Origin of the sequence: Streptomyces carminius, assembly GCF_002794255.1 — a bacterium.
Classification (GTDB): Bacteria; Actinomycetota; Actinomycetes; order Streptomycetales; family Streptomycetaceae; genus Streptomyces; species Streptomyces carminius.
On sequence record NZ_PGGW01000014.1, the window covers coordinates 1 to 56,240 of the forward strand.

General features: G+C 72.5%; 52 protein-coding genes (1 of these 52 running past the window's edge). 25 read left to right on the forward strand and 27 right to left on the reverse strand.

The window, feature by feature from the left end; genetic code table 11:
• Window positions 1-2 precede the first annotated feature (2 nt).
• The 6 genes from trxB to CUT44_RS04590 form a co-directional block, all read right to left on the reverse strand.
• The gene (gene trxB / locus CUT44_RS04565; protein ID WP_100200848.1) at window positions 3-1,004 is read right to left on the reverse strand and encodes a thioredoxin-disulfide reductase; all 1,002 of its coding nucleotides are present in this window, start codon (window positions 1,002-1,004) and stop codon (window positions 3-5) included.
• A 129-nt stretch (window positions 1,005-1,133) separates the two neighbouring features.
• On the reverse strand, window positions 1,134-2,093 hold the full coding sequence (locus CUT44_RS04570; protein ID WP_100200849.1) for an anti-sigma factor: 960 nt from the start codon (window positions 2,091-2,093) through the stop codon (window positions 1,134-1,136).
• Window positions 2,090-2,839, reverse strand: coding sequence for an RNA polymerase sigma factor SigM (gene sigM, locus CUT44_RS04575; protein WP_100200898.1), 750 nt, complete (start codon window positions 2,837-2,839; stop codon window positions 2,090-2,092). The genes CUT44_RS04570 and sigM overlap by 4 nt, the downstream gene beginning before the upstream one ends.
• 58 nt (window positions 2,840-2,897) lie before the next feature.
• Entirely contained in the window at window positions 2,898-4,727 is a 1,830-nt protein-coding gene (locus tag CUT44_RS04580; RefSeq protein ID WP_100200850.1) for a protein kinase family protein, read from the reverse strand.
• 142 nt (window positions 4,728-4,869) lie between these two features.
• On the reverse strand, window positions 4,870-7,254 hold the full coding sequence (gene murJ / locus CUT44_RS04585) for a murein biosynthesis integral membrane protein MurJ (RefSeq protein ID WP_100200851.1): 2,385 nt from the start codon (window positions 7,252-7,254) through the stop codon (window positions 4,870-4,872).
• 55 nt (window positions 7,255-7,309) lie between these two features.
• On the reverse strand, window positions 7,310-9,769 hold the full coding sequence (locus CUT44_RS04590) for a DUF6049 family protein (protein ID WP_233221228.1): 2,460 nt from the start codon (window positions 9,767-9,769) through the stop codon (window positions 7,310-7,312).
• 224 nt (window positions 9,770-9,993) lie between these two features.
• Here CUT44_RS04590 and CUT44_RS04595 point away from each other — a divergent pair, with 224 nt between their 5' ends.
• On the forward strand, window positions 9,994-11,478 hold the full coding sequence (locus CUT44_RS04595; RefSeq protein WP_408646710.1) for a CCA tRNA nucleotidyltransferase: 1,485 nt from the start codon (window positions 9,994-9,996) through the stop codon (window positions 11,476-11,478).
• On the opposite strand, the gene CUT44_RS04600 is transcribed toward CUT44_RS04595, so the two are convergent.
• The 3 genes from CUT44_RS04600 to CUT44_RS04610 form a co-directional block, all read right to left on the reverse strand.
• Entirely contained in the window at window positions 11,450-12,814 is a 1,365-nt protein-coding gene (locus CUT44_RS04600) for an MFS transporter (protein ID WP_100200852.1), read from the reverse strand. The genes CUT44_RS04595 and CUT44_RS04600 overlap by 29 nt on opposite strands.
• A gap of 204 nt (window positions 12,815-13,018) precedes the next feature.
• Complete coding sequence (locus CUT44_RS04605) at window positions 13,019-14,569, reverse strand: glycosyltransferase family 87 protein (protein WP_100200853.1); 1,551 nt, start codon at window positions 14,567-14,569, stop codon at window positions 13,019-13,021.
• Window positions 14,570-14,697: 128 nt separating this feature from the next.
• On the reverse strand, window positions 14,698-17,361 hold the full coding sequence (locus CUT44_RS04610; protein WP_233221229.1) for a transglycosylase domain-containing protein: 2,664 nt from the start codon (window positions 17,359-17,361) through the stop codon (window positions 14,698-14,700).
• Between the two features lie 453 nt (window positions 17,362-17,814).
• On the opposite strand from CUT44_RS04610, the gene CUT44_RS04615 reads away from it, so the two are divergent.
• Window positions 17,815-18,426, forward strand: a complete 612-nt coding sequence (locus tag CUT44_RS04615) for a PadR family transcriptional regulator (protein ID WP_100200854.1) — start codon at window positions 17,815-17,817, stop codon at window positions 18,424-18,426.
• A gap of 62 nt (window positions 18,427-18,488) precedes the next feature.
• Window positions 18,489-19,571: an inositol-3-phosphate synthase gene (locus CUT44_RS04620; protein ID WP_100200855.1), complete on the forward strand. Its 1,083-nt coding sequence runs from the start codon at window positions 18,489-18,491 to the stop codon at window positions 19,569-19,571.
• A gap of 223 nt (window positions 19,572-19,794) precedes the next feature.
• Here CUT44_RS04620 and CUT44_RS04625 read toward each other — a convergent pair whose 3' ends face one another.
• The 3 genes from CUT44_RS04625 to CUT44_RS04635 all read right to left on the reverse strand — a co-directional run bounded on the left by CUT44_RS04625 (window position 19,795) and on the right by CUT44_RS04635 (window position 22,506).
• Entirely contained in the window at window positions 19,795-20,826 is a 1,032-nt protein-coding gene (locus CUT44_RS04625; RefSeq protein ID WP_100200856.1) for an alanine racemase, read from the reverse strand.
• Between the two features lie 77 nt (window positions 20,827-20,903).
• Window positions 20,904-22,022, reverse strand: coding sequence for a lipid II:glycine glycyltransferase FemX (locus CUT44_RS04630; RefSeq protein ID WP_100200857.1), 1,119 nt, complete (start codon window positions 22,020-22,022; stop codon window positions 20,904-20,906).
• Between the two features lie 166 nt (window positions 22,023-22,188).
• Window positions 22,189-22,506, reverse strand: coding sequence for a hypothetical protein (locus CUT44_RS04635; RefSeq protein ID WP_100200858.1), 318 nt, complete (start codon window positions 22,504-22,506; stop codon window positions 22,189-22,191).
• A 315-nt stretch (window positions 22,507-22,821) separates the two neighbouring features.
• Between CUT44_RS04635 and rpsF the strand changes: the two genes are divergently transcribed.
• From rpsF to rplI, 4 genes are all read left to right on the forward strand, one after another.
• A complete protein-coding gene (rpsF, locus tag CUT44_RS04640) occupies window positions 22,822-23,112 on the forward strand; it encodes a 30S ribosomal protein S6 (RefSeq protein ID WP_100200859.1) in 291 nt (96 codons plus the stop codon).
• Window positions 23,113-23,257: 145 nt separating this feature from the next.
• Entirely contained in the window at window positions 23,258-23,842 is a 585-nt protein-coding gene (locus CUT44_RS04645) for a single-stranded DNA-binding protein (RefSeq protein WP_100200860.1), read from the forward strand.
• A gap of 81 nt (window positions 23,843-23,923) precedes the next feature.
• Window positions 23,924-24,160, forward strand: coding sequence for a 30S ribosomal protein S18 (gene rpsR, locus CUT44_RS04650; RefSeq protein WP_100200861.1), 237 nt, complete (start codon window positions 23,924-23,926; stop codon window positions 24,158-24,160).
• 18 nt (window positions 24,161-24,178) lie between these two features.
• Complete coding sequence (rplI, locus tag CUT44_RS04655) at window positions 24,179-24,625, forward strand: 50S ribosomal protein L9 (RefSeq protein WP_100200862.1); 447 nt, start codon at window positions 24,179-24,181, stop codon at window positions 24,623-24,625.
• A gap of 144 nt (window positions 24,626-24,769) precedes the next feature.
• On the opposite strand, the gene CUT44_RS04660 is transcribed toward rplI, so the two are convergent.
• A complete protein-coding gene (locus CUT44_RS04660; protein WP_100200863.1) occupies window positions 24,770-26,116 on the reverse strand; it encodes an MATE family efflux transporter in 1,347 nt (448 codons plus the stop codon).
• Between the two features lie 493 nt (window positions 26,117-26,609).
• On the opposite strand from CUT44_RS04660, the gene dnaB reads away from it, so the two are divergent.
• From dnaB to CUT44_RS04695, 7 genes are all read left to right on the forward strand, one after another.
• On the forward strand, window positions 26,610-28,121 hold the full coding sequence (gene dnaB / locus CUT44_RS04665; RefSeq protein WP_408646711.1) for a replicative DNA helicase: 1,512 nt from the start codon (window positions 26,610-26,612) through the stop codon (window positions 28,119-28,121).
• A 116-nt stretch (window positions 28,122-28,237) separates the two neighbouring features.
• The gene (locus CUT44_RS04670; RefSeq protein WP_100200864.1) at window positions 28,238-28,594 is read left to right on the forward strand and encodes a hypothetical protein; all 357 of its coding nucleotides are present in this window, start codon (window positions 28,238-28,240) and stop codon (window positions 28,592-28,594) included.
• 315 nt (window positions 28,595-28,909) lie between these two features.
• Complete coding sequence (locus CUT44_RS04675; RefSeq protein WP_100200865.1) at window positions 28,910-29,890, forward strand: GlxA family transcriptional regulator; 981 nt, start codon at window positions 28,910-28,912, stop codon at window positions 29,888-29,890.
• Between the two features lie 10 nt (window positions 29,891-29,900).
• Window positions 29,901-30,536 (forward strand): DJ-1/PfpI family protein, encoded by a 636-nt coding sequence (locus tag CUT44_RS04680; RefSeq protein WP_100200866.1) that lies wholly within the window; start codon window positions 29,901-29,903, stop codon window positions 30,534-30,536.
• A 233-nt stretch (window positions 30,537-30,769) separates the two neighbouring features.
• A complete protein-coding gene (locus CUT44_RS04685; protein ID WP_233221230.1) occupies window positions 30,770-31,258 on the forward strand; it encodes a GNAT family N-acetyltransferase in 489 nt (162 codons plus the stop codon).
• Window positions 31,259-31,305: 47 nt separating this feature from the next.
• Window positions 31,306-31,776, forward strand: a complete 471-nt coding sequence (locus CUT44_RS04690) for a YunG family protein (protein WP_100200867.1) — start codon at window positions 31,306-31,308, stop codon at window positions 31,774-31,776.
• A 43-nt stretch (window positions 31,777-31,819) separates the two neighbouring features.
• The gene (locus CUT44_RS04695) at window positions 31,820-32,509 is read left to right on the forward strand and encodes a helix-turn-helix domain-containing protein (RefSeq protein WP_100200868.1); all 690 of its coding nucleotides are present in this window, start codon (window positions 31,820-31,822) and stop codon (window positions 32,507-32,509) included.
• On the opposite strand, the gene CUT44_RS04700 is transcribed toward CUT44_RS04695, so the two are convergent.
• Together CUT44_RS04700 and CUT44_RS04705 are read right to left on the reverse strand one after the other, a co-directional pair.
• Window positions 32,482-32,916, reverse strand: a complete 435-nt coding sequence (locus CUT44_RS04700) for a VOC family protein (RefSeq protein ID WP_100200905.1) — start codon at window positions 32,914-32,916, stop codon at window positions 32,482-32,484. The genes CUT44_RS04695 and CUT44_RS04700 overlap by 28 nt on opposite strands.
• Window positions 32,917-33,022: 106 nt before the next feature.
• On the reverse strand, window positions 33,023-33,451 hold the full coding sequence (locus CUT44_RS04705) for a MarR family winged helix-turn-helix transcriptional regulator (RefSeq protein WP_100200904.1): 429 nt from the start codon (window positions 33,449-33,451) through the stop codon (window positions 33,023-33,025).
• A gap of 159 nt (window positions 33,452-33,610) precedes the next feature.
• On the opposite strand from CUT44_RS04705, the gene CUT44_RS04710 reads away from it, so the two are divergent.
• Both CUT44_RS04710 and CUT44_RS04715 read left to right on the forward strand, forming a co-directional pair.
• Window positions 33,611-34,024 (forward strand): cupin domain-containing protein, encoded by a 414-nt coding sequence (locus CUT44_RS04710; protein WP_233221231.1) that lies wholly within the window; start codon window positions 33,611-33,613, stop codon window positions 34,022-34,024.
• A gap of 40 nt (window positions 34,025-34,064) precedes the next feature.
• Window positions 34,065-34,523 carry a GNAT family N-acetyltransferase gene (locus CUT44_RS04715; RefSeq protein WP_100200869.1) on the forward strand — a complete coding sequence of 153 codons (459 nt, stop codon included), beginning with the start codon at window positions 34,065-34,067 and terminating at the stop codon, window positions 34,521-34,523.
• 157 nt (window positions 34,524-34,680) lie between these two features.
• On the opposite strand, the gene CUT44_RS04720 is transcribed toward CUT44_RS04715, so the two are convergent.
• Window positions 34,681-35,694 (reverse strand): restriction endonuclease, encoded by a 1,014-nt coding sequence (locus CUT44_RS04720; RefSeq protein ID WP_100200870.1) that lies wholly within the window; start codon window positions 35,692-35,694, stop codon window positions 34,681-34,683.
• A gap of 340 nt (window positions 35,695-36,034) precedes the next feature.
• Here CUT44_RS04720 and CUT44_RS04725 point away from each other — a divergent pair, with 340 nt between their 5' ends.
• Window positions 36,035-37,501, forward strand: a complete 1,467-nt coding sequence (locus CUT44_RS04725) for a serine hydrolase domain-containing protein (protein ID WP_199185609.1) — start codon at window positions 36,035-36,037, stop codon at window positions 37,499-37,501.
• 53 nt (window positions 37,502-37,554) lie between these two features.
• On the opposite strand, the gene CUT44_RS04730 is transcribed toward CUT44_RS04725, so the two are convergent.
• Window positions 37,555-38,628 (reverse strand): GNAT family N-acetyltransferase, encoded by a 1,074-nt coding sequence (locus CUT44_RS04730; protein ID WP_100200871.1) that lies wholly within the window; start codon window positions 38,626-38,628, stop codon window positions 37,555-37,557.
• 716 nt (window positions 38,629-39,344) lie between these two features.
• On the opposite strand from CUT44_RS04730, the gene CUT44_RS04735 reads away from it, so the two are divergent.
• On the forward strand, window positions 39,345-40,739 hold the full coding sequence (locus CUT44_RS04735; protein WP_233221232.1) for a globin domain-containing protein: 1,395 nt from the start codon (window positions 39,345-39,347) through the stop codon (window positions 40,737-40,739).
• 43 nt (window positions 40,740-40,782) lie between these two features.
• The gene (locus tag CUT44_RS04740) at window positions 40,783-41,886 is read left to right on the forward strand and encodes a pyridoxamine 5'-phosphate oxidase family protein (RefSeq protein ID WP_233221233.1); all 1,104 of its coding nucleotides are present in this window, start codon (window positions 40,783-40,785) and stop codon (window positions 41,884-41,886) included.
• 39 nt (window positions 41,887-41,925) lie between these two features.
• Here CUT44_RS04740 and CUT44_RS04745 read toward each other — a convergent pair whose 3' ends face one another.
• From CUT44_RS04745 to CUT44_RS04770, 6 genes are all read right to left on the reverse strand, one after another.
• Complete coding sequence (locus CUT44_RS04745) at window positions 41,926-42,435, reverse strand: NUDIX domain-containing protein (RefSeq protein ID WP_100200909.1); 510 nt, start codon at window positions 42,433-42,435, stop codon at window positions 41,926-41,928.
• Between the two features lie 62 nt (window positions 42,436-42,497).
• On the reverse strand, window positions 42,498-43,406 hold the full coding sequence (locus CUT44_RS04750; RefSeq protein WP_100200873.1) for a LysR family transcriptional regulator: 909 nt from the start codon (window positions 43,404-43,406) through the stop codon (window positions 42,498-42,500).
• Between the two features lie 396 nt (window positions 43,407-43,802).
• The gene (locus CUT44_RS04755) at window positions 43,803-44,942 is read right to left on the reverse strand and encodes a cystathionine gamma-lyase (protein WP_100200874.1); all 1,140 of its coding nucleotides are present in this window, start codon (window positions 44,940-44,942) and stop codon (window positions 43,803-43,805) included.
• 52 nt (window positions 44,943-44,994) lie between these two features.
• Window positions 44,995-45,912 carry a fructosamine kinase family protein gene (locus tag CUT44_RS04760; RefSeq protein WP_100200875.1) on the reverse strand — a complete coding sequence of 306 codons (918 nt, stop codon included), beginning with the start codon at window positions 45,910-45,912 and terminating at the stop codon, window positions 44,995-44,997.
• Window positions 45,909-46,496 carry a low molecular weight protein-tyrosine-phosphatase gene (locus CUT44_RS04765; protein WP_100200876.1) on the reverse strand — a complete coding sequence of 196 codons (588 nt, stop codon included), beginning with the start codon at window positions 46,494-46,496 and terminating at the stop codon, window positions 45,909-45,911. Before CUT44_RS04765 ends, CUT44_RS04760 begins: the two co-directional genes overlap by 4 nt.
• A gap of 76 nt (window positions 46,497-46,572) precedes the next feature.
• The gene (locus CUT44_RS04770; RefSeq protein ID WP_100200877.1) at window positions 46,573-46,950 is read right to left on the reverse strand and encodes a phage holin family protein; all 378 of its coding nucleotides are present in this window, start codon (window positions 46,948-46,950) and stop codon (window positions 46,573-46,575) included.
• A 57-nt stretch (window positions 46,951-47,007) separates the two neighbouring features.
• Here CUT44_RS04770 and CUT44_RS04775 point away from each other — a divergent pair, with 57 nt between their 5' ends.
• Both CUT44_RS04775 and CUT44_RS04780 read left to right on the forward strand, forming a co-directional pair.
• Entirely contained in the window at window positions 47,008-47,325 is a 318-nt protein-coding gene (locus tag CUT44_RS04775) for a cupin domain-containing protein (protein WP_100200878.1), read from the forward strand.
• A gap of 179 nt (window positions 47,326-47,504) precedes the next feature.
• Entirely contained in the window at window positions 47,505-47,708 is a 204-nt protein-coding gene (locus tag CUT44_RS04780; protein WP_100200879.1) for a DUF5326 family protein, read from the forward strand.
• A gap of 36 nt (window positions 47,709-47,744) precedes the next feature.
• Here CUT44_RS04780 and CUT44_RS04785 read toward each other — a convergent pair whose 3' ends face one another.
• A complete protein-coding gene (locus CUT44_RS04785; protein WP_233221234.1) occupies window positions 47,745-49,271 on the reverse strand; it encodes a YibE/F family protein in 1,527 nt (508 codons plus the stop codon).
• A gap of 204 nt (window positions 49,272-49,475) precedes the next feature.
• Between CUT44_RS04785 and thiC the strand changes: the two genes are divergently transcribed.
• Window positions 49,476-51,269, forward strand: coding sequence for a phosphomethylpyrimidine synthase ThiC (gene thiC, locus CUT44_RS04790; RefSeq protein WP_100200881.1), 1,794 nt, complete (start codon window positions 49,476-49,478; stop codon window positions 51,267-51,269).
• Between the two features lie 66 nt (window positions 51,270-51,335).
• Here the strand turns inward: thiC and CUT44_RS04795 are convergent, their stop codons facing one another.
• Window positions 51,336-51,857 carry a TetR/AcrR family transcriptional regulator gene (locus CUT44_RS04795; RefSeq protein WP_199185610.1) on the reverse strand — a complete coding sequence of 174 codons (522 nt, stop codon included), beginning with the start codon at window positions 51,855-51,857 and terminating at the stop codon, window positions 51,336-51,338.
• Between the two features lie 171 nt (window positions 51,858-52,028).
• Between CUT44_RS04795 and CUT44_RS04800 the strand changes: the two genes are divergently transcribed.
• From CUT44_RS04800 to CUT44_RS04810, 3 genes are all read left to right on the forward strand, one after another.
• Window positions 52,029-52,772, forward strand: a complete 744-nt coding sequence (locus CUT44_RS04800) for a hypothetical protein (RefSeq protein ID WP_100200883.1) — start codon at window positions 52,029-52,031, stop codon at window positions 52,770-52,772.
• 146 nt (window positions 52,773-52,918) lie between these two features.
• Complete coding sequence (locus tag CUT44_RS04805; RefSeq protein ID WP_100200884.1) at window positions 52,919-53,608, forward strand: RibD family protein; 690 nt, start codon at window positions 52,919-52,921, stop codon at window positions 53,606-53,608.
• Window positions 53,609-53,671: 63 nt separating this feature from the next.
• The gene (locus CUT44_RS04810; RefSeq protein WP_100200885.1) at window positions 53,672-54,232 is read left to right on the forward strand and encodes a cytidine/deoxycytidylate deaminase family protein; all 561 of its coding nucleotides are present in this window, start codon (window positions 53,672-53,674) and stop codon (window positions 54,230-54,232) included.
• 60 nt (window positions 54,233-54,292) lie between these two features.
• Here the strand turns inward: CUT44_RS04810 and CUT44_RS04815 are convergent, their stop codons facing one another.
• Together CUT44_RS04815 and CUT44_RS04820 are read right to left on the reverse strand one after the other, a co-directional pair.
• A complete protein-coding gene (locus tag CUT44_RS04815; protein WP_100200886.1) occupies window positions 54,293-54,874 on the reverse strand; it encodes a mycothiol-dependent nitroreductase Rv2466c family protein in 582 nt (193 codons plus the stop codon).
• A 119-nt stretch (window positions 54,875-54,993) separates the two neighbouring features.
• Window positions 54,994-56,240, reverse strand: the 3' portion of a protein-coding gene (locus tag CUT44_RS04820; RefSeq protein ID WP_100200887.1) for a glycosyltransferase. Its footprint extends 142 nt past the window's final position; the window shows 1,247 of its 1,389 coding nt (coding positions 143-1,389); its start codon lies off the right edge, out of view; it ends in the stop codon at window positions 54,994-54,996.

A 56,240-nucleotide genomic window follows, 5' to 3' on the forward strand; every position in this document is an offset into this window, starting at 1 on the left:
GTTCAGAGTGCGGCGGCTGCTGCTGCCTCGTCGGTCTTCTCCGGTTCGGCGACGTGCTTCTCGGGGGCGTCGACCAGGGCGGCGAGGTAGCGTTCGGCGTCCAGGGCGGCGGAGCAGCCGGTGCCGGCGGCGGTGATGGCCTGGCGGTAGGTGTGGTCGACGACATCCCCGGCGGCGAAGACTCCGGGGATGCTGGTGCGGGTGGAGGGCGCGTCCACCGTCAGGTAGCCCTCCTCGTCCAGGGTGAGCACGCCCTTGAACAGCTCGGTGCGCGGGTCGTGGCCGATGGCGACGAACAGTCCGGTGGCCGGCAGGTGGGAGGTGGCGCCGGTGACGGTGTCGCGCAGGGTCAGCCCCGACAGCTTGCCGCCGTCCTCGTGGAGCTCGGCGACCTCGCTGTTCCAGGCAAAGGTGATCTTCGGGTCGGCGAAGGCGCGCTCCTGCATCGCCTTGGAGGCCCGCAGGGTGTCACGGCGGTGGACGATGGTCACCTTCTCGGCGAACCGGGAGAGGAAGGTGGCCTCCTCCATGGCGGTGTCACCGCCGCCGACCACGGCGATGTGCTGGCCGCGGAAGAAGAAGCCGTCACAGGTGGCGCAGTAGGACACCCCGCGGCCGGACAGCTCGTCCTCTCTGGGCAGGCCGAGCCGACGGTGCTGGGAGCCGGTGGCGATGATGACCGTCCGGGCGCGGTGCACGGCACCGGCGGAGTCGGTGACCGACTTGACCTCGCTCTCCAGGTCGACCGCGGTGATGTCGTCGGCGATCAGCTCGGCTCCGAACCGCTCGGCCTGGGCGCGCATGTTGTCCATCAGGTCCGGGCCCATGATGCCGTCGCGGAAACCGGGGAAGTTCTCCACCTCGGTGGTGTTCATCAGTGCACCGCCCGCGGTCACCGAGCCTTCGAAGACCAGGGGCTTGAGCGAGGCACGTGCGGTGTAGAGCGCCGCGGTGTAGCCCGCCGGCCCGGAGCCAATGATGATCACGTTGCGGACGTCGCTCACGGAGTCTTCCTTGTCTGCCGATGGGTCTGCCGTTGGATGTCTGGGCGTGGCCCCAAAGAGGCTCACCCCACCCAACGAATCCTATGAGGCAGGCATTCCCACCCGGTGGCAGCGCCGCGGAGTGCCCTCTCAGCGCTCGTATGTGCGGACAGTGAGCACCGTGCCCGGGGAGGGCGGTGTACTCCCGACGCAGTCCGCGTCGACCACGTAGGCGTCCACCCGCGCACCGTCTGTCTCGTCCGGCAGGACCACGAGATACGTCTGCCGCTCTTCGTGGACGTACCTGTCGGCGGCCAGCGGCGCCTCAGCACGGCCGATGCCTTCTCTGACGCACATCGGTACCGTGACCGCTTCGCCGCGCAGGGGTGTGCTGGGATCGCTTTCGGCACTGAACTCGGAGGCGCCCTCCTTCTCGGCCCCTCTCCGCGCTCCCTGCTTCCTGGGCTCTCCACCGCCCTCCAGCAGCGATCGCACCCGCGCCTCCAGGCCGTCATCCGCCGGGGTGTTCTCGGAGCGGGCGGCAGCGTCCCCGGTGTCTCCGGCATCCGCCGCGGACTGCTCGCCGGCGGTGGTCGAGGACCCCGCGCCCAGCCCGGGAAGGAACAGCGCGGCGAAACCGAGGACGGCCACCGCGCCCGCGGTGGCGAGCAGCACCCTCCTGCGTCGGCGGAAAGGATGGTGAGCTTTTCTTCCTGGACCGGTCGTCCCGCGGGCGTGTCCGGCGGGGCGGGGCGGGGGGCTGGTTTCACGTGAAACACCCACCGGAACCCCAGCAGGAAGGACCGAGGAGGAAGAGGCCGCCTCCCGGCCTGCGGGAGTGGTGGCGTCCAGCAGGGCCTCCGCGGCGAGTGCGGCGTCGATACGGCCCGCGACATCGGACGGCATCCGGGCGGGCCCCGGCAGGGTGCCCAGAGCGTCACGGATCTCCTCCAGGGAAGTCCGCACATCCGTGCACAGTTCGCAGCCGGACAGATGGGCGCGCACATCGGCCGAGCGCTCCGGTGGAAGCAGTCCTTCGGTAAGAGCGGAAATCTCGTTGATCTCGGGGTGCCCGTCCGTGTCGAACGACGCGGAAGACGCGGTCGTCATGCGTGTTCACCTCCGCCCTTCACAGACCCGGTGCCCGGCTTTCCTCTTGCCGGTGGGACGGGTGCCCCTTGCGTCCGGTTCCTTCCCCCACTGCCTGCCGGGCTATCCCCCGGCGGTGCATCGGAGCGCAGGTGGTTGACCAGCGGCAGCAGCCGGGCACGGCCGCGGGCACAGCGGCTCTTGATGGTGCCGACGGCGACATCGAGGATGCGGGCGGCCTCGGCGACCGGATAGCCCTGCATGTCGACGAGGACGAGCGCGGCCCGCTGCTCGGGCGGCAGCCGGGAGAGCGCGGCGACGAGCTCACGGTGAAGATCCCTGCGCTCGGCGGGCATCGCTGCCGACTCGTGCGGTTCCAGGAGCTGTTCCAGCCGTTCGGGTTCGGCGACGGGCGAGGTGCGCCGGCCGGCGGCCCGCCGGGCGCGGTCCAGACAGGCGTTGACGGTGATGCGGTGCAGCCAGGTGGTGACGGCGGACCGGCCCTGGAAGGTGTGGGCGGCCCGGTAGGCGGAGACGAAGGCGTCCTGGACCGCGTCGGCGGCTTCCTCACGGTCCCCCAGAACGCGTAGGGCGACCGCCCACAGCCGGTCGCGGTGCCGGCGCACTATCTCACCGAAGGCATCCGGGTCACCCGCGACGTGACGGGCGAGGAGTTCATGGTCGCCGGGGACGGGGCCGGCACCGCGGCGGGCTGTTTCCCCGGCTGTCTCCCCAGCTGTCTCTCCGGCGGCGGTGCCGTCCGTCATCTCGTCGTCCACCCTCCGCCCCGTTCCAGAGAAACCGCTGTCGTACACCGGGGGCCGGTCAGCTGAGGACCTCCACCTCCGCGATGCGGCCGCGGTAGTTGCCCTCCTGGGTCAGGGGCAGATCGGTGAGCCACAGCAGGATGTACTGCGTCCTGATGGGCTTCTCGGCCCTCAGCTCCACCTTGCTGCCGGAGTCGCTGCTGACCTTGCTGAAGTCACCCGGGGAGGTGGGCATGTCCGTGGTGTTCCTCGGAGCGGCCAGGAAGTCGACGGAGGTGTCTCCCACGAAGTCGATCCTGACGCTGCTGACCTGCTGCTGCTTGCCGAGGTCGATGATGAGCCCGACCCCGTTCTTGAGATTGCCGAACTTCGCGTTGGCGTAGTGCGAGGTCTGCCAGTAGGTGTCCGGGTCGCCGTCGACGGCGGCGGGAACCCGGTCACTGTTCTCCGTGCCGTCGCTGCCGAGCGGATCGAAGTCCTTGACGAGGGAGATCTCGACGGGCTTGCCCGTGGGCTCGGTCTGCGGCGCCTTCTGCTGTGCGATCGGGCTCCGCCCGGGAGCCGACGGCGAGGAGTCGCCCTTCATCAGGGCGTCGGCGAGCTGCCAGCTCCCCAGTCCCAGCGCGGCGATGAGAAGCGCGGAGACGCTCCACTTCAGGGCCTTGCCGGTACGGCCGGGCAGCGCGGGAGGCGCGGGAGGTACGGCCGCCGCGGGCGGTCCGCCCGCGGCGAGAGGAGGCCGTGCGGCGGGAGCGCCGTAGCTCCCCTGGGGCCGGACGGGACGCTGGTACGGCGGTGGTACGGCGAAGTCGGGCTCCGGAGGACGGATGCGCGGCAGCGCGGCGACGGCCTTGGTCAGTTCCTCCGGTGTGGCACAGGGCTGCTCCTGACGGGAGGCGGTGGCGCCGTCGTTGACCAGCGCACGCATGGCCAGCTCGGAGAGCCCTCGGTGCACCCCGGCGCGCACCTGGTCCGGAGGGACCAGGGAGTCGCCGGTCAGCTCGGCCATGCCGCTGAGCCCATAGGCGTCCTCGCGGTACGGCCAGCGCCGGGTGAGGGAGGCGTAGAGCAGCGCGCCGATCGCCTCGGTGTCGGTGCGCTGGGGATGGTCGGAGGCGATGCCGCGCAGCGCGGCGTTCACGGCGAGACCGCGGATGCGGTACTGGCCGGCGGCGGTGCGCAGGACGCAGCCGGGGGTCAGGCGCAGATGGGACAGCCCTTCGCGGTGGGCGGCGGCCATGGCCTGGGCGATCTGGCTGACGAGCTGGTACGCCTCATGGGTGGGCAGCGGACCGGAGGCGAGGAGGGTGGCGAGGGAGGTGGCGTCCGGGAGCCACTCGTGGACGACGTAGACGAGGCTGTTCTCCTCGACCGCGTCCAGGACCTGCACGAAGCGGGGGTCGCCGAGGAGGGCCGCGGAGCGGGCCGCGGCGAGGACGGGGCGAGCGCGCGGATGGTCGGATGCCAGCAGATGGACGCCGACGGCGCGGCGCAGTTTCTCGTCGACGGCACGCCAGCTGCTGAAGCCGTCCAGGCGGGTGATGCACTCCTCCAGGCGGTAGCGCCGGGCGAGCTTGTGACCACTGTGCAGTTCGGGCGGCTGGGGTGGCTGGGCCGGCTGGGCTGCTCTGGAGGGCGGGGGTGCCGTCGGCACCGGTTCGGTGGGCTCCTCGGTGGGCTCCTCGGTGGGTTCTTCGGCGGGCTGTGTTCCGGAGCCCTCGGTATCCGCGGTCCGGACACCGTCCGCCGCGTCGCAGTCATCGCTGTCCTGGGCCTTTGCACCGTCGGCCGTGGCCTTCTCCGCCTCGTCGGCGGGCGGTTTCTGCTCGTCGCCCGGTCCGCCGCTGTTGTCGGCCACGTCGACGGCAGCCGTGCTCCGTTCCGCCACCGTCGCTCCTGCCTCCCCATCCGTTGCAGCCTGTTGTCAACACAGCCAGAGGTAATTGTGCCCACAGACCGCCGCTATGCACGACACACGGGGGTGGCCAATGGTTGTGCGGCGGTCGCCGGGCGGTCGTTCACGCCGGCCGTCAGCGGCCCAGCCTGGCGCGCACCATACCCACCATGGCGTTCAGCTCCGCCACCCGCATACGTTTGGCGGCCAGTACGAACACCGCGGCCAGCACCGGGCCGCCGACGACCAGGGCCACGGCACCGCCGGTGAACCCGGTACCGAGCGCCCGCAGGAGGGCGTAGGCGACCCCGCCGCCGATGAGGGCGGCCGGGATGCCGGCGCCGCAGAGCCGGGCGTAGGTGCGGACGATCCGGGGGCCGTCCAGGTCGCCACCGAGCCGCCGGCTCAGCCGCTTCCAGGCGACACCGACACCGACCGTGTAGGCGAGGCCGTACGCGCCGGCCATACCGACGACCGCCCAGCGGCTGGGCAGCAGCAGGAAGCACAGCACGGCGCCTGCGGCGTTGCAGGCGGCAACGATGACCGTGTTGTAGAAGGGGGTGCGGGTGTCCTCGTAGGCGTAGAACCCGCGGAGGACGACGTACTGCACGGAGTAGGGGATCAGGCCCAGACCGAAGGCCATCAGGGTGTAGCCCATCGAGATGGCCGCGTCGACGGTTGCCGAGGAGTACATCAGCAGGCACATCGGCACACCGAGGGCCACGAAGGCGAAGGCGACGGGGACGATGGCGACGGCCGAGGTGCGCAGTCCGTGCGAGATGTCGTCGCGGACGGCGCCCGGGTCGCCGTCGTGGGCGGCTCGGGAGATCCTCGGCAGCAGCGCGGCCATCACCGAGACGGTGATGATGGCCTGCGGCATCTGCCAGATCAGCTGGGCGTTGCTGTAGGCCAGGATGCCGGAGCCGGGGTGGCCGTCGCCTGCGGCGGCCTCACCGGCCCAGGTGGCGAGCTGGGTGACGACCAGTACGCCCGCCTGGTTGGCCAGCACGAACAGGAACGTCCACTTGGCGAGGCGGGCGGCCTTGCCCAGCCCGTGGCCGCGCCAGTCGAAGCGCAGCCGGACGCGGAAGCCGGAGGCGCGCAGATACGGGATCATCGCCAGTGACTGGACGACCAGGCCCAGCAGGGTGCCGACGCCGAGCAGCCGGACGCCCTCCGGCGGAATCGTCTCCACGGCCATCCCGGAGGTGCGGGCCGTGCCGTAGACCCAGATGAACAGGCCGAAGGTGGTGATGATGACGATGTTGTTCAGGACCGGGGTCCACATCATCGCGCCGAAGCGGCCGCGGGCGTTGAGGATCTGGCCCATCACGACATGGACGCCCATGAAGAAGATGGTCGGCAGGCAGTAGCGGGCGAAGGTGACCGCCACGTTGTTGGTCTCGGGGTCGCCGGCGATGGACACCGACATCAGCCGTACCAGCAGCGGTGCGCCGAGCACGGTGAGCGCGACCAGTGCGCCGAGTACCACCGTGACCAGGGTGAGGAGGCGGTTGGCGTAGGCCTCGCCACCGTCGGCGTCGTTCTTCATGGCGCGCACGAGCTGCGGCACGAAGACGGAGTTCAGACCGCCGCCGATGGAGAGGATGTAGATCATCGTCGGCAGCGTGTAGGCCACGGTGTAGGCGTCGCCGAGGACGGCGGCGCCGAGCGCGGCGGTGATCACCAGGGTGCGCAGGAAGCCCGTGAGCCGGGAGACCATGGTGCCCGCGGCCATGATGGCGCTGGACTTGAGGATGCCGCCGCCGCGGCGGGCGGATCCGCCCGCGGGAGCGGGAACCGGGGCTGTGGCGCCCTCCGGCTCCGGGGTCGCCTGCGGCTGGGGCGGGGGCTGGGGGGCGGAGCCGGGGAACGGCGGCTGCTGTCCCGGCCCCGCGGGCTGTGCTGCGGGCCCACCGGCCGCGCCAGGCCCGTACGGCGGTCTCGGGGGAGCCGGGGCGCCGTACGGCGCGCTCCGAGGGCTCTCCTGGCGGTTCAGGGGCTCGTACGCCTCCGGTGGCTCCTGAGGGCCCTGCTGAGGGTACGGGGCGGGCCGGGGGGGCGGGGCCTGCCGGGCGGCGTACGGATCCGGTGCCCCGTGCGGCTGCTCGTACGTGCCGTGGGGGTCCGGCTGCCGCGGGGGCGACGCGGGCTGCTGCTGGTCGCGGAAGAGGTGGGCGAAGGCGTCGTCGCGCGCCCGCCCGCCGTCCTCGCCCGGTGCCCGGCTGAGGATGTCGTCCACGCCGGTGAAGCGCACGGTCGTCGGATCGTCGCCGTAGGGCAGCCGCCGGGAGGGGCCTTCCGGCTCAGGTGGGGGTGTCGGGGCCCAGTGCTGCGGATCGGGGGCATGACGGGCCGGCGGCGGCTGTCGGTAGAGGTGCTCGGCGCCGGGGGGGTGGGGGTCCTGGGCGTACGGATCCCGGCCGTACGGATCCCGGCCGTACGGATCCTGTCCGTCCGGGACGGCCGGATCCCCGTCGCCCGGCGTTTCGCCGTGGTCACGGTCGTACGGCGCGTTCATCGCTGCAACCCCACCTCATCGTTCACGGCCACTCCCGGCCGTCCCGACAGCTCGCTCAACGGTCCACCTTCTCACCCACACCGGTCGGGCCGCGCCGTCCGGGCCCGGCGTCCGCGGCCCGGTCACCCGCCTGCTCCTGTCCGGCATCCTTCCCGGTGCCGTCCGCGGGCCTGTCACCGGTACCCCCGTCGGGGCCCGTCTCCTCTTCCTCGGGCTCCTCGGGCTCCTCGGGCTCGCCGGAGGCGGCCGGCGGTGCCAACGGGGCGTCCGGGTCCGGCCGGTCGCCGGCGCGTTTGCGCTGGGTGTACATCCGTACCCCGGCCAGGACCACCAGGAGGACACCACCGGAGATCACCAGCATCACCGCGGAGGTGATCTCGGTGACCTCCACCTGGAACCTCATCGGGTCGCCCCAGCGCTCGCCGTCCGCGGTGTAGAGCTGGGCCTCCACCCAGGTGCGTCCGTTGGCCTTGGCTGTGGTGGGGACCTTCACGGACTGGCTGTGCCCGCCCGCCACCGTCACCGGCTGTGCCTCACCGACGTCCAGGCCGATCCGGCGGCCGGAGACCAGCCGGAGCTCCAGCCCTTCCACCCCCTGGAGGAGGTTGTTCTGCACGGTCACCGGGATGGTGGCGCTGCGGCCGGACAGCTTCATGTCCGACTTCTCGACCAGCCGGACCTCTCCCATCAGCCCCCGCAGATAGTCGTGCGCCGAGGCGCGGTAGCGTGCCGCGGTCTCGGGAGCGCCGCGCCAGGAGACGGACATCGAGCGGTGCAGCGCGTTGCTGAAGGGGGTCCGCACCCGCTCGGGCTGGGACAGGATGCTCTGGAAGTCGTCGAGGTCGTTCCGGATGGCGCGGATCTGCTGGAAGGCCTGAGTGGGGATCTCGTGCTTGCGCAGTTCGGCGGGGTATGCGCGCCCGCCGGGCACCTTGCGCCTGGCCGCCGGGTCCGGCTTGGCGCTCGCGGCCTCGGTCAGACCGGTGAACTCCGCCCAGCGGCCGTCGAGCCGGAGTGCCCGGACGGCTTTGGCCATCGCCTGGGCCTGACTGGCGGTGGGTGTCCGCTGCGGGGCCACCACGATGCTGCGCTGCCGGTCCGGCAGCTGGGCGTTGATCGCCTGGGTGTGGGCCAGGAACTGCTGTACGGCGTCCACCGTGTTCTCCGCCCGGGTCAGATCGCCCCGGAAGAGTTTCGACAGCCGGGAGTCCGCGACGATCGCCGTGGTGCCGCCGCCGATGGGCCGGGCGGCGGTGGGGGTGTGGTTCAGACCGTCGGGTTCGCGCAGGCTGTCGCTGCGGGTGATGACGTTGCGGGCGCCGGCCGAGGTGGCCACGGAGACGATCGAGGGATCGATGGCGCCCTCCACCGGCCAGGCGAAGTCGGTGCTGGGTTCGACGGGCAGCACCGTCTCCACGGTGAGTCGGCCCAGCTCGGTGGCCGGCCCGAGATGGCTGAGGACGCCGGCGACGTTCTTGCCGCGGTGGGCGATGGAGGCCAGATCGGGGTCGCCGAAGGGCAGGGCGACGACCTCTTCGCCCTCCACCGCCCGGGTGAGATCGGCCAGCCACTGGCGGGCGTGGTTCCGTCCCTTGCCGGGGACCGTCTCGCCGTTCTCGCCCAGCACCTTGTACGGCTTGGTGGCCATCGCCTCGACCGAGGCCAGCAGATCCGGGTCGACCACCCAGGTGACCGGCAGGTCCGATCCGAGGGCGACCAACTGCTGGAGCCGCCCGCCGGGCGCTATCTCGGCGGCGAGTTCGTCGTCCCGCAGGATCGGGGTCTGATCCCGGCGGCCGGACTCGGTGAGAGCGGTGACATGGGAGGAGGAGATCAGCGGCCACAGGAAGGCCAGCTGTGTCGCGGTGTCGGGCGCGGAGGGCTGCCAGGGCAGGAAGGTGCGGTCGATGCCCAGCACATGGTCGTACGGTTCGTCGCGCGTCCGGCCCGACAGCGACACCCCGAGCTGGTACACCCCGGCCTCGTCGAGCGACAGCTCCTCGACCGGCACGCTGAGGGTGAAGGAACGGTCGGTGCCCGCCGGGATGTCGCCGATCTCCGCGCTGCCCTCGCCGTCGAGCTCGGCTCCGTCGACACCGGGAACGGAGCCGGTGCGCGAGGCGGCCTCGCTGATCGCGCTGCGTGCGGACAGCCGGGCACCGGGGCGCAGCGCGACCCGGGCATCGGTGACGGCCGTCCGGCTCCTGTTGCTGACCCGGCCGGAGACGGTCACCGTACCGCCCTTCTCCGGGACCGAGGGGGTGAGCCGGTTGATGGAGACCGAGGTCTTCTCCGCTTCGTCGGCCGCGGGGGCGGCGGGGGCGGCGGGGCGCACGGCCTGCGCGGCGGGCCGCACGGTGGTGTCCGCGGCGGTGGCCGGAAGGGTCTGGACGACCCCGGCCAGTACCGGTACGGCGGTCAGGACGGCCACCCAGCGTCCCGTTCGGCGGCGCCGGGCAGGAGCGGTGGGGGTCGTCCCTGGGGTCTTAGCCGCCTCGGCCACGTACTCGTCCATCCTGTCTGCGGTCGTTCGGGTGCCGGACCTGCCGCTTGCGGCCGCTGGTCTGACGCACCCAGATGCTAACGATCCCAGGCCTCCCCGAGTGCCGCGGAGCCGTCCGGGTGCCGGACCGGCCCGGCACCCGGACGGCTCCGCGGCACTCGGGGAGGACGACGGGTGACGGCCGGGCGGTGATCGGGGAGGAGCGGAGGGAGGAGGGCAACGTACCCTGTTCTGCTGTGCCGAACGCCAACACTGACAGCCATCCCCAGCAGCCCGCTCCCGGCCTCTCCCGGGGAGCCCCCTCGGCGGAGCTGGGGGAGGTGCAGCGCAGAGCCGTGAGCGAGCTGCTACGGGTCTCCCCCGTCGCGGACGACCTCGCCCACCGCTTCCAGGATGCCGGGTTCACCCTGGCCCTGGTGGGCGGGTCCGTACGCGACGCGCTGCTGGGCAGGCTCGGCAATGACCTGGACTTCACCACCGATGCCCGGCCGCAGGACATTCTCGCCCTGGTCAGGCCGTGGGCGGACGCGGTATGGGAGGTGGGTATCGCCTTCGGCACGGTGGGCTGCCGCAAGGACGACTACCAGATCGAGGTGACGACATACCGGTCGGAGGCGTACGACCGCACCTCGCGCAAACCCGAGGTCGCCTACGGCGACTCCATCGAGGAGGATCTCGTACGCCGTGACTTCACCGTCAACGCCATGGCGGTCGTGCTGCCCGGGAAGACCTTCGTCGACCCGCATGACGGTCTGGGGGACCTGGCGCGCCGGGTACTGCGCACTCCGGGCACTCCTGAGGAGTCCTTCTCCGACGATCCGCTGCGGATGATGCGCGCCGCCCGCTTCGCCGCCCAGCTCGGCTTCGAGCCGGCGGGCGAGGTGGTCGCCGCGATGACGGCCATGGCCGACCGAATCGGGATCGTCTCGGCGGAGCGGGTGCGCGACGAGCTGAACAAGCTGGTGCTGGCCGACCACCCCCGCCGGGGACTGGAGCTGCTGGTGGACACCGGCCTCGCCGACCGGGTGCTGCCCGAACTGCCCGCCCTGCGGCTGGAGCGTGACGAGCACCACCGGCACAAGGACGTCTACCAGCACACTCTGACCGTGCTGGAGCAGGCCATCGACCTGGAGGACGACGGCCCGGACCTCACTCTGCGGCTGGCCGCCCTCCTCCACGACATCGGCAAGCCGAGGACACGGCGTTTCGAGAAGGACGGGCGGGTCTCCTTCCACCACCATGAGGTGGTCGGCGCCAAGATGACCAGGTCGCGGATGACCAAGCTCAAGTATCCGGGTGAGATGATCAAGGACGTCTCCCGCCTGGTGGAGCTCCATCTGCGCTTCCATGGCTACGGCACCGGTGAGTGGACCGACTCGGCGGTGCGGCGCTACGTCCGTGACGCGGGCCCCCTGCTGGAGCGGCTGCACAAACTCACCCGTTCGGACTGCACCACCCGCAACAAGCGCAAGGCGAACGCCTTGGCACGCGCGTACGACAGCCTGGAGAAGCGGATCGCGCGGCTGAAGGAGCAGGAGGAGCTCGACGCCATCCGGCCGGACCTCGACGGCAACGAGATCATGGAGATCCTGGGGCTGCGCCCCGGTCCCGAGGTGGGTGAGGCATACCGCCATCTGCTGGAGCTGCGGCTGGAACACGGCCCGCTGGGGCGGGACGCGGCGGCCGATGCCCTCAGGCAGTGGTGGGCCGCTCGGACGTGACGGTGCCGCTGACGTCGTCCTGGTGGTCGTCGCTCGGTTTCACGTGAAACATGGCGGCGGCCACCATCGCGTACAGCACCGTCACCAACGCCACCAGGGCGGTCGACCGGCCGTCCGGAGGGAGCATCAGGGCGGCCACTCCCGCCGCACCGACGAAAGCGGTGTTGAAGAGCATGTCGTACAGCGAGAACACCCGCCCCCGATAGGCGTCGTCCACCGAGGACTGCACGATCGTGTCCGTGGCGATCTTGGCTCCCTGGGTGACCAGGCCCACGGAGAAGGCGGCTGCCAGGACCGGCAGGGGGTCGAAGGGCGGGATGAGCGAGGGGACCAGCAGTGCCGCCCCTGTCGCACACACCGTGATCCAGCCGAACCGCCCGGTCCGCCTCACGGCCCAGGGGGTGACGACGGCCGCCGTGAAGAACCCCACACCCGAGACGACCACGGCCAGGCCGAGCAGCGTCATGCCGCCCAGGGCACCGCTTCCGCCACCGGACGTGCCGTTGCCGTCCACACCGCTGTCGCCGTCCCAGGCGTAGCGGCACAACATCAGCACCATCACCGTCAGTGCGCCGTAGCAGAAGCGCAGCACGGCCATCGACGCGAGGGCCTGCGCGGCCCTGCGCCGCCGGGCCAGATGGCGCAGCCCGGCGGCCAGCCCGCGTGCCGTGTCGGCGACGGCCTCGGCCAGCCGGGGCCGCTCCCCGGACGGATCAGGGCCGAGCAGCCCGCGGCTCATCCGCAGCGTGGCCAGCGCCGCCAGCAGGTAGATCCCGGCGCCCAGGGCCACCACCACCGCGTCCGCGGCCGCTCCCGCCGGCGCGGGGATCCGTACGGCGAAGGCGAGACCGCCGCCCGCGGTGGCGGCCAGGGTGCCGGCGGTGGGTGACAGGGAATTCGCGATCACCAGCCGTTCACCGTCCACCACCCGCGGCAGCGCGGCCGAGAGCCCGGCGAGAACGAAGCGGTTGACGGCCGTGACCGACAGTGCGGCCAGGTAGAACAGCCACAACGGCACCGAGGCCAGCACCAGGGCGGCGGTGGTCAGCGCCAGTACGGCGCGCAGCAGGTTTCCGTGGAGCAGTACCTGCCGCCGCTGCCAGCGGTCGAGCAGTACACCGGCGAACGGGCCGAGCAGTGAATACGGCAGCAGCAGGACGGCCATCGCGGAGGCGATGGCCGCGGGGGAGGTCTGCTGCTCGGGGGAGAAGACCACATAAGAGGCGAGCGCGACCTGAAAGACGCCGTCGGCCGACTGGGACAGCAGGCGTACGGCCAGCAGCCGGCGGAAACCGGGGAAGCGCAGCAGCACCCGCAGATCACGCACAACAGCCATGCGCTCAGCCTCACACATCCGGAGGCGCCGTATGCGGAACCCCCCTCCCCGAAGGCCGGAGTACGGCCGGACGCGGTCGGACAGGTGCTTGGGCAGGTGCCCGTGCAGGCACTCGGAAAAAGGCTGGGGCAGTGGCGCTCGGCGAAACGCGACGTGTCACGGAGGAGGGTGTTTCACGTGAAACACCGTTTCACGTGAAACAGGTCAGTTCGTACGAGGGCGCGGGTCCCGTCCTGGCGAGGTCTCCTGACCGGCGGGAGCGGGAGTCTCCTGGTAGGGGTCTCGCCAGGGGTCTCCGTAAGCCCCGCCATGCGTTTCGCCGTGGAGTGCCCTCGGAGCGCTTCGGCCGGCACCGAGGACGAAGGCGTCGGGCGCGTGGTCGAGCACACCTCCCGAGGGGTCGTCGGAGCCGTCCCGCCGGACCACGTCGTGTCCGGGCGCGAGGATGTCCCGTACGACCACGGCACACAGATACAGCGTGCCCAGCAGGTGGATCACGATGGCGAGCTGGTAGCCCTCGGTGGGCAGACCGTGCTGGTTGTCGTCACTGCCGGTATAGGCGAGGTAGTACCAGATACCGAGGTAGTACATGACCTCGCAGGCCTGCCAGATCAGGAAGTCGCGCCAGCGCGGCCGGGCCAGCGCCGCCAGCGGAATGAGCCACAGCACGTACTGCGGCGAGTAGACCTTGTTGGTCACGATGAACAGAGCGACGACCAGAAAGGCGAGCTGGGCGTACCGCGGACGCCGGGGCGCGCTCAGGGTGAGCGCGCACAGCGCCGCGCATCCCAGCAGCATCAGGACGACGGCATAGGTGTTGGCGCCGTCCAGCGGGTCACCGGTGCGCTGCGAGATGATCAGCCAGAACGAACCGAAGTCGACTCCCCGCTCCTGGCTGAAGGTGTAGAACTTCCCCCAGCCCTCCGACGCCGGCAGCATGACGGGCAGGTTCACCGCCAGCCAGGCGGCCACGGCCCCGCCCAGCGCCACGCCGAAGGCCCGCCACCGGCCCGCCCGCCAGCACAGCAGCAGCAGCGGTCCCAGCAGCAGGAACGGGTAGAACTTGGCGGCGGTCGCGAGTCCGAGCAGCACCCCGGAGGCCAGCGGGCGGCTCCGCGACCACATCAGCATCGATGCGGCGGTCAGGGCCACGGCCAGCAGGTCCCAGTTGATGGTCGCGGTCAGCGCCAGGGCCGGAGCCAGGGCCACCAGCAGCGCGTCCCAGGGGCGGCGCCGGTGGGTACGGGCCACGCACACCGCCAGGACGGCGGCGCACGCCATCAGCATCCCGGCATTGACCATCCAGTAGATCTGCTGCCGGTACATCATCTCGCCGGCGTGCGGGGTGAGCCAGGAGGCTGCCTCCATGAACACCCCGGTCAGCACCGGGTACTCCAGATACTCCATCCCGCCGGAGATGTCCTGCGGGATACGGTCGAAGTACGGGGTGAGATCAGCGGCGAAACCGCGTCCGGTGTAGAGGTGCGGGATGTCGGAGTAGCAGGCGTGCACGTACTGGCTGGTGGCCCCGCGGAACCAGCCGCCGTCGTAGCAGGGCAGCTTCTGCACCATGCCGAGTGCGAACATCCCCACCGCCACCAGCAGGACCACCCGTACCGGTGTCCACCGGGACCGGCCGGTCAGCGCCCGCCTGCCGACCGGTCCGCCGATCAGCTCGCTGCCCGCGGCGGCGACCTCGTCCTGCTCGGTGGGCCGTACCGGTGCCGGTGGGGGGTCATGGCGCGCGATGGTCATGTGGGCCATCCTGCCGTATGACGGGGCCGGGCCCGCGGCCCCGCGGAACGACGGGTTTCCGCCTTCCGCGGGCCACGGGCCCGGTTCCCGGTTACGGGAGGTGCGGCCGGTCTCCCGGCCGGCGACGGTCAGCCGCCGTTGTCGTCGCCCCAGTTTCCGCCTGGGAAGCCGCCGTTGCCGCCGCCATTGGCGTTCCCGTTGGTGTCGCCGGTGCCTTCCGTGCTGCCCTCGGTCTCGCCGCCGGTGCCTTCCGTGCTGCCCTCGGTCTCGCCGCCGGTGCCTTCCGTGCCGCCCTCGGTCCCGCCGGTGTCCTCACAGAAGAAGTCACCGGGCCGGCAGCTCTCCTCGCCGCCGGGGGGCGGCGTCGTCATCGGAGGCCGGGAGGTCTCCGGCTGCTTGCTGGGCTCCTTCTCCTTCTCCTCCTCCGACTCGGTCTCGGATGGAGTGGACTCGGGCTCCTCGCTCTGGGACGGCGTCGAGGACGGTACGCCGGACTGGTCGACCTTCTTCCCGACCGGCTTGGCCTTGGGGAAGTTCTTCTTGGGTTCGCCCTTGTGGGCGTCTTTCATGTACGCCGTCCACACCTCGGTGGGCAGCTTGCCACCGTTGATGGAGTCGAAGCCACCGGCGCCCTTCATCGAGAGCAGCGTGCCCTGGTCCGGGTCCGTGCGGAACATCGTGACCGCGGTGGAGAGCTGCGGGGTGTACCCCACCCACCAGGCGGACTTGTTCTCGTCGGTGGTACCGGTCTTGCCTGCCGCGGGACGGCCCAGGGCACGGGCGTCCTTACCGGTGCCGTGGCCCTTCTCGATGACACCGCGCAGCACGTCGGTGACGTTGTTGGCGATGTTGGCGTCGATCGAGGTCTCCTTGGCGGGCTTCTCGAAGCCCGGCTGCTCCTCGCCGTTGTGCTGCACCTTCGTCACCGAGTAGGTGTCGACCTTGGTACCGGAGGCGGAGAAGGTCGCGTAGGAGTTGGCCATCTCGATGGCACCGGGGGTGGAGGTGCCCAGGGCGAAGGACGGGTTGAGGTTGGGGTCGAAGCTGTCCTCCTCGATACCCGCGGCCGTCGCCGTGGCCTTCACCTTGTCCATGCCGACGTCCATGCCGAGCTGGACGAACGGGGTGTTGGCCGAGACCTCCATGGCCCGGCGCAGCGTGACGTAGCCGTGGTCCTCGTCGGCGTTGTTGACCTGGTAGAAGGGGTTGCCCTCCTTGTCCAGGTAGTCGGTGCCGTCCTGCTTCTTGATCTTGAGTTTGTTGTCGCCGTTGTATTCGCTGCTCGGCGAGACGCCCACGCCGTCGCTCTTGTACGTGCCGTGCTCCATGGCCGCGGCCAGTACGAACGGCTTCCAGACGGAGCCGACCGGGACACCGAGGGTGTTCGCGTTGTTGGTGAAGTGCCCCTTGTCGAAGCCCGGGCCGCCGTAGAGCGCGACGATCTTCCCGGTGCCCGGCTCCACCGAAGCGGCACCGAACTGGACGAACTTGTCCGTGTCCGGGCGCTTCTCGGCGTCGATGTACTCCTTCTCGACCTTGCTGACCGACTTGACCATCGCGGCGGTCTTCTTCTTGTCGAAGGTCGTGTGGACCTGGTAGCCGCCCTTGTCGAACGTCGGCTTGTCGATGCCCAGGGTCTTCTTCACCTCGGCTGCGGCGATGTCCACCAGATAGCCGGTCTGGCCGGTCAGCCCGGCCTGCGCCTTGCGGGGCGCGGGGTCGGGGAACTCGGTGTACTTGTCCCGCTCGGTCTGGCTCATCAGCCCCACCTCGACCTGGCGGTCGAGGATCCACTCCCAGCGCTCCACGGCCCGCTCGCGGTTCTCCTTGGGGCTGGACTTCGGCCCCACCCCGCCGGCCGGGTCGTACAGGTCGGCGCCCTTGAGCACCGTGGCGAGCAGGGCGCTCTCCGCCGGGTCGAGCTCGGCGGCGTCCTTCTCGAAGTACGCCTGGGCGGCGGCCTGGATGCCGTAGGCGTTCCGCCCGTAGTAGCTGGTGTTGAGGTAGCCCTGGAGGATGTCCGGCTTCTCCATCTCGGTGTTGACCTTGATGGAGATGAACAGTTCCTTCGCCTTGCGGGTGATGGTCTGGTCCTGGGACAGGTAGTTGTTCTTCACGAACTGCTGGGTGATGGTCGAACCGCTCTGGGTGCTGCCACCCGTGGCCATGTTGATCACCGCGCGGCCGATGCCCACCACGTCGAAGCCGGGGTCGTCCCAGAAGGTGGCGTTCTCCGCGGCGATGACCGCGTTCTGCATCGACTGCGGGATGTCCCCGATCTCGACGTTCTGCCGGTTGGTGTCACCGACCCGGGCCATCACCGTGCCGTCGGACCAGTAGTAGACGTTGTTCTGCTGGGCCGCCGCGGCGTTCGCCTCGCTGGGGACCTCCACCATGTACAGCGCCAGGCCCACCAGTCCGACGAGCATGCCCAGGAAGGCCACGGAGAGCCCGCTGACCAGTTTCCAGGAGGGCATCCAGCGCCGCCAGCCGTGTTTGCCCGCCCGTGGATAGTCGACGATGCGCTTCCGGCCCGGTGGGGCGGACCGTGCCCGGCCCCCCCGGCCGGTGTCGGCCCCGGTGGAGCCGTGCGCGGTCCGGCGTCTTCCTCCGGCGGCGCGCTGCGTCGTCCGGCGGGCCTCGGCCCGGCCGCCCTGGGGACGGTCCGGGGACATGTCGTGGGAGCTGGGGGCGGCGCCGCCGTGCGGCGACGCGGCGCGCCGTCCGCCGGACGGCGGCTGCGCGGCACGCCGGCCACGTGACTGGGACGGTTTGCGACGGTGCTCACTCATTGGAACAACTACTCCTCGGGCAGGCGCTCACGCCTGAAGGCGGCAGTGTACTTCCGGTCCCCCGACGTGCGGCCCGCCCACGTTCCCAGAACTGGCCGCACTGCACCCGGGACGAGGACGCGTTCAAGCACTGGTTGGTTCCCGGTGACGTTCTGCACAGCGGACAGACTACGCAGCTCCAAAACCCTCCAATGCCGTTATTCGGTGGAAAGAGGACGGGCGAGCTGCTCCGAAACGGCGATGTGAGACCGCTCACTCTCTCCTCACCCGTCCCCCTCTTGTCGCGAACATCCCGGCGTTCTATCGTCTGCACTATCGCTACGATGTATCGACTCGATACATCGGCGAGAGATAAGCTGAGAGACGACGGGAGACCCGCGCACCGGCCCGCCCGCCGGTGGGCGGAACGACGCGCGAGCCGAAGCGGCAGGAAGCGGCAAGGGGGTGACGGCGATGGGGAGACGTTCGGGCATCCTGGAGTTCGCCGTCCTCGGGCTGCTCCGCGAGTCCCCGATGCACGGTTACGAGCTGCGCAAACGGCTCAACACCTCGTTGGGGGTCTTCCGCGCCTTCAGCTACGGCTCCCTCTACCCCTGTCTGAAGACGCTGGTCCAGCGGGGATGGTTGGCCGAGGAGCCCGGTGAGGCGTCCGAGGAGTCCCTCGCGGCACTCGCCGGCCGCAGAGCAAAGATCGTCTACCGGCTGACGGCCGAGGGCAAGGAGCACTTCGAGGAGCTCCTCGCCCAGACCGGACCGGACACCTGGGAGGACGAGCACTTCGGCGTCCGCTTCGCCTTCTTCGGCCAGACCTCGCGGGACGTACGGATGCGGGTGCTGGAAGGCCGCCGCAGCCGCCTGGAGGAACGCCTGGCCAGGATGCGTGCCTCCCTGGCCCGTACGGGCGAGCGCCTGGACGACTACACCCTCGAACTCCAGCGACATGGCATGGAGTCCGTGGAGCGCGAGGTCCGCTGGCTCAACGAACTCATCGAGAGCGAGCGGGTGGGGCGCGATCAGCACCGGGGGGACACCCCGCCCGATCCGTCCGACGACACCACCAAGTGAGGGTCCGCAGCGCCGCGGGTCCTCGTCGAGAATCACTGAGAAAACACAGGGAGCAACCGCCAATGGGTTCGGTTCGCGTAGCCATCGTCGGCGTGGGCAACTGCGCCGCCTCGCTGGTGCAGGGCGTCGAGTACTACAAGGACGCCGACCCGAAGAGCCGCGTGCCGGGTCTGATGCACGTGCAGTTCGGTGACTACCACGTCTCGGACATCGAGTTCGTGGCCGCGTTCGACGTGGACGCCAAGAAGGTCGGCCTGGACCTGGCCGACGCCATCGGTGCCAGCGAGAACAACACCATCAAGATCTGCGACGTGCCCAGGACCGGGATCACCGTCCAGCGCGGTCACACCCTGGACGGGCTGGGCAAGTACTACCGCGAGACGATCGAGGAGTCCGCCGAGGAGCCGGTCGACATCGTCCAGATCCTCCGCGAGCGCCAGGTCGACGTCCTGGTCTGCTACCTGCCGGTGGGGTCCGAGGACGCCGCGAAGTTCTACGCGCAGTGCGCCATCGACGCCAAGGTGGCCTTCGTCAACGCCCTGCCGGTCTTCATCGCCGGCACCAAGGAGTGGGCGGACAAGTTCACCGAGGCCGGTGTCCCGATCGTCGGTGACGACATCAAGTCCCAGGTGGGCGCCACCATCACGCACCGCGTGATGGCCAAGCTCTTCGAGGACCGCGGTGTCGTCCTGGACCGCACGATGCAGCTCAACGTCGGCGGCAACATGGACTTCAAGAACATGCTGGAGCGCGACCGCCTGGAGTCCAAGAAGATCTCCAAGACCCAGGCCGTCACCTCCCAGATCCCCGACCGCGACCTGGGCGCGGACAACGTCCACATCGGCCCGTCGGACTACGTGGCCTGGCTGGACGACCGCAAGTGGGCCTACGTCCGGCTGGAGGGCCGTGCCTTCGGCGACGTCCCGCTGAGCCTGGAGTACAAGCTGGAGGTCTGGGACTCCCCCAACTCCGCCGGTGTCATCATCGACGCCCTGCGCGCCGCGAAGATCGCCAAGGACCGCGGTGTGGGCGGCCCGGTGCTCTCCGCCTCCTCGTACTTCATGAAGTCCCCGCCGGTCCAGTACTTCGACGACCAGGCCCGGGAGAACGTGGAGAAGTTCATCCGCGGCGAGGTCGACCACTGACGGCAGCGCGGACCACTGACGGAACGCGGGACACGGCCGCCGGACACCGGCGGCACGCGGCGCCGCGTGCCGTACGGCCGGGGCGGTCGCACCACGGCCGTGGGTGACCGCCGGTGAACGGCGAGGGGCCCGGACATCGTGTCCGGGCCCCTCGCCGTGTCGTGCGCCGTACGGGCGCGCGGCGGGGCGCGTACGGGACGCGTACGGGATGGGTACGGACGGCTCAGTGCTCGACCAGCCGGTCGTACAGCGTCGTGGTGTGCCGCAGGGTCGCCGGCAGCTCGTCGCCGACCTGCGGCTCCGCAGCCTCCTCCGGCACGAACAGGATCGACACCTGCATGTGCGGCGGCTCCGCGAACCAGCGCTGCTTGCCGTCCCACAGGAACGGCGACAGATGGCGGTTGACCGTCGCCAGCCCGGCCCGCGCCACCCCCTTGGCCCGCGGTGTCACCCCGTGCAGGTTCCTCGGGGCCTCCAGGCCCACCCCGTGCGAGGTGCCGCCCGCCACCACCACCAGCCAGCCGTCCCCCGGCGTCTTCTGCTGGCGGTAGCCGAACCGGTCGCCCCGGACCACCCGCGTCACGTCCAGCACCGAGCCCCGGTACTGGGTCGCCCCGTGGTCCCCCAGCCACAGCCGCGTCCCGATCCGGGCCCGGAACCGGGTCTGGGGGAACTGCAGCCGCAGCCGCTCGAACTCCTCCGGCCTCAGATGGCTGACGTACATCGTCTCCAGCGGCAGCCGGGCGGCCCGCAGCCGGTCCATCCAGCCGATGACCTCGTCCACCGCGTCGGTGCCGTCGGTGCGGTCCAGCGGCAGGTGGATCGCGAAGCCCTCCAGCCGGACGTCGTCGATCGCGGCGCGCAGCTTGCCGAGATCCTCCGCCAGCACCCCGTGCCGCTTCATCGAGCTCATCACCTCGATGACGACCCGCGCCCCCACCAGCGCGTTCACCCCGTCCACCGAGGAGACCGTGCGGATCGCCCGGCTCGGCAGCGGCACCGGTTCCTCACCGCGCCGGAAGGGGGTCAGCACCAGCAGGTCACCGCTGAAGAAGTCCTTCATGCGGGCGGCCTCGTAGGTCGTGCCCACCGCGATGACGTCCGAGTCGAACCGGATGACCTCCTCGGCCAGCCGCTCGTGGCCGAAGCCGTACCCGTTGCCCTTGCAGACCGGCACCAGGCCCGGGAACTGCTGCAGCACCGTCCGCTGGTGCGCCCGCCAGCGTTCGGTGTCGACGTAGAGGGAGAGCGCCATGGACGTAGGGAACCTTTCTCGTCGGCCCGGCGTGCCCTCCCGGAGGGGGCCCGCCGGACACACGGGGGAGTCGGGCGTCAGCGGCGCGACATGTAGATGTCGAGCGCCTTGTGCAGCAGCTTATTGAGCGGAAAGTCCCACTCGCCGAGATACTCCGCGGCCTGCCCGCCGGTGCCCACCTTGAACTGGATCAGACCGAAGAGGTGGTCGCTGTCGTCCAGCGAGTCGCTGATGCCGCGCAGGTCGTACACGCTCGCCCCGAGCGCGTAGGCGTCCTGGAGCATCCGCCACTGCATGGCGTTCGACGGGCGGACCTCCCGCTTGTGGTTCGCCGACGCGCCGTAGGAGTACCACACGTGCCCGCCCACGATCAGCATGGTGGCCGCGGCCACCGCCTCGCCCTCGTGCATGGCGAAGTACAGGCGCATCCGGTTGGGGTCCTCGGCGTTCAGCGCCTTCCACATCCGCTCGAAGTACGCCAGCGGGCGGGGCCGGAACCGGTCGCGCTCGGCGGTGACCTCGTACAGCCGCTGCCAGGCGGGCAGATCGTCGTAGCCGCCCTGGACGACGTCGACGCCCGCCTTCTCGGCCTTCTTGATGTTGCGCCGCCACAACTGGTTGAAGCCCTTGTGCACCTCGTCGAGCGTCCGGCCCTCCAGCGGCACCTGGAAGACGTAGCGCGGCTGTACGTCGCCGAAGCCGGCGCCGCCGTCCTCGCCCTGCTGCCAGCCCATGCGGCGCAGCCGGTCGGAGACCTCGAAGGCGCGCGGCTCGATGTGGGTGGCCTCCACGTCCCGCAGCCGTTTGACGTCCGGGTTCTGGATGCCCGACTTGACCGCGGCGGCGTCCCAGCGCCGGATCACCACCGGCGGGCCCATCTTCACCGAGAACGCGCCCTTGGCCTTCAGATGCGCCAGCATCGGGCGCAGCCACTCCTCCAGGTTCGGCGCGAACCAGTTGATCACCGGCCCCTCGGGCAGATAGGCCAGATAGCGTTTGACCTTGGGCAACTGCCGGTACAGCACCAGGCCGGCCCCGACCAGCTCACCGTTCGCGTCGAACCAGCCGAGGTTCTCCGAGCCCCACTCGGCCTTCACGTCCGCCCACGCCGGGACCTGCATGTGGCTGGCCGAGGGCAGGCTCCGGATATACGCCAGGTGCTGCTCACGACTGATCGTCCTCAGGGTCAGGCTCATACGGGGCGCTCCTCCGGCGTACTTCGCAGGGTCTGGCGCGAAGCCTACTGCGGCCGGAAGGACCCCCGCTGCGGTCCGGCGGACGCGGGCCGGAGGCCGGAAGGACGCCTTCCGCCCGCCCGGCCACCGTCCCGCGGATGCCCGCCGGGCGTCCGCGGGCCGGGTGTCAGCCGCCGAACAGACCGCCGTTCCACATTCCGACGAAGAACCCGAGTGCCGCCGCCACCATCCCGACGACCAGGACGAACCGCTCCTCGGTGGTCGCCGAGATCATCTGGCCCCGGCCGCCGGCGACCACGCCCAGCAGTCCGGCCCAGGACGTGATGACGTGCAGCCCCGGGAAGAAGGCCGTGACCACCGCCACCAGGGCGAGCACCGCCGTCGCCGCGACGAGGCGGTTCTCGACCGGATGGGCCCGGCCGTCGCTGTTGAGGGCCGAGGAGAGCGCGGAGAGCGGGCTCCTCCGCCGTGCCGTCTGTGCCATGGGGCACCTCCTGCCGACGCGTCCCCCGGGATCGCCCGGAGAGCCCGGATCGTGCGTGTGCGGGACGCGGCGCCGGGTGACGCCGTTCACATCCCCTCTGTCCAGATTGCGGCTGATGTCCACCGGATTTCAACCGGAGTCCCGCGGCGGGTACTGTGTACTGTCCGCGCGGTGTCCGCCCGGCTCGTGACCGGCTCCGGGGAAGCCCCCGGGAATGTCGGTGCCGGCCGGTACCGTGTCGGACGGTTTCACGCATCGAGACCCTCCTGCCACGGAACGACCGTGGCCGCCGAGTCCAGAGGAGGTGGGTTCCACATGCGTCACTACGAGGTGATGGTCATCCTCGACCCCGATCTCGAGGAGCGCGCTGTCTCCCCGCTGATCGAGAACTTCCTTTCCGTCGTCCGCGAGGGCAACGGGAAGGTCGAGAAGGTCGACACCTGGGGCCGTCGTCGTCTCTCGTACGAGATCAACAAGAAGCCCGAGGGCATCTACTCGGTCATCGACCTGCGGGCCGAGCCCGCGGTCGTCAAGGAGCTCGACCGTCAGATGAACCTGAACGAGTCGGTTCTGCGGACCAAGGTCCTCCGCCCCGAGACCCACTGAGCACCCGCCCGGCGGGCTCAGCGGATCCGGACGGGAACCGGTAGCCGACCAGAGCCGAGGGCGTCGGAACCCTGTGGCGCCCTCCCCGTAGCACCAGCAGCCAGCACCACCAGCAGCCAGCAGCACCCCGCCGAGAGGTTCACCCATGGCAGGCGAGACCGTCATCACGGTCGTCGGCAATCTCGTCGACGACCCCGAGCTGCGCTTCACCCCCTCCGGTGCGGCGGTCGCGAAGTTCCGCGTCGCGTCCACCCCCCGCACCTTCGACCGCCAGACCAACGAGTGGAAGGACGGCGAGAGCCTCTTCCTGACCTGCTCGGTCTGGCGGCAGGCGGCCGAGAACGTCGCCGAGTCCCTCACCCGGGGCACCCGCGTCATCGTGCAGGGCCGTCTCAAGCAGCGCTCGTACGAGGACCGCGAGGGCGTCAAGCGCACGGTCTACGAGCTGGACGTCGACGAGGTCGGCGCCAGCCTGCGCAACGCCACGGCCAAGGTCACCAAGACCACCGGCCGCGGTGGTCAGGGTGGCGGCGGCTGGGGCGGCGGTCCCGCCGGCCCCGGCGGTCAGCAGGGCGGCGGCGGCCAGGGCCAGGGCGGTGGCGCCCCCGCGGGCGACCCGTGGGCCACGGGCGCCCCGGCCGGCGGCGGCCAGGGCCAGGGCGGTGGCGGCGGCTGGGGCGGCGGCTCCGGCGGCTCCGGTGGCGGCTACTCGGACGAGCCGCCCTTCTGACCGGTCCGCGAGGGCCGGGGGAGGGCTGTGCTCACCGGTGTCCACCGGCACAGAACTTCTTGAATCAAACGGAGAGAGACAATGGCGAAGCCGCCTGCTCGCAAGCCGAAGAAGAAGGTTTGCGTGTTCTGCAAGGACAAGATCAAGTACGTCGACTACAAGGACACGAACCTGCTGCGGAAGTTCATTTCCGACCGCGGCAAGATCCGTGCCCGCCGGGTCACCGGCAACTGCACCCAGCACCAGCGCGATGTCGCCACGGCCGTGAAGAACAGCCGTGAGATGGCGCTGCTGCCCTACACCTCGACCGCTCGCTAAGGAAGGGATGACCGAATCATGAAGATCATCCTGACCAACGAGGTCTCCGGTCTCGGTACCGCGGGCGACGTCGTCGAGGTGAAGGACGGGTACGCCCGCAACTACCTGCTCCCCCGCGGTTTCGCGATCCGCTGGACCAAGGGCGGGGAGAAGGACGTCGAGCAGATCCGCCGCGCCCGCAAGATCCACGAGATCGCCACGATCGAGCAGGCCAACGAGATCAAGGGCCGGATCGAGGGCCTCACGGTGCGGCTGAAGGTCCGCGCCGGGGACCAGGGCCGGCTGTTCGGCTCCGTCACCCCGGCCGACATCGCCTCGGCGGTGAAGAGCGCGGGCGGCCCGGACGTCGACAAGCGCCGCATCGAGCTCGGCTCGCCGATCAAGACCCTGGGCTCGCACCAGGTGACGGTCCGCCTCCACCCGGAGGTCAGTGCCAAGGTCGGCGTCGAGGTCGGCGCCGCCTGACGGCCGCTCCGGATCCGCGGCACCCGCGGACCGGCGGGCGGTACCGAGCGGTACGTACACAGGGCCGCGATCCCCGCACGGGGATCGCGGCCCTGCGGCGTCCCCCGCCGGTTCCCCCGCGGCGCTGCACCGCCGGCCGTCAGGTCAGGCCCGTACCGCCCCGGTGACGACCCAGCGGCCCGAGCGGACCCGCGGCCACAGGGTGGCCAGCCGGACCGCCATCGCCAGCCCGCCCACCGCCCACCACAGCGTGGTCAGCCCGCCGCCCAGCGCCGGCACGGCCAGCGCCACCGGCGCGAACAGCACCAGCGTCAGCAGCATCGCCCAGGCCAGGTACGGCCCGTCGCCCGCGCCCAGCAGCACTCCGTCCAGCACGAACACCACCCCCGCCACCGGCGCGGTCACCGCCACCACCAGCAGGGCGGGCGTCAGCCGGTCGTGCACGGAGGTGTCCGGGGTGAACAGCGGCAGCAGCAGTGGCCGTACGGCGATCAGCAGCACCCCCAGCACCACCCCGGACACCACGCCCCACCGCACCATCCGGCGGCAGGCCGCCCGTGCTCCGGCCGCGTCCCCCGCGCCCAGGTACCGGCCGATGATCGCCTGCCCGGCGATGGCGATCGCGTCGAGGGCGAGGGCGAGCAGTGTCCACAGGGTCAGCACGATCTGGTGGGCGGCCACCTCGGCGTCCCCCAGCCGCGCCGCCACGGCGGTCGCGATCACCAGCACGGCGCGCAGCGACAGGGTGCGGACCAGCAGCGGCACTCCGGCCCGGCCACCGGCCCGGATCCCGGCGGCGTCCGGCCGCAGCGAGGCCCCGTGCCGCCGGGCCCCCCGGACCACCACGGTCAGATAGACGGCCGCCATCGCGCACTGGGCGAGCACCGTGCCCCAGGCCGAGCCGGCGATGCCCAGTCCGGCGCCGTAGACCAGCACCACGTTGAGCACGGCGTTGGCGGAGAAGCCGCCGACGGCCACGTACAGCGGGGTCCGGGTGTCCTGGAGCCCGCGCAGCACCCCGGTGGCCGCGAGCACGACGAGCATCGCCGGAATGCCCAGCGCGCTGATCCGCAGATAGGTGACGGCGTACGGCGAGGCGGTGTCCGACGTCCCGAACGCGCCGACCAGCGCGGGAGCGGTCGGCAGCACGGCGGCCACCACCACCGCGCCGAGCAGCAGCGCCAGCCAGATTCCGTCCATGCCCTGGCGGATCGCGGCGGACAGGTCCCCGGCCCCGAGCCGGCGGGCGACGGCGGCGGTGGTGCCGTAGGCGAGGAAGACGAAGATGTTCACGCCCGTCGTCAGCAGGGTGGCGGCGACTCCGAGCCCGGCGAGCTGCGGGGTGCCCAGATGGCCGACGATCGCGCTGTCGGCCATGACGAACAGGGGCTCCGCGACGAGCGCGCCGAGGGCGGGGAGCGCCAGCGAGACGATCTCGCGGTCGTGGCGGCGTGCCGCGGTGCGGCCGGCGGCGGGCGGCGCTTGTGTCATGGTCCGATCCAAACATCCACAAGTAATAGTTGCAAGCTGCTCTGGACTCTTACAGATGCTTACCCCGGGTGAGGTCCTCCGCGCAGTTTGTCGCCACCTCACCCCCAAGGGGAAAGTTTTTCTCCTGCACAGCCGGTGGATGACGAAACAGCAGCTCAGAGGCTGTGTACAAGAGAGGCGACCAACTTCTCCACAGCTTCGTCCCCCGCCTCGTGCACAGGAATCGCCGACTTCTCCACAGGCTCCGCCGAGTCATCCACATGGTCTGTGGATAACCGAGTTGGCTCCGCTCCTCCACAGCCCTACCGTGGTCCGGCGCCCGCCCCGCGTTCTCCCCCGCTTCGCCGTGTGTTCGGCGTATCCGGCGTGTTCGGCGTGCCTCCGGCGTGCCGTGACCGCCGACAGCCGGGAGAGGGACCGGTCCGGGACCGACTGTCAGAGCCGTGCCGTAGGAATGAGAGGCACGGCGAGAGGAACGGGAGGAGGTGGCGGGATGACGCAGCCCGAGCACGTCGAGAGCCCGGCACCCGGTTACGCGCCCGACATGGCGGGCGCCGGACCGGGGGACCACCTGCCCGCCTCCCGCCGGCACCGCGGCCCGGCGCCGGACGGCGACCGCCACGACCGCGGTTCCGACACCTGGCCGGCGGGCCCGTCCGGTGCGGCGGGCCCGATGGGCTCCTTCGAGCGCCTGCCCCCGCAGGACCTCGACGCCGAGCAGTCCGTCCTCGGCGGCATGCTGCTGTCCAAGGACGCCATCGCGGACGTGGTGGAGACCCTCCAGGGCCAGGACTTCTACAAGCCGGCCCACGAGACGATCTACCAGGCCGTCCTCGACCTGTACGCCAAGGGCGAGCCCGCCGACCCCATCACGGTCGCCGCCGAGCTGACCAGACGCGGCGAGATCTCCAGAGCCGGCGGCCCCGGCTACCTCCACTCCCTGGTGCAGACGGTCCCCACCGCCGCCAACGCCCAGTACTACGCGGAGATCGTCCACGAGCGCGCCGTCCTGCGCCGGCTGGTCGAGGCGGGCACCCGCATCACCCAGATGGGATACGCGGCCGACGGCGACGTCGACGAGATCGTCAACTCCGCCCAGGCGGAGATCTACGCCGTCACCGAGCAGCGCACCGCGGAGGACTACCTCCCGCTGGCCGACATCATGGAGGGCGCGCTCGACGAGATCGAGGCGATCGGCTCGCGCAGCGGGCAGATGTCGGGCGTCCCGACGGGCTTCACCGATCTGGACTCCCTCACCAACGGGCTCCACCCGGGCCAGATGATCGTCATCGCGGCGCGGCCCGCGATGGGGAAGTCGACGCTGGCCCTGGACTTCGCCCGGGCCTGTTCCATCAGGAACAACCTGCCCAGTGTGATCTTCTCGCTGGAGATGGGGCGCAACGAGATCGCGATGCGCCTGCTGTCGGCCGAGGCGCGGGTGGCGCTGCACCACATGCGGTCGGGCAGCATGACGGACGAGGACTGGAACCGGCTGGCGCGCCAGATGCCGGAGGTCACGGGCGCGCCGCTGTACATCGACGACTCACCCAACCTGACGATGATGGAGATCCGCGCCAAGTGCCGCCGGCTGAAGCAGCGGAACGATCTGCGGCTGGTCGTCATCGACTACCTCCAGCTGATGCAGTCGGGCGGCTCGCGCCGTCCCGAGAGTCGGCAACAGGAGGTCTCGGAGATGTCCCGGAACCTCAAGCTGCTGGCCAAGGAGCTGGAGGTGCCGGTGATCGCGCTCTCCCAGCTCAACCGTGGCCCCGAGCAGCGCACGGACAAGAAGCCGATGGTCTCGGACCTGCGTGAATCCGGTTCGATCGAACAAGATGCCGATATGGTCATTCTCCTGCACCGTGAGGACGCCTACGAGAAGGAGTCCCCGCGGGCGGGCGAGGCGGACCTGATCGTGGCCAAGCACCGCAACGGCCCGACGGCGACGATCACGGTGGCGTTCCAGGGGCACTACTCGCGCTTCGTGGACATGGCCCAGACCTGACCGGCGTCGTTGTAGAGTCTCAAATCTCGTGGCACGGTCTCGATCGCGACGGCACGACGGCACGACGGTGGTACTTATGCCGCAGTTGTGAGCCTCCCTGGTCGGAGCTTTGGCCCTTGAAACAGAGCAGAGAAGGTCGGTGCGTCTCGGCCGAGCTGCCGAAGAGGCTCCAGGCGTGGTTCGCCGAGCACGAGGAACGCTTGCAGTCCTGCGGAATTACCGGTGATGTCCAGCGGTCGCCCGAGGACGGCCGTACCAAGACCAGTACCTGGATGACGCTCGAGACCGATGACTGCGTTGCCGTGCTCATCGTCTGGAGCAGCGGTGAAGCCGAACTCGAGTACGGGGACGTGGCAACCGGCCAGGTCCGACGACAGCATCGTGATCTCTGCACCTCTCAGGACCTCCTCGACGCCATCGAGACCATCCGCGCGTGGACCCGGACGGAGGGTGGGCGGCTCCCGGACTGGTGATCTGATCAGCCGGGTTGCTGATCGCGCAGATTGCTGGCGGTGCCGACGACGGACTCGTCGCTCAGCACCGCATCCAGGTCGGAACCCTGCTCGGCAGCTGCCGGCTCCAGGGCACCTCGCTGCGGAAGCGGTGCACCACCTGTTCCCGACACTCGTGTCGCCAAGCCGATTCTGTGTTGCCGGCCGTGACGCCGTTCCCGTCCGTCCCGGCCGCCCCCATCCGTCCCGGCCGTGGTGGGCCCGGGGTCCGGGATGGCAGGAAGGGTGGGTTGTTCGTCATTGCGGCCACCGCGGCCGGGGCGAAGGATGGCTGTCATGACGCGGAAAACCGTGCTGGTCGTCCTCTTCGACGGCGTGCAGAGCCTCGATGTGACCGGCCCCGTGGAGGTGTTCACGGGTGCCGGGCGCCACAGCGGGGATCCCTACGAGATCCGCACCGCTTCGCCCGACGGTGCTCCCGTCCGTGCCTCGAGCGGTCTCACCCTCGTCCCGGACGGCGCGCTGTCCGGGACTGCCGGGGCCGGGGTGCCGCACACCCTGCTCGTCCCGGGCGGCAGCGGCACCCGCCGCCCCGCCCCCCGGCTGGTCGACTGGCTGCGGGAGCACGCCCGGCACGCCGAGCGCATCGTCTCCGTGTGCAGCGGCGCGCTGCTGCTGGCCGAGGCCGGACTGCTCGACGGTCGCCGGGCGACGACCCACTGGTCGCTCTGCGACCGCCTGGCCAGGAACTATCCGGCCGTGGACGTCGATCCGGACCCGATCTTCGTACGCGACGGGAAGATCGCCACCTCGGCCGGCGTCACCGCGGGCATCGATCTGGCGCTCGCCCTGGTCGAGGAGGACCACGGCAGGGACACCGCGCTCGCCGTCGCCCGCCATCTCGTCGTCTTCCTCCGGCGCCCGGGCAACCAGGCCCAGTTCAGCGTCCAGCTCGCCGCCCAGACGGCCCGGCGCGAACCCCTGCGCGAGGTTCAGCGGTGGATCACCGAGCACCCGGACGCGGACCTGTCCGTGGAGAGCCTCGCGGAACGTGCCCGCCTCTCCCCCCGCCACTTCGCCCGCGCCTTCCAGCTGGAGACCGGTACCACACCGGGCAGATACGTCGAGGGCGTGCGGCTGGAGCACGCCCGGCGGCTCCTGGAGGACACCACCGACGGCGTCGAGCGGATCTCCCGCGCCTGCGGCTACGGCACCCCGGAGGCGATGCGCCGCGCCTTCGTGAAGGCGCTGGGCACCGCTCCGGCCGAGTACCGGCGCCGCTTCCGCCCTTGTCCCTCACCCGAGCTCACCCACTGAAAGGCAGATCATGCAGATCGCGATCGTCCTCTTCGACCGCTTCACCGCGCTGGACGCGGTCGGCCCCTACGAGATGCTCTGCCGCCTGCCCGGCGCCGAGACGGTCTTCGTCGCACAGCGGCCGGGCCCGGTGCGCGGCGACCGCGGCAGCCTCACGCTCGTCGCGGACAAGGGGTTCGACGAGGTGCCGGCCCCCGACATCGTGGTGGTGCCCGGCGGCCCGGGGCAGTCCGCCCAGATGGAGAACGAGACGCTGCTCGGCTGGCTGCGCACCGCCAGTGCCACCAGCACCTGGACGACCTCGGTGTGCACCGGCTCGCTCCTGCTCGCGGCGGCCGGACTGCTGGAGGGCCGCCGTGCCACCTCGCACTGGCTGACGCTCGACGGCCTCGCCGCGTTCGGCGCCGAACCGACCGGCGAACGCGTCGTCGTGGACGGCAGGTTCATCACCGCGGCCGGGGTCTCGTCCGGGATCGACATGGGTCTCACCCTGGTCGGCAGGATCGCCGGCGACGAGCACGCGCAGGCCGTCCAGCTGATGACCGAGTACGACCCCCGGCCGCCGTACGACGCGGGCTCGCCGGAGAAGGCCCCCGCCGCGCTCGTCGACAGGCTCCGGGCCGAGAGCCGGCTCGTCCTCCGGTAGCCGGGGCAGCCCGGGTAGCCGGTCCGGTGCCGGGGGCCACGGCACCGGACCGGGCTTCCGGGAGGAAGCGATGCCCGCGTGGGGCACCATGAGGAGCACGTCCGACAACACCGAGCGCCCGAGGAGGCGACGTGTCCCCGCCGCGGAACCGTCCTCCGGACAAGACCGGCGGATCGCCTGCTCCGGCGCCGGGAGCCACCTTCTGGCCTGCGGTACTGCTCACGGAGCGGCTCGTGCTGCGGCCGGCCGCGCGGGCCGACGCCGCGGCCATGTCGAGGCTGTGGACGGACGCCGGGGTCCGCCGGTATCTCGGCGGTCCCGTGCGCGGCGAGGCGCTCCGCTCCCGGGAGCGGGGATACGCGGGCGCCGTCGGCCTGTTCGCCGCCGTCCTGGGTGCGGACGACGGCCCGGTGGTCGGCTCGCTGCTGGTCGAGCCGGAGTCGCGCCGGGACGGGCGGACGGAGGTGTCGTACCAGCTGCTGCCCGAGCGCTGGGGCCGCGGATACGGCCGTGAGGCGGTCGCCGCCGTGGTCTCCTGGGCGCTGGCGGAGGTCACCCCGGAGCGGCCCGAGGTGGTCGCGGTGACCCAGGAGGCCAACGTCCGCTCCCGCCGCCTGCTGGAGGCCGTCGGCATGCGGCGGGTGGCGGCCTTCACGGAGTGGGGCGCCCCGCAGGTGCTGTACTCCACCGGCCCGGGCGGCACGGGAGGGGCGCGGCCTTGAGGCCGGTGGGGTGGGGGAGTGTCAGTGGCCGGTGCCATGCTGCCGGAATGACGTCGCACCCGGAGAACCCGGAAACCCCGTGGACTCTCGCCGATCTCGACCGTGCCCTGCGTGCTAGTTGGGCCGCCGACACCTGCTGTCCCTCGGACATCACCCGTGTCGAGTGGCGTCCGGACAACCCGGCCTGGGGCCACTGCGACATCACCGCCCTGGTCGTCCACGACCTGTTCGGCGGTGAGCTGGTGGTCGGTGAGGTGTTCCACGAGGGCCGGCAGGAGGGGTACCACTGGTGGAACCGGCTGCCGAGCGGTGTGGAGTTCGATCTGACCCGTGAGCAGTTCCGCCGGGGCGAGACGGTGACCGGTGGGCGGGGCGTCGAGCGGCCCGTGGGGTCCTCGCACCGCCGCCGGGCGGAGTACCTGCTGCTGCGCGGCCGGGTCGCGGAGCGGCTCGGTCCGCTGCCGGAGACACCGGGGTCACCGGAGACGCCGTCGGAGCCGGTGCCGTCGGCCGGGTGAGCGGGCCGCCGCAGTACGAGACGCGGAGGGAGACGCCGGCGGGGTGTACGAGGAGTGGCTTTCGCGGCGGGTGGCCGGTGCGGTGGTGTGGCGCCGGGAGGCGCTGCCGGACGCCCGCCGGACGCGGGTGCTGCCGGACGGGTGCACGGATCTGATCTGGACCGCCGGCGGGCTGCTGGTGGCCGGTCCCGACACCCGGGCCCAGCTGACCGACGAGTCCCCCGGCACCGGCTATGTGGGCCTGCGCTTCGCGCCCGGCACCGGGCCGCGGGTGCTGGGCGTACCGGCGCACGAGCTGCGTGACGCGCGGGTGCCGCTGGACTCCCTCTGGCCGGAGCGCGAGGTGCGGGAGCTGGCCGAACGGGTGGCCGGGGCGCCGGACCCGGCCCGGGTGCTGGAGGAAGTGGCCGGGGGACGGCTGCGCCGGACGCCGGACGACCCGCCGGTGCGGGCGGTGGTGGAGCGGCTGCGGGCCGGTGCGGGGGTCGCGGCGGTGGCGGACGCGGTCGGGTTGAGCGAGCGGCAGCTGTACCGCCGCTCGCTGGCGGCCTTCGGGTACGGGCCCAAGACGCTGGCCCGGGTGCTGCGGCTGGACGGTGCGCTGCGCCTGGCCCGCGCCGGGGTGCCGGCGGCGTCGGTCGCGGCCCGGGCCGGGTACGCCGACCAGGCGCATCTGTCACGTGAGGTCAGGGCGCTGGCCGGGGTTCAGCTCTCGGCGCTGCTGGCTGACTGAGTGCCGGTCCCGGCGTCCGGCAGGGGCGCGAAGAGGGAGACGGCGTTGCCGTCGGGGTCGAGGACGACGGCGTAGCGCTGCCCCCACACGGCGTTCCAGGGAGCCAGGTGCCCGGGGTGCCCGGCCCGGACCAGCCCGGCGTACTGCTCGTCGACGTCGGCGGGGTCGTCGCAGCGAAAGGCCAGTTCGACACGGCCGCCGCCGTCGGGCGGGGTCCAGCCGGGGTCGAAGGAGCGGACGGTCTCCTCGGTGTCCCAGGCGATGCGCGGTCCGCCGGGCAGCGCGACCTCCACATGGGGGAGGCCGTCGGCGTCGGCGGGGATGTCCAGGCCGAGGCGGCGGTAGAACGCCAGCGAGGCGGTCAGATCGGTGGTGACCAGGCCGATGAGGTCGAATCGAGGTGCCATGCCGCCATGGTGGACGCCGGAGCGGCCGGAGGTCTTGAAGGAATCGGACATTCGGCGGAACCGGTGAACTCGGTGAGACCGGCCGGTCCGGCGGACCCGGGCCGGGTCACCACACCGGGCGCAGCGGGGGCGGCCCCTCCGGGGCCATCTCGCGGATCAGCCGGGCCAGGTACCCGCGCATGGCGGTCAGCTCCTCGCCCCGCGCACCCATCCGGTCGGCCAGTTCGGCCTCCAGCCGGTGGAGGACGCGTCCGGCGACGGCCAGGTGCTCCTGGGCCCGGTCGGTCGGTGTCACCAGTTTCCGCCGCCCGCCGGCCGGGTGGGGTTCGCGGCGCAGATAGCCGCGCCGTTCCAGGTCGTCGACGATCTGGCCCGCGGCCTGTTTGGACACCCCCAGCCGTTCGGCCAGCTCGCTGCTGGTGGCGCCGCGCCGGCCCAGTGCCTGGAAGGTGAGGCCGTGGATGGGGCGGAGGTCGGCGTACCCCGCTTCTGCCAACTGCTGGTTGAACTCGGCCAGCAGGAGCTGGAAGGCCATACCGAACAGGTAGAGCAGTTCCGCTCGGGCGAGGGGATCGTCGCTGTTGTCCACGGAAAACATGGTGACACACGCGAGTCAAGACGCTTTACTCTCCATGCGGTTCGAGTAAAGCAACTTGACCCACTTGTCGTCGAACACAGGAACCGAGGAGCAGCCGTGCACATCACCGCTCCCTCCCCCGGGCTGGACGTCACCACCGCCAACGCCACCATGACGAGACTCGCCGCCCCCAGCCTGGGCAGCGCCGAGCTGAGCGTCTGGCGGGTGCGGATGACGCCCGGCGCCCAGGGTCCCGTCCACACCGTCGACCGCGAACAGGTGTGGACGGTGACCTCCGGAGTCCTGGAGTTCACCGTCGGCGAGCGCACCGGGACCGCCGCCGCCGGGCAGGCGGTGACCGTGCCGGCCGGTGCCGTACGGCGGATCCGTGCGGCCAGGGGCGCGGCCAAAGGCGCGGCCGGGACCGGGGACGCCGGTACGGAGGCCGAGGCACTGGTGGCCATGGCCTGCGGTGCCACCGTCGAGGTGGCGGGGAGCGGGGAGCGCATCCGGCTGCCCTGGGCCGAATGACGTCCGCCGTGGAAGGGGCGGCGGACGTAGGGTGCCGGTCATGAGCGACATCGCCATACGGCCCGCCGCGGCGGACGATCTGCGCGCCATCGTGGACATGCTCGCCGACGACCCGCTGGGTGCCCGGCGGGAGTCGCCCGGCGACCTGGCCCCGTACCGCGCCGCCTGGGAGCGCATCGCCGCCGACCCGCAGCAGCATCTGGTCGTCGCGGAGCGTGCCGGTGACGGCCGGGTCGTCGGTACGCTCCAGCTCACCGTCATCCCCGGACTGTCGCGGTGCGGGGCGAGCCGCGCCCTCGTCGAGGCCGTCCGCGTCCACGCCGACGAGCGCGGTTCCGGGCTGGGCACCCGGTTGGTCGGGTGGGCCGTCGAGGAGGCTCGCCGGCAGGGTTGCGCCACGGTCCAGCTCACCTCCGACGCCACCCGCACCGACGCCCACCGCTTCTACGAGCGACTGGGGTTCACCGCCTCGCACGTCGGGTTCAAGCTGGTGTTCTGAGTGTTATGCGCGTTCCGCCGTTCTGGGCGTTCCGGGTGCGCCGGACGTCCGGCCGCCGCTAGGCTGCACGAGCCCGAAGCCGCAACCTTTTCTTGCGACTTCGGGCTTTCGCGCGGTGCCGCGGCGGTGTCGCGGTGGTGCCGCGGCCGGCGGGCCGTCAGAGCAGCACCCGGAGCGTCGCCCCGGCGCTCCACGCCTCCAGCAGCTCGCGGTGCACGGTGGTGATCCCATGACGGGCGGCCGACTCCAGTGCGGCGGGAGTGAAGGCGGAGGCCGTGACGGACAGGCGGACCTCCGCCCCGTACCGCGCCCTCGCCGTTTCGGCGAACCTCCGCATCTCCTCGCCTCCCACTGCCCGGTGCGGGACGGGGTGCTCGCACCGCACCGCCAGCCGCCGCCCGCCGGCGGTGTGGCCGACGAGGTCCGCGCCCAGGTGGCTGCCGCTGTCGTCGGCGCCGAGCACGGTGCAGCCGTCGCGGCGGCACAGCCCGGCCACCTGGTCCGTGAACTCCCGCCGGTCCATCGCGTCCAGGGCCGCCGCCGTGACCACCGGCCGCCGTCCGCGCAGGGTGCGCCTGACGTCGTCGAGGTCCTCGCGGATCCCGGCCAGTTCGCGGCGCTGCTCGCCGAAGGCGTCGATGAGGTGGTTCAGCATGGGGACGACCGTTCGGCCGATGATCCGGCCCGTGGTCTCCGCGCTGATGCGGGTGATGCGCTCGTCCAGGGCGGCGAGATCGATGTCGGCGTGGACGCGCACCAGGTTGTCCACAGGCTGTGGATTGTTTTCCCGCTCCGCGTCCAACAGGTAGGAACGCACCTGACGTGCGACGATGCTGTCGCGCAGCAGCATCGCGACGTTGAGGACGGCCCGCCGGGGGAAGACCGCCTGCGCTCTTGTGCGTGACTGAACCTGACAGACCTCCTTAAAGAAGGTCAGTTCTGTACCTGTCAAAACCCGGTAGCCATTGCTCTCCAGTTCCTCCCTGTGGTCCGCCACCAGGGACTCGATGGTCTTGAGGCCCACCTCGAAGTAGTCGGCCACCATCTGTGTCGTGACGTGAAACCCGTCCGGCAGGACGGAGAGCACCTTGACCTTGTCGAGTGTCTCCGTGCGGTCCACCACGCTCTCACGCAGCGACCTCGACTCCAGCAGGACGCTCTCGTTCAGCATCGCTTTCTCCTCCGGTCGGGCGTCGCCCCGGTGGCGGCGCCTCCTCACCGGGAAAACGAGGGAGAAAATGTGAAGACACGATCTGAGGATGTGAGGCGCCGGTGAAGCAGCGCTGTGGAGAGCGCTTCCGGTGAGTGGAATCCACCGGGGTTCTTCCAGGACCTCGGTGCCGGACCGGCCACCGGCGCGTCCGTCACAGCCCTCCTTACAGGAGGGCCGTGGGCGTCCTCGCGCGGTTCCGTCCACAGGCGGTGCCCGGTCCACCGGGCCGCCCGCCGTCCTGGGCGGCCCGGTGGAAAGCGGTGGTGCCCCGGTGCCGGTGCCGGGTAGGAGTGGCCGCATGGTCACAACCAGTGGAGAACCGGACGGAGAGCTGCTGCCCACCACCCGCCGTGCGCTCCTGCACCGGCTGGCCACCGTCCAGTCCGGGGGACGGCTGCCCTCGGTGGTCGGTGCCGTGGTGCGGGACGGGCGGACGGTGTGGACCGGCGCGCGCGGCACCCTCGACGGCGGAGACGGCGGAGACGGCGGGTACGGCGGCGGCGCGGCGGCCGGGGCGCCCACCGCCGACACCCAGTACCGCATCGGGTCGATCACCAAGACGTTCGTCGCCGTGCTGGTGATGCGGCTGCGCGACGAGGGGCTGCTGGACCTCGCCGACCCGCTCGGCGCCCACCTGGACGTCCCCGCCGACATCCCCGTCGAGGCCAGGAGCCTGACGGTCGCCCAACTGCTGTCCCACTCCGCCGGTCTGGCCGCCGAGCCGCGCGGCCCCTGGTGGGAGCGGACCCCCGGTGAGCTGCGGCCCGAACCGGCGGACCTGTTCGGTGAGCGGCCGCTGCGGCACCCCGCCGGGCGGCGGCACCACTACTCCAATCTCGGCTATGCCCTGCTGGGCGCCCTGGTCGCGCGGCTGCGCGGCGCGCCCTGGGACGCGGTGCTGCGCGCGGAGGTGCTCGAGCCGCTGGGCATGCGCCGCACCACGCTCCGTCCGGTGGAGCCGTACGCCCGCGGCTGGGCCGTGCACCCGTGGGCGGACGCGGTGCTGCCCGAGCCGCTCGCCGACACCGGGCGGATGGCGCCCGCCGGGCAGCTGTGGTCCACCGTCGATGACCTGTGCCGTTTCGCGGCGTTCCTGTCGGCGGGTGACACGCGGGTGCTCGGGGCGGAGAGCCTCGCCGAGATGCGGGCCCCGGCGGTGGCGCCGGAGGCGGCCTCCTGGGAGCGGTCGTACGGGCTGGGAACGCAGTTGCTGCGCTCCGGGGGACGGCTGCTGGCCGGGCACAGCGGTTCCATGCCGGGCTTCCTCGCCGACCTGTGGACGGCTCCCGGGGAGCGGCTGGCGGGTGTGGTGCTGGCCAACGCGACCTCCGGCCTGCCGCCGGCCTCGGCCGCCGGGCTCCTGGGGATCGTGGCCGAGCGCGAGCCGTCCCTCCCCGAGCCGTGGCGGGCTCGTTCGGCGGCCGATCCGGAGCTGCTGGCGCTGACCGGCCCCTGGTACTGGGGGCCGGCGGCGTTCGTGCTGCGACTGTGCGAGGGGCGTGTGCTGGAACTGGCGCCGGTCGGCGGCGCCGGCCGGGCCTCCCGCTTCCGCCCGGCGGCCGGCGCCGACGGTGACGGTGACGGCACCTGGACGGGACTGGACGGCTACTACGCGGGCGAGACGCTGCGCGTGGTGCGCGGTGCGGACGGCTCGGTGAGCCATCTCGACCTGGGCACGTTCGTCTTCACCCGCCGCCCGTACGATCCGGCGGCCCCGGTGCCGGGCGGAGTGGCGCCGGAGGGCTGGCGCGCGGACGCGGAGTGAGCGGGCAGCGGGAGTGCGGAGCGCGGAGTGCGGAGAGTGCCGCCGGGACGGTGTCAGCCCAGTGATCCCAGGTACGGCGCGAAGCGGCGGCCGGGGTCGCCGGGGAGTCCGGGCGTGCCGTGGACCATCAGGGTGTGGGTGGCGCGCTCGGTCAGGCCGTGAGCGCGCAGCCAGGCCCGTAGTCCGGGGTGCCGGGCGTCGGTGTCGAGGCGGACGGGGCCGTCGGCGCGGGTGGCCAGTTCGGTGATCAGGGCCCGGGCGGTGGGCTCGTCCTCGGCGATCACGGGGCCGATGACGGCGGTGTCCCCGCCCGGCCAGAGGGCGGCGTAACCGGTGAGTCCCGTGTTCGGGGTGCCGGGGGCGGCGACGGCGAAGTGGTCGGCGAGGGAGGGCAGCCGGACGATGAGATGGGCGCGGTCGGCGCCGAAGACCGGCGCGTCCAGGGCGAGTACGGCGGGCAGGTCGGCGGCGGTGGCGTCGCGTACGCGCAGGTACGCCCGGGGACCGGCGCGGTGATCGGCGGTGCGGTCGGCGGCGCGGGCGCCGGTGAACTCGCCGGTGAGCCGGACGACGGTGCCGACGGTGGTGAAGCCGAGCTTCTCGTAGAGCGGTCTGCCGCTGTCGTTGGCGGTCAGGAAGACCGTGGCGTCACCGGCCTCGGCCAGCGCGTGCCGCACCAGCAGGCGGCCCAGGCCCCGGCGGGCGTGGCGGCCGGCGACGAGCACCATGACGACGGAGGCGCTGGGGCGGTCCCGCGGGGCGTGCGGGGGCGGTCCGTAGGGGACGAGGACGCAGACGCCGATCAGACCCCGGCCCTCTCCGGGGCCGTGGTCCCCGGGCCCGGAGAGGGCCGGGGTCTCCTGGGCTCCGGGGGACTCCGGGGACTCCGCGGCCCCCGGAGCCTTGGGGGGAGAGACCTCGTCCGCCGGGGCGTCGATGCCGTAGCCCTGCCCGGCGGTGAGCAGCAGCCGCCACTTGCGCTCCCGGCGTGCCCAGCCGCGGTCGGCGGCCAGGTCGAGGCAGGCGGGCAGATCGTCGAGAGTGAGACGGCGGACGACCGGACCGGGGGAGAAGCGGGAAGAAGGTGAGGGGGACGAGGGGGGTGAGGGTGGTGAGGAGGAGGTCACGGACGGTCAGCTTGGCCGATCGAGTGGCGGGACGGCCAGGGGTTTACCTTTTTGCATCCGTACGTTCCCCCGTCCCGGGAGTGCCGTGCGCGTCCGGCACCCCCGGGACGGCGGGGTTCCGGCGTTTTCGGCCGATGACCCCGGTATGCCGGAGGTGCGCCGGGAGCGCGCCACCGGATATCGCCGGGGAGTGCGCCGCCGGTCAGCCCGCCCGGATTCCGGATCGGCGGACGGGAAGCGAGCGGCGAAGCGGTGGTAAGCGACGGTAAGCGGTGGAAAAAGAGAGGCGCCCGTAATGGGAAAGTGCGGACAGACCGTTCACACCGGATTTCCCGCGGAGTGGTGGAGAAGTGAAGATCGCGCGAAGGAGATGTGACCGAATCGGGGTGTCCGGCCTGTCCGGAAGCCACCGGGAAGTCAGGTGTGGTACGCCGATCCCCTTGGCCACCCGCCTGTTGGGAGCGGGTGGCCGGGAGGGCCGGTGGTGCGTGGAGGAGGATCTTCCGGGTGTGGCCGCCGGGCTGTCCGCGGTGATCGGCGGAGTCGCGGAATTCGCCGGGAACGCTGACGGTGCTTGTATATCGGCGGTGCGCCGGTATGGTCGGGACCGCAGTGCGACCACAATCCGCGACAGCTGACTCGGGGTCTCGAATACGAGTGATTCCGCCTTTGTAAGCGACCGGACCGATCGGAAGATGTTCGAGGCGAGACATACCATGGCCACCACGTCGGCGGACAACGGAATCCCTCAGAGTGCGGCAGGCGGGCCCCCCGCCGCCGGCCGCGGCGGTGACGGAGACGGCGGCGGGGAGTGGGGCTGGTTCGCCCCGGCGGGCGGTGAGCGAACGGCGGAACAGTCGGCCCGGCCCGGCCCGGACGTCGGGAGTGCCGGGAGTGCCGGGAGCGCCGAGAGCGCCGAGAGCGCCGAGCCGGCGTACCCCGCGAATCCCGGCTACGGCAGGTTCGAGCCGTCCCGCGACGCGGAGCTGATACGCCGCACCCTGGAGGAGATAGAACCGATCTCCCAGGCCGTCACCTCGTACTTCTACGCGCTGCTCTTCCTCCAGCACCCCGGGCTGCGCGAGCTCTTCCCGGCTTCCATGGACAGCCAGCGCGACCGGCTGTTCAAGGCGCTGCTCACCGCCGCCAAGCTGGTCGACGAGCGGCGCGTCCTGGTGGAGTTCCTCTCCCACCTGGGCCGCGGCCACCGCAAGTACGGCACCCGGCCCGAGCACTACCCGGCGGTCGGCGAGTGCCTGATCGCCGCGCTCACCCGTTACGCCACCCGCACCTGGAGCGCGGAGACCGAGGCGGCCTGGGTGCGTGCCTACACCGCCATCTCCCAGATCATGATCGACGCGGCGGCCGAGGACGAGCGGCGCGCCCCGGCCTGGTGGCGGGCCGAGGTGGTCGCGCACGAGCTGCGCACCCCGGACATCGCCGTCCTCACCCTGCGTCCCGACCAGCCCTACCCCTTCCGGGCCGGGCAGTACACCAGCATCGAGACGCCCTGGTGGCCGAAGGTGTGGCGGCACTACTCACTGGCCTGCGCCCCGCGCCCGGACGGTCTGCTGGTCCTCCACGTCAAGGTGGTGCCCGCGGGCTGGGTCTCCACCGCGCTCGTCCACCGGGCCCGTCCCGGCGACGTGCTGCGGCTGGGCGCCGCGGCCGGGTCGATGGCGGTGGACCACTCCTCGGACGCCGGGCTGCTGTGCCTGGGCGGCGGGACCGGCATCGCGCCGGTCAAGGCGCTGGTCGAGGAGGTCGCCAGAGGGGGCCGGGCCCGTTCGGTGGAGGTCTTCTACGGTGCCCGCGCCGGCCGCGACCTGTACGACCTGGAGGCCATGCGGGAACTGGACCGGCGGTACCCGTGGCTGACGGTCCGCCCGGTGGCCGCCGAAGGGCCGCCGGACGGGGGCGGGCTCACCGGTCGGCTGCCGGACGTGGTCCGGGAGCACGGGCCGTGGCAGGGGTACGACGGCTATCTGTCCGGTCCGCCCGGGATGGTCCGCAGCGGGGTGGAGGCGCTGGTGGCGGCCGGAGTCCCGGCCCACCGCATACGGCACGATTCCCTCGACGCCCTCGGTGCGGCGGGGGCGTCGAGGGACTGAGCGCGGTGGCGGAGACGACGGCGGCGGAACAGTGGAACAGGACGTGAACCACCATGGGGAGCGGGGCATGGACGCGGCGGGGCGAATCGATTCGGCCGGCCCGGGCGGTGCGGCCGATGCGGCCGAGGCGACCATGATGATCAGACTGCCCCGGCAGCCGGACGGCACGGACGACATGAACGGCATGAGCGGCATGAACGGCACGGACGGCGCGAACGGCATGAGCGGAACGAGCGGCCCCGACGCGGCGGCGGAGCACCGGCGGGCGGCCCCGGCGGTGCCGGTACGGCCGGGCAGCGACGGCGAGCACGCGGTGCAGCGGCGGCTGGGCACGGCCGAGCGCGCGGACCGCTTCTACGACGAGCAGCTGCTGGACCACCTCAACGAGCGGATGCGGGAGTTCGTCGCCCAGCAGGAGATGTTCTTCCTGGCCACGGCCGACCGGCACGGCGAGTGCGACAACACCTTCCGGGCCGGTCCGCCCGGCTTCCTGCACGTGGTGGACGAGCGGACCCTGGTCTACCCCGAGTACCGGGGCAACGGGGTGCACGCCAGCCTGGGCAACATCCAGGAGAACCCGCATCTGGGCATCCTGCTGGTCGACTTCCTCCGCGCCCGGATCGGCCTGCACATCAACGGCCGTGCCGAGATCGTCGAGGACGCCGAGATCCGCCGGGTCCTTCCCGGGCTGCCGGCGGACCCGGTGCCCGGGCGGCGGGCACAGGTGTGGGTGCGGGTGACGGTCGAGGAGGCGTACATCCACTGCGCCAAGCACATCCCGCATCTGCAGAAGGCACCCAAGGGCACGCCGCGCGACTGGGGCACGGACGACCAGCGGCGCAAGGGCGGCGACTTCTTCGGGGCGGCGCGTGCGGCGCGCGACCGCGGGCCCGTCGAGCGCCCGCCGCGCGAGCACGCCCCGGAGCCGGTACGGCCGGTGCGGGTGGACGCGGCACCCCCGGCGCCTCCGACGCCCCCGGCACCTGCGATCCCGGCGCCGGCCCGGGAACCGGTTCCCGAACCGGTGCCGTCCATCGACGATCCGGCCGCCTGGCGCGCCCATGCCGAACAGCTGCTGGCCCGGGCCCGCAGCCGCCGCATGGGGCAGCAGGGGGAGAGGACGCCCTTCACCGGCTGGTTCGGCTGAGCGCCCCGCCCCGGCCCCGGGCTCCCCGGGCCGCCGTCCCTACCCCAGGTCGGGTGCCAGCAGGGCCCGTACGCCCTCGATGTTGACGTCCAGGTAGGCGCGGAGCGAGGGCGGCACCACCCCCACCGAGGCGATGCCCGCGCGGGTGAAGGGAACGCGGACGACCTCGTACTCGCCGCGCGGCTCGTCCACCTCCGGGCCGTGGCGGCGCGCGAGGTCCATCGAGGCCAGCCGGCAGACGAAGAAGTGCTGGACCTTCACGCCCGGCGCGCCGTGCGGATCGGCGGCGTCGGGATCCTCGGCCGGGTCGTAGGGGACGGTGTCCACGAAGGCCGGGACCACGTCGGTCACCTTCGCCCCGAGCTCCTCGTCCATCTCCCGGTGGAGGGCGTCGACGACGGTCGCGTCCCCCGGTTCGACACCGCCGCCCGGGGTGATCCAGTACGGCTCGCGGCCGGGCTTGGTGCGCTTGATCAGAATCAGCCGGTCGTCATCGAAGAGGATGGCCCGTGCGGTGCGCTTGACCACGGGGCGCGCGTCGGCGGTCATGGGGAAGATCTGGCCCGGCACCGGGAGCGCGAAACCTCACCGTGCGTCTCCCGCCCGGCGGTTCACCAGCCGGTGGCCGCCCGCAGCAGCCACTCGTGCGCCCGTGCGAGGTGCGGCCGCGTCAGCGTTCCGGCCCGTACGGCGAGGAAGTAGGTGCGCAGCGGCGGCACCGGGGGGTCCAGCAGGGCGGTGAGCTGCCCGCTCTCCAGCGCGTCCTGGCACAGCCGGCGCGGCAGCACGGCCAGTCCGGCGCCCGCGACGACGCACTCCAGCACCGCCCGCGGGTCGGGGACGACGACGGTGCCGGAGCGCGGCGCGGGGCTCTCGCCGAAGACGGTGGTCCAGTAGTGGGTCAGCAGCGGCAGGCTCTCGTGGACGCACAGCGCGGGCACGCCCTCCAGCGCGGCCGCTCCCCTGGCCCGCACCACGGCCGGGCCGCCGGTGCGGGCGGCCCAGCGCGGGGCGGCCACCAGCACGTCCTCCTCGTCGCACAGCGGGGTGGCGGTCAGCGGGGACGGCGGGGAGCCGCGCGGCCGGGAGGCGACGACGGCCAGGTCGTGGAGGCCGGCGGCCAGGGCGCGCAGGCTCTCCTCGTCGTCGCCGAAGGAGGCGCGGACGGTCAGGCCCCGGCGGACCAGCGGGACGAGGGCGGGCATGACCCGCCGGGAGACGAACTCCGGCGGCCCGGTGAGATGGAGGGCGCGGCCCGCCGCGGAGCCGTCCGGACCGTCACGGGTGATCTCCTGGAGGGCGTCCAGATGCGGGGCGACCCGGTGGGCCAGTTCGTCACCGAAGCCGGTGGGGGTGACGCCGCGGGCGCCGCGCAGGAACAGCGGGCGGCCCACCTGCTGTTCGAGGGCGCGGATCTGCCCGGTGACGGCGGGCTGGGAGAGACCGAGCAGCGCGGCGGCACCGGTGAGCGAGCCGGCCCGGTGCACGGCGAGGAACGTGCGCAGCAGGGACAGGTCCATGTGGTCCTCCGTCTCCTCCTGTCCGTCTCTTCAGCCGTTTCCCCGCCCGTCCCCCGACCCCGACCCCGATCTCGTCCCCGGCCTTCGTGGCCCGTACGCCCGCCGCCGCCCCGCTGCCGTGTGACGCGGCGGGCACGGGCCGTGAGGGAACGATAAGCAGCCCGATGGAAGGGTGTCGATATGGTGATTGGACAATGACACTCGGTCAACTAACCTTGACTGTGAGCTGTCCACGCGCGTCACACGGACGGCATGCCGCCGCGCGGGAGGGCTTGAGGCAGGAGGGGGGAGCTTCAAGCCTCCCGTGCGGATCGCCGCCCCGGGGCCTCTCCCGGTTCTCGCCCGGCTCCAACGCCCGGCTCCAACGGCCGGGCCCTCGCCCGGCCCCCGCAGCCCTCACCCCGTGGCCCGCTCCAGGGCCGCCCGGACGTCGGCGACGAGGTCCGCCGCGTCCTCCACCCCCACCGACAGCCGCACGAAGCCCTCCGGCACCGCGTCCCCGCCCCACCGGCCGCGCCGCTCCGCCGTGGAGCGCACCCCGCCGAAGCTCGTCGCCTCGCCCACCAGCCGCAGCGCGGCCAGGAAACGCTCGGCGAACCCCTTGTCCGGCAGGGTGAAGGAGACCACGCACCCGAAGCGCCGCATCTGCCGCGCCGCCGCCTCGTGCGCCGGGTCGTCCGGCAGCCCCGGGTGCCGCACGTCGCTCACCCCGGGGTGTTCGCGCAGCGCCTCGGCGACGGCCAGCGCGTTCGCCGCCTGCCGGGCGGTGCGCAGCTCCAGGGTGGCCAGCGAGCGGTGCGCCAGCCAGGACTCCATCGGCCCCGGGATCGCCCCGACGGTCTTGCGCCACAGCCGCACCGGCTCCGCCAGCTCCTCGTCCCGGCAGACCACATAGCCCAGCAGCACGTCGCCGTGGCCGGTGAGCGCCTTGGTGCCGCTGGCCACCGCGTAGTCGGCGCCCAGCGCCAGGGGGCGCTGGCCCAGCGGGGTGGCCAGGGTGTTGTCCACGGCGACCAGCGCGCCCCGCTCATGGGCGGCGTCGGCCAGCCGCCGGATGTCGCACACGTCCAGGCCCGGGTTGGAGGGTGTCTCCAGCCACAGCAGCGCCGCGCCGTCCAGCACGCCGAGCTGCGCGTCGCCCGCGGTGGGGGCGGTACGGACCTCCACCCCCCAGCCGCGCAGCCGCTCGCCGACCGAGGCCAGCAGGTTGTAGCCGTCCGAGGGCAGCACCACCGCGTCGCCCGGCCCGACCCGGGACAGCAGCACCGCGGAGATCGCGGCCATGCCGGAGGCGAAGACGGTGGCGGTCGCCGCCGGATCACCGGGCGCCTCCAGCTCGGCGACGGCCCGCTCCAGGGCGGTCCAGGTGGGGTTGGCGTCGCGGCCGTAGGCGTAGGGCGCCCCGGCCACGTCGCCGGGCAGGTGGTAGTGCGCGGTCAGGGCCGGGCCCGGCAGCGGGGGCGCGTACGGCTCCTCCGCGGGCAGCCCGGCCCGCACCACCCGGGTCCCGTCACCGTCTCGCAGGTCGTCCGCCATGTGCCGCTCCCGTTCTCGCAGGTGACCGGCCTACGAGCGTACGCGGGCCCGGTCAGACCGCCGACGCCGCCCGGGCCGCCGCGCCGCACCGGGCGCCGTAGCCGGAACCGAACAGCACGGCGTGCACCAGCAGCGGCAGGAGCTGGTGCAGGGGGACGCGGGAACGGCGGCCGGGAACGGGCCGCACCTCCTCGTACGCGGCCAGCAGCCGCTCCAGGTGCGGGCAGCCGAACAGCTCCAGCATGGCCAGGTCGGCCTCCGGGTGCCCGCCCTGCACGGCCGGGTCGATCAGGTGGGCGCGGCCGCCGGCCGACCACAGGACGTTGCCGGACCACAGGTCGCCGTGGATCACGGCGGGGGGTTGCGGCGGTCCGATGAGCTCCGCCGCGTCCGTACCGCCGCCGGCCAGCCGCTCGCACAGCCGCGCCACCGCGCGGGCGTCGTCCCCGCCGATGTCGCCGCCGTCCACGGCCCGCCGCAGCAGGGGCAGCAGCCGCCACTCGGCGTGGAAGGCGGGCCAGTCCGCGGCCCGGACCGGCGGTTCCGCGGGGTTGGGCAGCGGCAGGGAGCCGAGGTGGGCCGGGCGGCCGGGGTCGGGATTGCCCCAGGCGGGGGCCCGTACCGAGTGCAGGGCGGCCAGCTCGCGGCCGAGGTGCTCGGCCCGCTCCGGGCTCGCCGGGCCCGGCTCGATCCACTCCAGCACCAGGACGTCCGGCTCGGCGGCCAGCACCCGGGGCACGGCCACCGTCCCGGTGCCGGCCAGCAGTTCCAGACCGGCGGCCTCGGCGGCGAAGAAGCCCTCGGGCGCGGGCCGGAGGGTCTTGGCGAAGACGGTGCGGCCGTCCGCCGGTCCGATCCGGTACGCGGCGCAGATGTCGCCGCCGCCCACCGGCCGTACGGGGCCGGCCGCCGTCCCGGTCAGGGTGGCCACCCGGGCGGCCACCCGGTTCTCCGGTGCCGCCCCGGTCACCGGTGCGCCGTCCGCTCGCCGCCGCCGCCCGGGGAGTCCGCGGACTCCCCGGCCGCCAGGGCCGTCCGCACTTCGGCCAGCAGCCCCGGCACGGCCTCCTCCACCAGGGCCAGGCACTCCTCGAAGCCCTCCGGGCCGCCGTAGTACGGGTCGGGCACGTCCAGGTCGCAGCCGCCGTCGCCGCCGTCCCCGCTGCCGCCGCCGGGGGCGTACGAGCGCAGCAGCCGGATCTTCGCCCGGTCCCCGGCGGTGGGGGCCATCGCCCGCAGCTCCCGCAGATGCCCCTCGTCCAGGGCGACCACCAGATCCAGCCGCGCGAACCAGTCGTGCCGGAACTGCCGCGCGGTGTGCTCCAGCGGATAGCCGGCCGCGGTGAGCACGGCGAGGGTGCGGGAGTCGGCGTCGTCACCGGCGTGCCAGCCGCCGGTCCCCGCGCTGCTCACCTCCACCAGCTCCGCCGGCCCCTCCTCCGCGAGACGGGCGCGGAGGACGGCCTCGGCCATGGGGGAACGGCAGATGTTGCCGGTGCAGACGAAACAGACGCGGTAGGGCGTACGGGCGGTGCCGGACGGGTCGTTGCTCATGTGTCCCATCTTCGGCGACGGGCCGGTCCGCCGTCTCCCGCCGTCTCCCGCCGTTCTCCGGCGCCCGCCCCGTGCGTCAGTCCCCCTCGGGCAGTGCCATGTTCACCGCCCACGACACGATGGCGATGATCAGGCCGCCGAGCACCGCCGTCCAGAAGCCCTCCACGTGGAAGGCCAGGTCGAACTTGTCGGCCAGCCAGGAGGTCAGCATCAGCATCAGCGCGTTGATCACCAGGGTGAACAGGCCGAGCGTGAGGATCAGCACCGGAAAGGAGAGCAGTGTCGCGATCGGCTTGACCACGAGGTTCACCAGACCGAAGATCAGCGCGACGAGAATCAGCGTGAGAGTCTTGTCGCCGGTGTCGTCCCCGGTGAGAGTGATGTCGTCCAGCAGCCAGACGGCGGCGGCCAGGGCCACGGCATTGGCGATCGTCTTGACGAGAAAGGTCACCATGGCCGTGATCGTCCCAGAAACGGGCGCGGCCGCCTACCGGTGAGGGGATGAGGGCGTGTGAAGGCGTTCCGGCTGGAGGAACTGGAGGCGGAGCGGGCCGCCAACGAGGGTGCCTATCTGCAGTTCCTGCGCGAGCGGCACATGTCGGTGGGCCTGTACGCCCTGGACCGGGGCCAGCTCGACCCGCAGCAGCCGCACCGCCAGGACGAGGTGTACTTCGTCGCCAGCGGCCGGGCACTGATCACCGTCGGGGACGAGACCACCCAGGTGGCGCGGGGCAGCGTGGTCTACGTGCCGGCCGGGGTGCCGCACCGGTTCCACCACATCTCCGAGGATCTGCGAGTCCTGGTGGTCTTCGCTCCCCCGGAGGGCTGAGGGCCGGGCTCGGGGTTCCGTAGGGGGCCGTTCAGGGAAGGACCGGGGCCGGACGGCCTCCCGCCGCGGGGCGGGCGCGCCTAGCATCATGAGTGCGGTAGGAATCCCGGTACGGGGTTCCGGCAGTGGGAAGCGAGCCCCGGCGCGCCGCGCCGGGCAGAAGGAGACGGGTGAGCGGGATGGACGTCAAGGGAATCTTCGCGGCACTGCCCTGGTGGGTGAAGTGGGTCGCGATCCCGGTCATCGCGCTCCTCGTCTTCGGCGGCCTGATCATGAACGTGGTGGGCTTCCTGGTCGGGCTGCTGTTCAAGCTGCTGCTCTTCGCCGCGCTGGTCGGCGGTCTGGTGTACGTGGTGCGGAAGTTCACCTCGTCGGGCACCTGAGCACCCGGGCATCCCGGGCCCCCGCGGGTCCGCCGCTCAGCGCGGCGCCCGCCGCCGTCCCCGTCCCCGGCCCGGCATCCGGCCCGGGGGCTTCGGGCCCGGAGCCTGCTCCGGAGCCTGTTCCGGCACCTCCCGGCCCGGCACCCGACCCGGTTCCGGGGCCCGCCCGGCCGGGGCTCCCGGGCCCGCCCGGTCCGCGACCGCCACCAGCGCCGCGAGCGCCGTCGTCACCGGCACCGAGGCGACCAGCCCGATCGAGCCGATCAGCGTCCGCACGATCTCCTGGGCCACCAGTTCGCTGGTGGCCACCTGGCCGACCCCGCTCTCCGCTATCGAGAACAGCAGCAGCAGCGGCAGCGCGGCACCGGCGTACGCCAGCACCAGGGTGTTGACCACCGACGCGATGTGGTCGCGCCCGATGCGCATGGCCGCGCCGTAGAGCCGCCGCCAGCCCGCCGCCGGATCGGCCTGCCGCAGCTCCCACACCGCCGAGGTCTGGGTCACCGTCACGTCGTCCAGGACGCCCAGCGAACCGATCAGCACCCCGGCCAGCAGCAGGCCCTGGATCTCGATGTCCGGGTAGAGGCCGTGCACCAGGCCGGTCTGGTCGTCGGTGTTGCCCGTCAGATGCGCCCAGCCGATGAACGCCGAGCCCAGCACCCCGATCAGCAGCAGCGACACCAGGGTGCCCAGCACGGCCACGGAGGTGCGGGCGTTGACGCCGTGGCACAGGTAGAGCGTCGCCAGCATGATCGCGCTGCCGCCGACCACCGCCACCAGCAGCGGATTGGAGCCCTGGAGGATCGCGGGCAGGATGAACAGCGTCAGCACCCCGAAGCTGACCGCCAGTCCGACCAGGGCCAGCACCCCGCGCAGCCGTCCGACGACCACCACCGCCAGCGCGAAGAGCGCGGCCAGCACCACCATGGGGACGCCGCGCTGCACGTCCACCACGCTGTACTGCAGCTCGCGCGGGGCCTGCGGCGCGTACGCGGCCACCACCTCCTGACCGGTGCCCAGCCGGCGGGTGGCGTCCGGAGTGACGATCTCGGTGAAGGTGTGGCCGGCGTCCTTGCCCTCGGTGATCTCGACGGTCGCCCGCAGACAGGCCCCGCCGTCCGCTCCGCTCCCGCTCTCCGCGCCGGGCTCCCCGGGTCCTCCGCCGCCCGCCCCCTCCTCCCCGCCGGGCGGCCGCACGGCGGCGTTCACGTCCTCGCAGCTCACCTCCTCCACCGCGGTGACGCGGGCGCCGAACGTCTGCCGGTCGAAGCCGACGCCGCTCTCCCCCTTCTCCCCCTCGGGAGCACCGCCGGGCCACAGCGCCACCAGCCCGGCGAGCACCGCCACGGCGAACGGCACCAGCACCGCCGCGATGACCCGCCGCAGCCGTGCCGAGACGGGCGCGACGGGACCGTGGCCGTGCGCGTGGCTGTGGCCGTGCGCGTTGCCGTGCCCGTGCGCACGGCCGGGATCGGGACCGGCGGGCGGGGCCGCGGGGGGCGGCGGTACGTGCGGCGGTTCGTGCGGCGGACGGGGGACCGGCGGCCGGGAAGTGGGTTCCACCCTCCGATCATCCCAGGCCCGCCACGCCGGGCGCTCTGGCGCGCGGAAGCGGTCAGGCACTAGCGTGGGGGCGCTTTTGCACATCGCGGGAGCTCCGAGCACGGGGCTGAGAGGGCGCTGACCTTCCGTGACCGATCACGGAAGCACGCTGCGTCGACCGCCGAACCTGTTACCGGGTAATGCCGGCGTAGGGAGTTGGGTCTCATGACCACGCAGGATGCACGCACGCCCGAAACCACCGGGACCGCCGCAGACACCACCGGCCGGCGCGAGATCGGCTGGCACAAGGGTTATCTGAGCGGTTCGCGCCCCGACATCCGGGTGCCCGTCCGCCGGGTGCACCTCACCAACGGCCGCGACGTGACGCTGTACGACACGTCCGGCCCGTACACCGATCCGAACGTCGACACCGACGTCCGCCGCGGTCTGCCACCGCTGCGCGCGGACTGGATCACCGCCAGGGGCGACACCGAGGAGTACGCGGGCCGCGCGGTGCGGCCCGAGGACGACGGCCTCAAGCCCGCCGCGGGGGGGCTGCGCAACCTGGACGCCGTCTTCCCCGGCGGCGCGCGCGCCCCGCGCCGCGGCCGGGGCGGCACCACGTCCGTCACCCAGCTCGCGTACGCCCGGCGCGGCGAGATCACGCCCGAGATGGAGTACGTGGCCGTCCGCGAGGGCCGGGCACCGGAGTTCGTCCGCGACGAGATCGCCGCGGGCCGCGCCGTGCTCCCGGCGAACGTCAACCACCCGGAGTCCGAGCCGATGATCATCGGCAAGAACTTCCTGGTGAAGGTCAACGCCAACATCGGCAACTCCGCCGTCACCTCCTCCATCGAGGAGGAGGTGGAGAAGATGACCTGGGCGACCCGCTGGGGCGCCGACACGGTGATGGACCTCTCCACCGGCCGCAACATCCACACCACCCGCGAGTGGGTGCTGCGCAACTCCCCCGTGCCCATCGGCACCGTCCCCCTCTACCAGGCGCTGGAGAAGGTCGACGGCCGGGCCGAGGAGCTGAGCTGGGAGATCTACAAGGACACCGTCATCGAGCAGTGCGAGCAGGGCGTGGACTACATGACCGTCCACGCCGGCGTCCTGCTGCGCTACGTCCCGCTGACCGCGCGCCGCAAGACGGGCATCGTCTCGCGCGGCGGTTCGATCATGGCGGCCTGGTGCCTGGCCCACCACAAGGAGAGCTTCCTCTACACCCACTTCGAGGAGCTCTGCGAGATCCTGCGCGCCTACGACGTCACCTTCTCCCTCGGTGACGGTCTGCGGCCCGGCTCGATCGCGGACGCCAACGACGAGGCGCAGTTCGCCGAACTGCGCACGCTGGGCGAGCTGAACCGGATCGCCAAGGCGCACGACGTGCAGACGATGATCGAGGGCCCGGGCCATGTCCCGATGCACAAGATCAAGGAGAACATCGACCTCCAGCAGGAGATCTGCGAGGAGGCGCCGTTCTACACGCTGGGCCCGCTCACCACCGACGTCGCCCCGGGGTACGACCACATCACCTCCGGCATCGGCGCCGCGATGATCGCCTGGTGGGGCACGGCGATGCTCTGCTACGTCACGCCGAAGGAGCACCTGGGCCTGCCGAACCGGGACGACGTCAAGACCGGCGTCATCACGTACAAGATCGCCGCCCACGCCGCCGACCTGGCCAAGGGTCATCCCGGGGTCCAGGAGTGGGACGACGCCCTGTCCGACGCCCGTTTCGAGTTCCGCTGGGAGGACCAGTTCAACCTGGCCCTCGACCCGGACACGGCCCGCGCCTTCCACGACGAGACGCTTCCGGCCGAACCGGCGAAGACGGCGCACTTCTGCTCGATGTGCGGCCCGAAATTCTGTTCGATGAAGATCTCCCAGGACATCCGCCGGGAGCACGGCGGCGGGCTGTCGGCCGGGTCCCTGGACCCGGAGGAGGGCATGCGCCGCAAGTCCGAGGAGTTCGCGGCGGCGGGCAATCGCGTCTACCTCCCGATCGCCGACTGATCCCACCGTCCCGTCCCGGTGCCCCCGCCCCGCCGCCCGGCGGAGCGGGGGCACCGCCGTCTCCCGTCAGTCCGGGGCGTCCCCGGCGAGGTACCGCTGCAGGACCGGGCCGATCCACTCGACGACCTCCCGGCGGCTCATGGCGGCCAGGGGCGGGAAGGCCAGCACGTACCGGCACAGGGCCATGCCGAGTACCTGGGCGGCGGCCAGTCCGGCCCGGGCGGGCGCGGTGGAGGGGTCGCCGGACAGCCGGGCCACGACCGGGACGAGCTGGTCGGTGAAGACCGCCCGCATGCGCTCGGCGGCGCCCTGGTTGGTGGCCCCGGCCCGCAGCAGGACGGCGAGCGCCTCGTCGTCCTCCCAGCGGTCCAGGAAGTGGGCGGCCAGTGTGGTCCCGGCCTGCTCGCGGGGGACGCCGGACAGGTCGGGGAGCTTCAGGTCGAACTCGGCCGCGGCCGCGAACAGCTTCTCCTTGGAGCCGAAGTACCGCATGACCATGGACGGGTCGATGGCGGCGTCGGCCGCGACGGCCCGGATCGTGGTCCGGTCGTATCCGTCGGCGGCGAACCGCTCCCGGGCGGCGGTCATGATGGCCGACTTCGTCTCCTGTGAGGATCTCCGCACGTCGACGAGTGTAGGCCAACGAGCGTTGACCTACCGGACGCGGCGGACTACCGTTATGCCAACAAACGTTGGCCAACGCGCGTTGGCTCCGCTCTGGCACCAACGCACCGACCCGGCACAGGAAGGCGGACGACCGTGGAACTCGTCAACGACCACCTCGCCGTCGAGGCCCGTCTGGTGCCTCCCGGTGACAGCGGATACCTCCTGCTGGCCGCCGAGGTCGGCAGGTGGTGCGGTCCCCTCCCGCTGCCCAGCCGCACCCGGCGGAGCCTGCTCGGTCGGCTCACCGCCGCGGCAGGCCGGCTTGCCGCCCGGGACGGCGTCGAGGAGGTGACCGTGTTCCGCGCCGTCCTGCGCCCGCCGGGGGAGGGCACGGGGCTGCTCCGCCGGCGCGGCGTCCGGCCCGCCCGCTACGACGTCGCCGTCCTGGTCCGCACCGCCGGCCCCGGCGCCGCCGCCGCACTGCGGGAGGAGACCGGCGACGGGGAGCTCGGCGCGGCCCTGGCCGCCGCGGCCCGCCGCGTCCACCGGGTCGCCGCCCGGGTGGCGGCCCGTATCGACGACGTCGACCACCGGCCCGACCACCGCTTCCTGTTCAACTACTTCCATGCCGAGGACACCGGCGCCCTGCTGCGGGTCTGGAGGTACACCGCGGGCTGGTTCCAGGCCGCGACCGGGCTGTCCGACTCCGTCCTCCTGCGGCCCCTCGACGGGGAGCCCGCCGACTACGGCGTGATCAACCACGCGAGCTGGCCCGCCCTCCGCTCCTTCCTGCCGGCCCTCGTCCTGCGCCCCGGCTTCCGCCGTTTCGTGCTGGCCAACTTCAGGGCGAACGGGGTGGCCGCCCAGCCCGTCGTCTACCGCCGCCTGCCGGGATGAGCGGGGTGACCGGAGTGGCTCAGGCGACTCAGGTGACCGAGGTGACTCAGGTGGCCGGTAACGATCTTCTGGACGGAGCGCCGGGCCGGTAGCGTGGTGGCCGTGAGCGGGCCGACACGGGGGTGCCCGCGCCAGGGGAGGCCGAGTTGACCGCGCGTCCGTACGTTCTGCTGACCTGGGCCATGTCGCTGGACGGCTATCTGGACGACGCCAGTGACGAGCGGCTGATCCTGTCCAGTCCGCAGGACGCCGAACGGGTCGACGCCGAGCGGGCCACCGTGGACGCGATCCTCGTCGGCGCCACCACCGTCCGGCGGGACAACCCGCGGCTGATGGTGCGCTCCCCCGAGGCGCGGGCCGCGCGGGTGGCCCGGGGGCTGCCCCCGACGCCCGCCAAGGTGACGATCAGCGCCGGCGGGGACCTGGACCCCTCGGTGCCGTTCTTCACCACCGGGGAGACGGAGAAGTTCGTCTACACCGCCGACGCGGCCCTGGACAAGGCGCGCGAGCGGCTGTCCGGGGTGGCGCGGGTGTGCGGGGCCGGCGATCCGGTGGCGCTGCCCGCGGTCCTGGCCGATCTGCACGCCCGGGGCGTACGGCGGCTGATGGTCGAGGGCGGCGGCAGCGTCCACACCCAGTTCCTGGAGCAGGGGCTGGCGGACGAGGCGCAGGTGTGCGTCGCGCCGTTCCTCGTCGGGGACGGCGCCGCGCCGCGCTTCGTGGGGGACGGGGTCTTCCCGTTCGGTCCGGGGCGGCGGATGCGGCTGGCGGAGGTCTCGCGGTACGGCGACTGCGCGTACCTGCGGTACGCCCTCACCGACCGGTTCCGGGAGTAGCCGCGCGGCGGGAACGGCCGGCGGGTACCCGGGCGGCGGAGACATCGAAAGAGGACGGCGGAGATGGCGGAAACGGGAACGGGACGAGCGGACGGGGCGGACGGAACGGACCGGGGCGGGGCGTCCCGTGCCGACGACACGAGGTGGCTGCGCCGGGCGATCGAGCTCTCGCGCCGCTGTCCCGAGGTGCCGTCCGCGTACAGCGTCGGCGCCGTCGTCGTGTCGGCGGACGGCCGGGTGCTGGCCGAGGGGTACTCGCGGGACGTGGACGACACGGTCCACGCGGAGGAGTCGGCCCTCGCCCGGCTGGCCGCGGCGAACGGCGCCCCCGGTGGTGTTCCGGGTGGTGTCCCCGGTGGCGGCACGGCGCGGGAGCTGCGGGACGCCACCGTCTACTCCAGTCTGGAGCCGTGCTCCAGCCGCCGGTCACGGCCGCGCAGCTGCACCGAGCTGATCCTGGACGCGGGGATCGGCCGGGTGGTGTTCGCCTACCGGGAGCCGCCGCTGCTGGCCCGGTGCGAGGGGGCGGCACTGCTGTCCTCGGCCGGGGTCGAGGTGGTGGAACTGCCGGAGCTGGCCGGTGAGGTGGCCGAGGTCAACGCCCACATCCTGCGGACGGAGTGAGCCGTGCCCGGGCCGGTCCGCCGACGGCGGACCGGCCCGGGCACGGCAGCGCGGCGGGCGTCAGGCCCTGGCCCGCTTGAGCTCGCTGAAGGCGGTGACGCCGGCCAGCGCCGCCACCCCGTCGTAGAGGCGCGCCGCTTCCTCCCCGGTGGGGACGGAACCGATGATCGGCCCGAAGAAGCCGGGGTGGTCGCCGAAGGCGACCACCGGAGTGCCCGACTCCTGGCCGACGCGGGCCTGCCCCTCCTCGTGGGAGGCCCGTACGGCCTGGTCGCGGCTCTCGTCGTCGGCCGCGGCGGCCAGTTCGGCGGGCAGCCCGGCGGCGGCCAGCGCCTCGGTGATGGTCTTCTCGTCGTACTGGCCGCCCTCGTCGTGGCGGCGGGTGCCCAGCTCGGTGTAGAGGTCGCCGACCGCCCGGCTGCCGCCGTGCTCCTGCGCGGCGGCCAGGACGCGCAGCGCCCGGGCCCCCTGCCGGTGGCTCTCGCGGAACTGCTCGGGGACCTCCCGGCCCTCGTTGAGGACGGCGAGGCTCATCAGCCGCCAGGTCACCTGCTCGCCGCGGGACTCCGCCTGGGACCGCAGCCAGCGCGAGGTGCGCCAGGTGAAGGGGCAGGCGGGGTCGAACCACATCGTCACACTCATGCCGGGCCTCTCTCGTTCCTTTGTTCTCTCGGGGATCTCGCTGGTCTCACAGGTCTCACTGGGCTCACAGGCCGTAACGGACCTGCCGGTCCCGTCTGTTCCGGGGTGCTCACCGTCTCCTACCGGAAACCCGCCCGGACGGGGGAACCCGCCCCGGCCGAGGCGCCCGTGAAGGCGGCCACCTGCCGTTCGACCCCGGTGCGGGACAGATGGTGCTCCTCCACCGAGGCGCGTGCGGCCGCGCTCCAGCGGGCGCGCCCGGGGCCGTCGGTCAGCGAGCGCAGCACCGTGTCGGCCCAGGGCCCGGCGTCCCCGGCGGAACCTCCGGGGCGGCCCTCGGTGAAGGGGGCGAGGAGGCCGTTGGCCTCGTGCCGGATCTGCCCGCGGATGCCGTCGACGTCCGCGCCGACGACCACCGCGCCCTGCCACATCGCCTCGGCGACGGTGAGGCCGAAGCTCTCCCGGCTGCTGTTCTGCACCACGGTGCGGGCCCTGCGCCGCAGCAGGTTGAGGGCGATGTCCTCGCCGGTGCGCCGCACCGGGCCGAAGCGCCAGATGTGCACCCGCTCGCGCACCGGGGTGGGGAGTTCCGCGCGGGCGTCCATCAGGCCCTGCCACACCCGGCGGTTCGCCGGGTAGTTCTCCCGGTCGTCGATGTGGGGGCCGACGAGGACGAGTTCCACGTCCGCGTCCCGGTGGGCGAGGCTCTCGAAGGCCCGGACCACCCCCAGTTGCCCCTTGAGGGGGTCCCAGCGGGACACCTGGAGGACGAAGGGGGAGTCGGGCGCCCGCAGCCCGCCGGTGCCGAAGTCGCGCACCTCGACGACGGCGTCGTCCTCACCGGTGAGCTCTGCCACGGACACCCCGCGGGCCGCGTGCAGGTACGGCCAGACCGCGGCGCGCACCTCCTCGGACAGCTCGCGGTTCTTCCACGACCCCGGGTCGATGCCCGGCGGTACGACGGTGACGCGCGGGTCGTCCTCCCAGCCCGACCAGACCAGGTCGCGGTGCGAGAACACCAGGTGGTCCACGGCGTCGAGCTGCGGGCGGAGGAAGTCGACCGCGGCGCGGTCGATCGTCTCCAGGTGCTCGGAGCCGACATGGCAGCGCCAGACGATCACCGGGGCCGCGGATCCGGGGGCGCTCCGGACGGTGTCCCGGATGGCGGTCGCCAGGTTGAGCATCATCGCGTCGTGCAGGACGACCACGTCGGCCTCCCGGGCGGCGGCCGCGGCCCGCTCGGCGTTGGCGGCCAGGAACCGCTCGACGCCCTGGCGCACCGTCGCCGCCGGGAAGTCGCCCACCGGCACCCCGTACAGGGCGTTGTGCAGGACGAAGGCGGCGTCGTGCGCCTCGTCCAGGTCGT

Excerpts from the sequence above, each read along its gene's own strand:
- CUT44_RS04630 (WP_100200857.1), bottom strand. The coding sequence starts at position 22,022 with ATGAGCCTGACCCTGAGGACGATCAGTCGTGAGCAGCACCTGGCGTAT.
- sigM (WP_100200898.1), bottom strand. The coding sequence starts at position 2,839 with ATGACGGACGGCACCGCCGCCGGAGAGACAGCTGGGGAGACAGCCGGG.
- CUT44_RS04570 (WP_100200849.1), bottom strand. The coding sequence starts at position 2,093 with ATGACGACCGCGTCTTCCGCGTCGTTCGACACGGACGGGCACCCCGAG.
- CUT44_RS04600 (WP_100200852.1), bottom strand. The coding sequence starts at position 12,814 with ATGGCTGTTGTGCGTGATCTGCGGGTGCTGCTGCGCTTCCCCGGTTTC.
- CUT44_RS04625 (WP_100200856.1), bottom strand. The coding sequence starts at position 20,826 with ATGGCGCTCTCCCTCTACGTCGACACCGAACGCTGGCGGGCGCACCAG.
- CUT44_RS04675 (WP_100200865.1), top strand. The coding sequence starts at position 28,910 with ATGACGCGGAAAACCGTGCTGGTCGTCCTCTTCGACGGCGTGCAGAGC.
- CUT44_RS04635 (WP_100200858.1), bottom strand. The coding sequence starts at position 22,506 with ATGGCACAGACGGCACGGCGGAGGAGCCCGCTCTCCGCGCTCTCCTCG.
- CUT44_RS04780 (WP_100200879.1), top strand. The coding sequence starts at position 47,505 with ATGGACGTCAAGGGAATCTTCGCGGCACTGCCCTGGTGGGTGAAGTGG.
- CUT44_RS04605 (WP_100200853.1), bottom strand. The coding sequence starts at position 14,569 with ATGACCATCGCGCGCCATGACCCCCCACCGGCACCGGTACGGCCCACC.
- CUT44_RS04810 (WP_100200885.1), top strand. The coding sequence starts at position 53,672 with ATGGCGGAAACGGGAACGGGACGAGCGGACGGGGCGGACGGAACGGAC.
- CUT44_RS04720 (WP_100200870.1), bottom strand. The coding sequence starts at position 35,694 with ATGCTGAACGAGAGCGTCCTGCTGGAGTCGAGGTCGCTGCGTGAGAGC.
- rplI (WP_100200862.1), top strand. The coding sequence starts at position 24,179 with ATGAAGATCATCCTGACCAACGAGGTCTCCGGTCTCGGTACCGCGGGC.
- CUT44_RS04765 (WP_100200876.1), bottom strand. The coding sequence starts at position 46,496 with ATGAGCAACGACCCGTCCGGCACCGCCCGTACGCCCTACCGCGTCTGT.
- CUT44_RS04660 (WP_100200863.1), bottom strand. The coding sequence starts at position 26,116 with ATGACACAAGCGCCGCCCGCCGCCGGCCGCACCGCGGCACGCCGCCAC.
- CUT44_RS04770 (WP_100200877.1), bottom strand. The coding sequence starts at position 46,950 with ATGGTGACCTTTCTCGTCAAGACGATCGCCAATGCCGTGGCCCTGGCC.
- CUT44_RS04700 (WP_100200905.1), bottom strand. The coding sequence starts at position 32,916 with ATGGCACCTCGATTCGACCTCATCGGCCTGGTCACCACCGATCTGACC.
- CUT44_RS04690 (WP_100200867.1), top strand. The coding sequence starts at position 31,306 with ATGACGTCGCACCCGGAGAACCCGGAAACCCCGTGGACTCTCGCCGAT.
- CUT44_RS04590 (WP_233221228.1), bottom strand. The coding sequence starts at position 9,769 with ATGGACGAGTACGTGGCCGAGGCGGCTAAGACCCCAGGGACGACCCCC.
- CUT44_RS04620 (WP_100200855.1), top strand. The coding sequence starts at position 18,489 with ATGGGTTCGGTTCGCGTAGCCATCGTCGGCGTGGGCAACTGCGCCGCC.
- CUT44_RS04815 (WP_100200886.1), bottom strand. The coding sequence starts at position 54,874 with ATGAGTGTGACGATGTGGTTCGACCCCGCCTGCCCCTTCACCTGGCGC.
- CUT44_RS04755 (WP_100200874.1), bottom strand. The coding sequence starts at position 44,942 with ATGGCGGACGACCTGCGAGACGGTGACGGGACCCGGGTGGTGCGGGCC.
- CUT44_RS04680 (WP_100200866.1), top strand. The coding sequence starts at position 29,901 with ATGCAGATCGCGATCGTCCTCTTCGACCGCTTCACCGCGCTGGACGCG.
- CUT44_RS04610 (WP_233221229.1), bottom strand. The coding sequence starts at position 17,361 with ATGAGTGAGCACCGTCGCAAACCGTCCCAGTCACGTGGCCGGCGTGCC.
- CUT44_RS04715 (WP_100200869.1), top strand. The coding sequence starts at position 34,065 with ATGAGCGACATCGCCATACGGCCCGCCGCGGCGGACGATCTGCGCGCC.
- CUT44_RS04615 (WP_100200854.1), top strand. The coding sequence starts at position 17,815 with ATGGGGAGACGTTCGGGCATCCTGGAGTTCGCCGTCCTCGGGCTGCTC.
- CUT44_RS04750 (WP_100200873.1), bottom strand. The coding sequence starts at position 43,406 with ATGGACCTGTCCCTGCTGCGCACGTTCCTCGCCGTGCACCGGGCCGGC.
- murJ (WP_100200851.1), bottom strand. The coding sequence starts at position 7,254 with ATGAACGCGCCGTACGACCGTGACCACGGCGAAACGCCGGGCGACGGG.
- thiC (WP_100200881.1), top strand. The coding sequence starts at position 49,476 with ATGACCACGCAGGATGCACGCACGCCCGAAACCACCGGGACCGCCGCA.
- CUT44_RS04745 (WP_100200909.1), bottom strand. The coding sequence starts at position 42,435 with ATGACCGCCGACGCGCGCCCCGTGGTCAAGCGCACCGCACGGGCCATC.
- rpsF (WP_100200859.1), top strand. The coding sequence starts at position 22,822 with ATGCGTCACTACGAGGTGATGGTCATCCTCGACCCCGATCTCGAGGAG.
- rpsR (WP_100200861.1), top strand. The coding sequence starts at position 23,924 with ATGGCGAAGCCGCCTGCTCGCAAGCCGAAGAAGAAGGTTTGCGTGTTC.
- CUT44_RS04735 (WP_233221232.1), top strand. The coding sequence starts at position 39,345 with ATGGCCACCACGTCGGCGGACAACGGAATCCCTCAGAGTGCGGCAGGC.
- dnaB (WP_408646711.1), top strand. The coding sequence starts at position 26,610 with ATGACGCAGCCCGAGCACGTCGAGAGCCCGGCACCCGGTTACGCGCCC.
- CUT44_RS04705 (WP_100200904.1), bottom strand. The coding sequence starts at position 33,451 with ATGGCCTTCCAGCTCCTGCTGGCCGAGTTCAACCAGCAGTTGGCAGAA.
- CUT44_RS04645 (WP_100200860.1), top strand. The coding sequence starts at position 23,258 with ATGGCAGGCGAGACCGTCATCACGGTCGTCGGCAATCTCGTCGACGAC.
- CUT44_RS04725 (WP_199185609.1), top strand. The coding sequence starts at position 36,035 with ATGGTCACAACCAGTGGAGAACCGGACGGAGAGCTGCTGCCCACCACC.
- CUT44_RS04795 (WP_199185610.1), bottom strand. The coding sequence starts at position 51,857 with ATGACCGCCGCCCGGGAGCGGTTCGCCGCCGACGGATACGACCGGACC.